The following is a 55339-nucleotide window of genomic DNA, read 5'->3' on the forward strand; positions in this document are numbered from 1 at the left end:
TCCCCCTCGGGCCGCTCGGCGTAGTGCGCGGTGAGGAGGGCGTCCAGTTCGTCGTAGGTGAAGGTGTCCTGCTTGCTGTCGAACTTGGCTCGCACGCGCGGCCGGTCCACGACCGCGACCATGCCGCCGTGCACGACGAAGAGCTGGCCGTTGGCGCGGGCCGCGGCGGGTGAGGCCAGGTAGCCCACGAGGGGGGCGACATGCTCGGGGGCGAGCGGGTCGAGGCCGTCGGCGGGCTGTTCGAAGCCGGCGAAGACGTCCTCGGTCATCCGGGTGCGGGCGCGCGGGCAGATGGCGTTGGCCGTGACCCCGTACTTGGCGAGGGCGAGGGCCGTGGAGGTGGTCAGGCCGACGATCCCGCCCTTCGCCGCCGCGTAGTTGGGCTGGCCCGCGGAGCCCGCGAGGAACGCCTCCGAGGAGGTGTTCACGATCCGGCCGTAGACCGGGCCGCCCGCCGCCTTGGAGCGCTCGCGCCAGTGGGCGGCGGCGAAGTGGGTCGTGTTGAAGTGGCCCTTGAGGTGGACCCGGATCACCGAGTCCCACTCACCCTCGGTCATGGAGAAGACCATACGGTCGCGCAGGATGCCCGCGTTGTTGACCAGGATGTCCAGCTTGCCGAACTCCTCGATCGCCAACTCGACCAGTTCGCGGGCCTGTTGGAAGTCGGCCACGTCGCCGGTGTGGGCGGCGGCCCGTCCGCCGGCCGCGCGGATCTCGGCGGCGACCTCCTCGGCGGGGCCCGCGGAGGCGTCCCCCGAGCCGTCCCGGCCGGGCTGGCCGAAGTCGTTGACGACGACGGCCGCGCCGAGCCGGGCGAGTTCGAGCGCCTCGGCGCGGCCCAGGCCCCGGCCCGCGCCGGTGACGACGGCCGACAGTCCTTCCAAGGGCTGTGACATCGGCAGTGACATCCGCGGCGCCCCTCAGATCTCGATGCAGGTGCGCAGGGCGGTGCCGGTGCGCATCTGGTCCAGCGCCTCGTTGATCTCGGACAGCGGCACCCGGTGCGTGATCAGGCCTTCCAGGTCGATGCGGCCCGCCCGCCACAGGGCGATGGTGCGCTCGTAGGAGCGCAGGACGTCGCCGCCGCCGTACATCGACGGCAGGATGCGCTTCTCGTCGAAGAACAGCTCGAACATGTTGAGCTGGAGGAAGTCGTCCATGGCGCCCGCGCCGACCACGACGAGGGTGCCGCCGCGCCGGGTGTTGTCGTACGCCGTCCGGGCGGTGGCGGACCTGCCGACGACCTCGAAGACGTAGTCGAAGCCCTCCCCGGCGGTCACCTGCTGCTTGGCGTCGGCGAGTTCGTCCGGGGAGACGGCCTTGGTGGCGCCGAAACGGAGGGCCGACTCGCGGCGCGAGGCCACCGGGTCGACGGCGACGATCTCCGCCGCGCCCTTCAGCCGCGCGCCCTGGATTGCCGAGATGCCGACGCCGCCGCAGCCGATGACGGCGACCGACGAACCGGCCTCCACATCGGCGGTGTTGAGGGCGGCCCCGAGTCCCGTGGTCACTCCGCAGCCGATCAGCGCCGCGATGTCGAAGGGCACGTCGTCCGGGATCGGCACCGCGCAGCCGGCGTCGACGACGACCTCCTCGGTGAAGGTGCCGGTACCGGCGAAGCCGAACACGTCGCCGCCTGTGCGGCGGAAGTTGGGGGTGCCGGCGTTCATGAACCCGGCCAGGCACAGCTCGGTCTGGCCGCGCTTGCAGGCGGGGCAGGCGCCGCAGGCCGGCAGCCAGCACACGACCACCCGGTCGCCCGTCTTCAAGTGGCTCACCCCGTCGCCGACTTCGAGGATCTCCCCCGCCCCTTCGTGTCCGGGCACGAAGGGCGCGGGCTGCGGCAGCACCCCGCTCATCGCGGACAGGTCCGAGTGGCACAGCCCGGTCGCCCGGACCCGGATACGCACCTTGCCGGGCCCGAATCCCACGGCCTCGACGTCGTCGAGGATCTCCAGCTTGTCCTGGCCGATCTCCTGCAGTACGGCTGCGCGCATGGTGCGGCTCCCCTCAACTGCTGTCTGTGTTAACCGTGTTCGACGATGGTGTCGGCGAGGACCGGCGCGTCGTCCCGCTCCACCGCGCTGACGGCGACCGTGGTGGACTCCGGCGTGTGCCACATGCGCATCCGCAGGGTCTCCCCCGGATACACGACGCCCGCGAACCGGGTGGAGTACGACCGCACCCGGCTCACGTCCCCGCCGAGCAGCGTGTCGACGACCGCCTTGAGCGTCATGCCGTAGGTGCACAGCCCGTGCAGGATGGGCCGGTCGAAGCCGGCGAGCTTGGCGAACTCGGGGTCGGCGTGCAGTGGGTTGTAGTCGCCCGAGAGGCGGTAGAGCAGCGCCTGGTCCTCGCGGACGTGCCGTTCGACGATCCGGTCGGGCTCCCCGGCGGGCGGTTCGCGGCGGGTGGAGGGGCCGCGGTCGCCGCCCCAGCCGCCCTCCCCGCGGACGAAGATCTGGGCGTCGTTCGTCCACAGCGGGCCGTCGGCGTCGGCGACCTCCGTGCGCATGACCAGGACGGCCGCCTTGCCCTTGTCGTGGACGGCGGCGATGCGGCCGGTGGCGGTGGCGGTGCCCCGCGCCGGAAGGGGGCGGTGGATGGTCAGCGACTGGCCGCCGTGCAGGACCTTGGCGAGGTCGACGTCCACGCCCGGCATGGACAGACCGCTGATCACGCCGGGGGAACCGGCGCCCGCCACGGTGGCGAAGCTCGGCAGGACGTGCAGCCGGGACTCCAGGGTGTAGCGCAGCTCGTCGGGGTCGGTGGCCGGGATGCCGGCGCCGATGCCGAGGTGGTAGAGCTGGACGTCCTTGGGGACCCAGGTGATCTCGCCGGACCGGGGTTCGGCGGCGAGGGCCTTCGCTGCGTCGATGGGCATACGGCTCCTGGTGGATCGAGTGGCTCAAGACCTCGGCGCGGCCGTCCGCACCGTCGGCCGCGACCGAGGTCGTCACGGGGCCGATCTAGAACGCGTTCCAGTCCGGCGCCCTCTGTATAGCCCAGGGCTCGTCACTTGTGAAGGCTCCTGACACTGTGTCAGGTCCATGTGGGGGACGCCGGGCCGGCCGTGACATTTGTCCTGCCCAGGTCCGTACAAGCGCATCTGCCGGGCAGGGCGGCCGACTTCGTAGCGTCGTACCCATGACACAGACGGAACGCGCCGCCGTGTCCTTCACGGGGGCGGTCAAGAAGTTCGGTACCGTGCGCGCCGTGGACGGCGTCGATCTGACCATCGCGCCCGGCGAGACGGTCGCCCTCCTCGGCCGCAACGGCGCCGGCAAGTCGACGACGATCTCCCTGCTGCTCGGCCTGAACGAGCCCGACGAGGGCAGCGTCGAGCTGTTCGGGGAGCCTCCGAGCACGGCCGTGCGTGCCGGGCGAGTCGGCGCCATGCTGCAGGAAGGCCGGGCGGTGCCCCGCGTCACCGTGCGCGAGCTGGTCGCCTTCGTCGCCGGACGCTATCCGGCGCCGATGCCGGTCGAGCGGGCGCTGCGGCTGGCGGGGATCACGGAGCTGGCCGGACGCCGGGTGGACCGGCTGTCCGGCGGCCAGACCCAGCGGGTCCGCTTCGCCGTCGCCCTCGCCGGGAACCCCGCGCTGATCGTGCTGGACGAGCCGACGGCCGCCCTGGACGTGGAGGCGCGGCACGCCTTCTGGGCGTCGATGCGGTCCTACGCGCGCCTCGGCCACACGGTGCTGTTCTCCACCCACCACCTCCAGGAGGCGGACGCCCACGCCGACCGCATCCTCGTCATCGACGGCGGCCGGATCGTCGCCGACGGCACGAGCGAGGAGCTGAAGCGGTCGGTGGGCGGGGGCCTGGTCGCCTTCGACCTCGCCGGCGGCGGCACCGGGGGGCTGGAGCTGCTGCCCGGCGTGCGGTCCGTGGAGGTGCGCGGCGACCGGGCGCGACTGCGGACGGACGATCCCGACGCCACGGTGGTCGCTCTCGCGGAGTCGGGGGCGATACGGGGGCTGGAGGTGGCGCCGGCGTCCCTGGACGACGCGTTTCTCGCCTTGACCGCTGCTGAGGGCTCCAGGCCCCCGTTCGGCCCTGAACGGGCCTCGTCCTCACACTTCCCCAGAGGGGGTACCCCCGGACGGGCTGGATCGCAGCGGCCGGCATTCAAGAGCGCGGAGATCGAGGAGGCCTCGTGATGCTCGACTACCTGCGGCTCGAAGTGCGCCGTACCCTCCGCGACGTCGGGTTCGTCATCGGCGGGGTCGCCATGCCCGTGCTCATGTATCTGCTGTTCACCAACCTCGGCGCGGACGACGGGGGTTACAAGACGGCCGCGATGGTCGGGATGGCGGGGTACGGGGCCGTCGGGTCCGCGCTCAACACCGGCGGCGGGGTCGCCGAGGACCGGGCGATCGGCTGGCTGCGGCAGCTGCGGGTGACGCCGATGACACCGCGGCAGGTCGTCATGGGCCGGGCGCTGACCGGCTCGGTGACCGTGCTGCCGGCGATTCTCGCGGTGCTGGCGGCGGGCGGTCTGCTCAACGGGGTGCGGCTGGCGCTCTGGCAGTGGGCGGCGATCGCACTGCTGCTGTGGCTGGGCTCGATGCCGTTCACGCTGCTGGGCCTGGGCAACGGCTACCGGCTGACCGGGCAGACCACCGGCGTGGCGAACATGGCCTGCAACCTGGGCCTGGCCGTCCTCGGCGGCCTGTGGTTCCCCGTCACCCTCTTCCCGGACTGGCTGCGCGCCCTGTCGGCGTACACGCCCACCTACCGGTTCGCCCAGCTGGGCACATCGGTCGCGGACGGGCACGCTCCGGCGCTCGGCGCGGTCTGTGTCATGGGGGCTTGGCTGCTGGCGTTCGGTTCGTACGCTGTGCTGTCGTACCGGCGGTCCGGACGGACCGCCTGAACGGGGGACGAGGATCATGAAGTGGACGCGTGGGGTCGCCTTCCAGCTGCGGCAGTGGCGGGCGGCCCGGGAGCGGTGGCAGGCGGACATGCGGGCCTTCAAGGCCGCGCAGAAGGAGGCGCGCCGCACGGGCGCCGAGGTGCCCGAGCATCCGGGGCCGCCGCCGACCGCCTTCTCGCTGCTGCCGTGGCTGCTGATGGGGCTGGGCGCGTTCTCCAACCTCTTCCAGGGCAAGACCCCCAACCCGTGGATCGGCGGCCTGGGGCTGCTCACCTTCAACTCCCTGTACATCTTCGTGGCGACGCGGGCCTTCGTGAAGGAGAAGCGGCAGGCCGTCTCCACGCGGGTGGCGCTGGCCGTGATGGCCGCGATCACCTGCGCTCTGGCCGGCGCCTACGGCGACAACTGGCTGCTGTTCTTCCCGCTGCTCGGGCTGGCCACGGGAGCGGCCCTGCGGGGCGAGTACCTGCGCTGGTCCGGCACCGGCGTCGCCCTCCTCGCGGGGGTGGTCTCCACCGCGCGCGACGGCTGGAACGGCCTGAACATCGCCTACGCCACCTTCATCTCGACCATGGTGACGGCGGCGATCCTCTCGCTCTCCGAGGCCGTACGGGAACTGCGCGCCGCCCGCGAGCAACTCGCCCACCAGGCGGTGGAGAAGGAGCGGCTGCGCTTCTCCCGCGACCTGCACGACCTGCTCGGCCACACCATGTCGGTGATCGTGGTGAAGTCGGAGGCCGCCCGGCGGCTGGCCCCGCGGGATCTGGACGCCGCCCTGGCCCAGATCACCGACATCGAGTCCGTGGGCCGCCAGGCCCTCACCGAGATCCGCGAGGCCGTCACCGGCTACCGCGAGGGCAGCCTCGGCACCGAACTGGACCGCGCGCGGTCGGTGTTGGAGGCGGCCGACGTGGAGCCGGTGGTGCGGCGCTCGGGCACGCCCCTCGCGCCGCAGACCGAGGTCCTGCTGGGCTGGGTGGTGCGGGAGGCCGTGACCAATGTGCTGCGGCACGCGGGCGCGACCCGCTGCGAGATCACCGTGGACAGCACCTCCGAGCAGGTCCGCCTGACGGTCGCCGACAACGGCGGCGGTGAGCCGGCCCTCCCGTCCTCCCCCGGTCTCGGCGGCACCGGTTTGAAGGGGCTGACCGAGCGCCTCGCGGCGGCGGGCGGCTCCCTGCGGGCCGGACCGTCGCCGCGAGGCGGCTTCACGGTCACCGCCGAGCTCCCCTTGGAGCCCGGCGACGCACCGGCCCCCGTGGCGGCTACGGCGCCCAGGGCGCACTGACCACCCAGCTCACGTCGTCCGTCCAGGACGTGGCGCTGTCCCAGGTGTTGGAGCCTCCGTCACTCGCTATGTAGACGTTGTAGTCGTAGTGGCGGAGGAACTTCGCCGGGTAGTTGTACGACGCGAACGACGTGCCGGTGCCGCTCTTGCCGGTCGTCGGACAGAACGTGGCGTCCTGTCTGTACTGGGTGGTGCCGGTCATCGGCTGCCGCAGCAGCTGGTAGTTGTAGTGGCGCAGGAAGTCGCCGGGGTAGTTGCGCGACTCGAAGGAGACGCAGGAGGCGTCGGCGAGGCCGCGGCGGACGATCCAGGTGGCGTCGCTCTTGTCCAGGGCCGAACTGCTGGACGTGATGGCGGAGATGACGGCCGTGTCGTTCTGGTGGCGGATGTAGTCGCTGGTGCAGCAGGACGTGGTCGCCTTCAGGGAGATCTCCGAGCCGGGGGTGAGCGTGCCGGTGGAGCCGGTCGCGCCGCCGTAGCCGACCGAAACGATGTTGGCCTGGACGGAGTTGTCGGCGGCGTCCGTCGGGATGCCGGAGGTCATGACGCCCTCGAAGAAGGAGCCGATGGAGCCGTTGCTGTTGTCGCCGCCGGTGCCGAGGACGATGGCGCCCTCCTGGTGCATCGGCGAGTAGCCGCTCGCGTTGGTGGGCTCACTCCCGGAATAGGTGGTGGTCAGCCCGCCGGATTGGGCGTTGCCCCATTTCAGTGCGAAATGGTTCTGGCCGTTGTTCTTCAACAGCGCGGTCACGAACGGCAGCGCGCCCGTGCCGGTGTTGGAGGAGTTCGTGCTGTGGCCGAGGTCGGACTGGAACAGCCCGTTCTCCAGGTCCGCCTGCACCCACGGGCCCTGGCCGTAGCAGGGCGAGAACCAGCATTCGGTGCCGAAGTTGATCGCGTCCATGTGGCCGTTGCCGGTGTCCTTGTTGTTCGTCTCGGCGTTGCCGTAGTCGAAGCAGCAGCTGCCGTTGACGTGGGTGCCGGAGGTGACCATGTACATCCCCTCCGCGCCACCGTTGACGGCGACGCCCGAGGTGGAGTTGTCCCGGTAGCCCATGCCGGCGGAGATCTCCAGGCCGTAGACCTGGTGGCCGCCGACGGTCACCGGCAGGGCGTCCGCGGGCGCGCCGACGTCGGCCGCCCCGGCGCCTCCCGCGCCCTCGACGGTCAGGTCGTTGTGGCGCGGGGACTGGTCGTAGATCTTGGTGATGAGGCAGGTGGTGCCGGCGCAGAAGGAGTCCTGTGCCGCGGCGTTGGCGTACCCGCCGGCGGCCAGCAGCCCGATGTCCTTGGTGGCGCCGTCGGAGGCCCGCTGCACCTGGTAGAGGGAGCCGTTGTACGAGGAGTACAGCGCCCTGGCCAGGCTGTGCGCGGCGACGCAGGGGGTGCCCGCGGCGGCGTAGATGTCGCAGGGCAGTGAACCGGCCGCCTGGGCCTGGGCCGACGGCGAGCGCGAGCACCGTGACGAGCGCCGAGAGCGCTGCCAGGGCCGTGGTTCTGAGTCTGGGGAACGCGCGGGAGAGCACGATGGACCTCCTTGAGCGTCCGGTATTCCGAACGGCGTTCGAAGCGTATTCCGGATTTCTCTCACCGATCGAAATGCCGAACAATTGCGGGTGGGAGTGCGGGCACAGGAATTGCAAAGGCGAACTCTGAATGCAGAGGCGATTGTTGGGCCGGCGTCAGGTGCCGTCAAGCCTTCCGGAACGGAACCATGCCGAGTCTTTAAGGGGTCCGGCCGGCCGGCCGCGCCCTACTCTTGGCCCGTGGACGAGATGCCCCGGGAACACCGGCCGACCAGGAACGTGCGGGTTCTGCTCGCCGAGGACCAGGGGATGATGCGCGGCGCGCTCGCCCTGCTGCTGAACCTGGAGGCCGACCTCGAGGTCGTCGCCCAGGTCGCCGCCGGTGACGCGATCGTGGACGCCGCGCTGACGCACCGCCCCGACGTCGCCCTGCTGGACATCGAACTGCCCGGCATGAGCGGCCTGGACGCGGCCGCCGAACTGCGCGAGCAGGCGCCGGACTGCCGGGTGCTGATCCTCACCACCTTCGGACGGCCCGGCTATCTGCGCCGCGCCATGGAGGCGGGAGCCGCCGGCTTCCTGGTGAAGGACGGCCCGGTGGAGGAACTGGCCGCCGCGATCCGCCGGGTGCTGACCGGCGAGACCGTGGTCGACCCGGCGCTGGCCGCCGCCGCGCTCAGCGCCGGTCCCAATCCGCTCACGGCCCGCGAGTGCGACGTCCTCAAGGCGTCCGTGGACGGCGCGACGGTCGCCGACATCGCCGCCAAGCTGCACCTGTCGGAGTCGACCGTCCGCAACTACCTCTCCTCGGCCATCGGCAAGACCGGCACCCGCAACCGCATGGAGGCGATGCGGGAGGCCCGGCAGCAGGGCTGGCTGTGAGACGTCACCGCGCCGGCCCCGTCACCTCCACCCCCTTGTAGACGGTGCCCTTCGGCGCCAGGCACACGAACCAGCCGTCCGGGGAGCCCTCGGCCGACCGGATGCCCGGCGCCAACTCGCCGTTCGGCCGCGGCCCCGAGACCCGGCGCAGGACGGTGCTCGACCCGTCCTTCCAGGCGCAGGTCACCTCCCGGGCGTCCTTGGCGACCCGTCCGACCACCAGGCGCTGCGCCCCGGTCCCCGGCGCCAACTGCACCGCGCTCACGTCCCGGTCGATGCCCGCCTCGGCGTCCCGCTCGGGCAGCGAGTTCTCGATCACCACCGAGTCGTCCTCCCCGTAACTGAGGTGCACGAAGTACGTGCGCTTGCCCAGCAGGTCGGCGGCCGTCTCCAGGGACGCGGGCCATTCGCCCCGGTACTGGCCCATCGCCGTCAGCTCCGCCTCCGCCTCCTCGCTGTCGCGCGGCGCGTCCCACACGTCGACGGTGACCGCCCAGTCCTTGCCGTCCTCGGTCCCGCCCGCCAGATCCGTGCGGTGCGGCTGGTACCGGGGGGTGTCCGGCGTCGCCGACGGCCGGGGCGCCGACGGCTCCACCCGTCCGTCTGCGCCCGGCAGCCCCGCCAGCGCCACCGTCCCCGTCGCCCCGACGATCGCCAGCGCCGCCGCCGCGGCCACCGCCCACCTGCGCGCCCTGCGCCGCCGCCCGCCCCGGACGACCGCCTGGGTGGGGGCTATACCGACCTCGACCCCGTCCGCCGCATCGGCCAGCAGGAGGGCGATGTCCCTGTGCGTCATGTCCTGGTCCGCTTCCCGGTCCGCGCTCATCCCTTACCGCCCCCGCTCGTCACCGTCTCCGCCAGCCCCGGTATGGCGCGCAGTTTCGCGATCCCCTTGGCCGCGTTGCTCTTCACCGCGCCGACGGAGCAGCCCATGGCCTGCGCCACCTGGGTCTCCGTCAGGTCCTCCCAGTACCGGAGGACCACCGCCTCCCGCTGCCGCGGCGGCAGCTGCGCCAGCGCCTTCAGCAGGACTCCGCGGTCGTCGGCCTGCGCGATGCGGTCACCGGTGTCGGCGACCTCGCGGACCAGGCCGGAGTCGTCCTTCGGCGCCAGGAACTCCCGCAGTTTCCTGCGGTGCCTGCGTGCGTGCGCGTTGATCATCACGCGCCGTACATACGCCTCCGGGTCGTCCGCCGAACCGACCCTGCGCCAGGCCACGTAGACCTGTTCGAGGGTCGCCTGGGCGAGGTCCTCGGCGGCGTGTCGCTCCCCCGTGAGGAGAAATGCCGTCCGCACCAGCCGCGGCCAGCGGCCGATGACAAAGCTCTGGAACTCCTCGTCCCGAGCCTCCTTGCGATCCCCCATGGGCACCTCCTAGATGTCAGAAGGAGTCCACGAGCGCCCCGGACCGTTGCCTCGATCGGCGAAATCACTCCGCGGCGGAGTCAGGACGCGACATCCCCGTCCCCTCTCCCCGCCCCGCCGCCTTCTGCCGAGGCAGCCATACCAGCATCAGCACCACCCCGGCGAGCAGCACCCCGGCCCCCGTCCGGAAGACCAGCGCGTATCCCTCGGTCAGTGCCGCCGGTGTCGCGCGGTCGCCCGTGCGCGCCGCGGCGATCGTCGACATCACGGCGAGCCCGAGCGAACCGCCCATCGTCCGCGAGGTGTTGATCAGCCCCGACACCAGGCCGGCCTCCCCGGGCGCGGCCCCGGACGTGGCGAGCGCGGCCAGCGGGGTCGCCGTCAGCCCGGCGCCCAGCATCATCAGGATGCCGGGCAGCATGATCTCCGTCAGATACGCCCCCTCGGACGTCATCGCGGACTGCCACACATAGCCGGCCGCCGCGATCAGCGTCCCCAGCGCGGCCAGCCGGCGCGCCCCCAGCGCCGGCAGGAAGCGGGGCGCGAGCTTGGAGCCGAGGATGATCGCCAGGGAGCTCGGCACCAGTGCCAGTCCCGCCTCCAGCGGGGTGTAGCCGAGCACGTTCTGCGCGTACAGGGTCATGAAGAACCACATGCAGAACATCGCGGAGCCGTTCAGGAACATCGCCGCGTTCGCCGACGACACCGCCCGCACCCGGAACAGCCCGAGCGGCATCAGCGGGACCGTCGTCAGCGCCTCGACGGCCAGGAAGCCCGCGATCAGCGTGAGTCCGGCGGCCAGCGGCACCAGGGTCGCGGCCGACGTCCAGCCCTCGGCCTCGGTCTGCGAGATGCCGTACGCGAGGGTGGCGAGCCCGGCCGTCACCAGGACCGCGCCCGGCAGGTCGAGCCGCCGCCCGCCGCCGTTGCGGCTCTCCGCCAGCCACCTCATGGAGCCGGCCAGCACCACCGCGCCGACGGGCACGTTGATCAGCAGGACCCACTGCCAGGACAGTCCGTCCACCAGTGCTCCGCCGACCAGACCGCCCGCGGCCCCGCCGCCCGCGCCCACCGCGCTCCAGGTGGCGATGGCCCGCATCCGCGCCGCGCCCTCGGGGACCGCCGAGGTCAGGATGGTCAGCGTCGAGGGCGCCAGCACCGCCGCGCCCAGCCCCTGCACGGCGCGTGCGACCAGGAGCTGCCCGCCCTCCTGCGCCAGCCCGCCGCCCAGCGACGCCAGTGTGAACAGGCCGAGCCCGACCAGGAACATCCGCTTGCGCCCGTACAGGTCGCCGGCCCGCCCGCCGAGCAGCATGAAACCGGCGAAGGCGATGGCGTAGGCGTTGACCACCCACTGCAGCCCCTGCGCGCTCAGCCCCAGGTCGGCCCGCATCGACGGCAACGCCACATTGACGACCGACACGTCCAGCACGACGAGGAACTGGCCCGCGCAGGCGAGGGCCACGACCAGCCACGTGGGGGGCGCGGTACGACGGGTGGTCCGGGTGGCGTCAGCGGTGTCCAGCATGCCTGTCATGCTCTCAACCCCTCCGCGCCCCTTGCATCGGCATTTCGCCCCACGACGTCTTCCGTCGCCGGACCTAGGCCCCCCCGGAGCGCCCGAACGGGGCGGAAGAGCGGCTTGCCGCCTTACGCCGCCCGGAGCAGTGTCACCACCGCCGCCCCGCCCAGCCCGATGTTGTGCGCGAGGCCCACCCGTGCCCCGGGGACCTGCCGCTCCCCCGCCGTACCCCGCAGCTGCCAGACCAGCTCGGCGGCCTGGGCGATGCCCGTGGCCCCCAGGGGATGCCCCTTGGAGATCAGTCCGCCGGACGGGTTCACCACCCAGCGCCCGCCGTACGTGGTCGCCCCGGATTCGACGAGCTTGCCCGACTCGCCCTCTCCGCACATGCCGAGCGCCTCATAGGTCAGCAGTTCGTTGACGGAGAAGCAGTCGTGCAGCTCGACGACGTCCACGTCCTCGATCCCGAGCCCGGCCCGCTCGTACACCTGCCGGGCGGCCTCCCGGGACATGGGCTGCCCGACGACGTCGATGCAGGAGCCGGACGCGAAGGACTCCTCGGTGTCCGTGGTCATGGCCTGGGCGACGATCTCGACGAGACCGGTGAGGCCGCGCGCCTCGGCGAGCCGTTCCGACACCACCACCGCGGCCGCGGCCCCGTCGGACGTCGGCGAGCACTGCAGCTTGGTCAGCGGCCGGTGGACCGTACGGGCCGCGAGGATGTCGTCCACCTCGTACACGTCCTGGAACTGCGCGTACGGGTTGTGCGCGGAGTGCCGGTGGTTCTTGGCGGCGACGGCGGCCAACTGCGCCTCGGTGGTGCCGTACCGCTCCATGTGCTCGCGGGCGGCGTCGCCGAAGATCTGGGCGGTGGGCGGGGTCCTCTCGAAACCGTGCCGGGCGGCCATGATCCCGTAGTGCCGGGCGACGGGAGAGGTCCCGAAGTCACCGCCGTCGGCCCCTCCCCCCAGCGCGCCCTTCCTCATCTTCTCGAAGCCCAGCGCCAGGACGCAGTCGGCGGCCCCGCCCTCCACGAGCTGCCGCGCCAGCATCAGCGCGGTCGATCCGGTCGCGCAGTTGTTGTTGACGTTGTAGACCGGGACGCCGGTGAGACCCAGCTCATAGACGGCGCGCTGACCGGCGGTGGACGGCTGGAAGCAGTAGCCGACGGGAACCTGTTCCACGTCCTCGTACGTCACTCCGGCATCCGCGAGCGCCGCGCCCCCCGTCTCCCGGGCCATGTCCCAGTACTGCCAGTCCCGGGTCTCGGGCTTCTCGAACTTGGTCATCCCGACCCCGGCCACGTATGCCCTCATGACGCGCGAGACTAGAACACGTTCCATTCCATGGCCAGACCTGACGTCCGGTCAGATCTTCATGACCGGGTCAAGGATCGGCGGGAGACCCGACGCCCCGGAATAGTTGCCTGTGCATACGAGGTTTACCCAGCACTTATCCAACGGGAGGCCTCACGCAATGACGCACACGACGAACGACCAGCCCGCCCGGAGAGCGAGCGGGGCCGTGGTCCCGGTCCTCGCCTTCGCGGGCATCGTTGTCGCGGTGATGCAGACCCTGCTCGTCCCGGTCATCAAGGACCTGCCGCAACTGCTGGACACCGCGCCCAGCAACGCCACCTGGGTCCTGACCTCGACACTGCTCTCGGGCGCCGTCGCCACGCCGATCATGGGCCGCCTCGGCGACCTCTACGGCAAGCGGCGGATGCTGATCCTCAGCCTCGCCGTGATGGTGGTCGGCGCCCTCGTCAGCGCCCTCACCAGCACCCTGCTCCCGATGATCGCCGGCCGTACGCTCCAGGGCTTCGCGATGGGCGCCATCCCGCTCGGCATCGGCCTGATGCGCGACATGCTGCCCCGCGAGAAGCTCGGCTCCGCGATGGCCCTGATGAGCTCCTCGATCGGCGTCGGCGGCGGACTCGCCCTGCCGCTCGCGGCCCTCGTCGCCCAGCACGCCGACTGGCACGCCCTCTTCTACGGCGCCGCCGGCCTCGGTGTCCTCTCCATCGCCCTCACCCTCCTCGTCGTACCGGAGTCCCCGATGCGCGCCGAGGGCTCCTTCGACGTCCTGGGCGCGATCGGCCTCTCCACCGGCCTGGTCCTGTTCCTGCTGCCCATCACTAAGGGCAGCGACTGGGGCTGGACCTCCGGCACCACGCTCGGCATGTTCGGCGCCGCGGCCGCCGTCCTGGTCCTGTGGGGCGTCTACGAGCTGCGCGCCAAGGCCCCGCTGGTCGACCTGCGCACCACCGCCCGCCCGGCCGTCCTCTTCACGAACCTCGCGTCGATCATGGTCGGTGTCAGCTTCTACGTCGTCTCGCTCGTCCTTCCCCAGCTGCTCCAGCTCCCGAAGGCGACCGGCTACGGCCTCGGTCAGTCGATGGTCGTCGCGGGTCTGCTCGTCGCTCCGCTGGGCCTGACGATGATGGTCACCGCCCCGGTCTACGCCCGCCTGTCCGCCAAGTACGGCCCCAAGACCACCCTGATCCTCGGCATGCTGATCATCGCCGTCGGCTACGGCGCGGGGCTCGGCCTGATGAGCGCGGCCTGGCAGAGCCTGGTCATCTCGGTCGTCCTCGGCGCGGGCATCGGCCTCGCCTACTCGTCCCTGCCCGCGCTGATCGTGGGCGCGGTCCCGGCCTCCGAGACGGGCGCCGCGAACGGCCTCAACACGCTGATGCGCTCCATCGGCACGTCCGTCTCCAGCGCCGTCATCGGGATGGTGCTGGCCAACACCGCGCAGAACGTCGGCGGGGTCGCGATCCCCACCATGCACGGCTTCCGGGTGTCCTTCCTCATCGCGACCGGCGCGGTGGTGATCGGCCTGCTGATGGCCCTGTTCCTGCCGAAGCCCGACCGGGCGCCGCGGCTGCGGGCCAGCAGCGAGGAAGAGGCCGCCCTGGAGCGCGCCGAGCAGGTGCTGCGCGGCTTCCGCGGGCGCGTCCTGGACGCCGAGGGCGCACCGGTGGCCCGGGCCAAGGTCACGCTGATCGACCGACGGGGGCGGCAGGCGGGGGCGACGCTGTCGGAGCCGGACGGGACGTATGTGCTGGCGGTGCCTACGGAAGGGGCGTATGTGCTGGCCGCGCGGGCGGTGGGGCACGGTCCGTTGGCGTCCGCCGCGTCGCACTCCGGTGAGGAGCGGGCCGTGGATGTGGATCTCGCGCTGCCTGGGGAGAGTGTGAGCGCGTAGAGATCGGGGGGAGCCGTCGTGTGGCGGCTCACCCGCCGTCGTGGCTTGTCGCGCAGTTCCCCGCGCCCCTTCGGGGCGCTGCCGGCATCGCGGCGGCCGCGGGTTCGTCGTGGCTTGTCGCGCCCACGCGGCGGAGCCGCATATCGATACAGCCCCGCGCCCCTCGAGGGCGATCACCGTACCCCCTGTCGAATCGTCGGCCGGGGGTACGGCAGCATGGGGCCGCTGATGCTTGCTCGTACGACCGGGAGGAACCCCATGGCCGCGGCGCCCAAGCCGGAGATCCTGGCCGCTTTCGAGGCGGCGAAGGGGTTCATGCCCGTCGACGAGGGGCTGGCGCTGTACGCGGCCGCGGTCGAGGCGGGCGCGCTCGGTCTGCCGCTGCTGGAGGTCGGCACCTACTGCGGCCGTTCCACCGTCCTGCTCGCCGACGCGGCCCGGCAGGCCGGGGTGACGGCCCTGACCGTCGACCACCACCGCGGCAGCGAGGAGCAGCAGCCCGGCTGGGACTACCACGACCCGGAGACGGTCGACCCGGAGATCGGCCTGATGGACACGCTGCCGACGTTCCGGCGCACCCTGCACCGCGCCGGTCTGGAGGAGCACGTGGTCGCCCTGGTGGGCCGCTCCCCGCAGATCGCGAAGTTCTGGGGCACCCCGCTCGGCCTGGTCTTCGTCGACGGCGGCCACACCGACGAGCACGCCACCGCCGACTACGAGGGCTGGGCCCCGCACGTCGCCGAGGGCGGACTGCTCCTCATCCACGACGTCTTCCCGGACCCGAAGGACGAGTTCACCGGCCAGGCCCCGTACCGCGTCTACCTTCGGGCACTCGAGTCCGGCGCGTTCACCGAGGTCTCGGTGACCGACTCGCTGCGCGTCCTGCGGCGAACGGGAGCGGGGATCTGAGGGCGCCGTTAGAGTCGCAGACGTGTCGTACGTAGGCCCGGACTTCGATCCACCGCAGCCCCGCCGCCCCCGTCGCGGCCCCCTCACCGTCGCCCTCGCCGCGCTCGTGCCCGGCGCGCTGCTCGGCTGGCTCGTCTACGACACCGTCGGCGGGTCCGGCGGCGGAGGCGGGTCGGACGGGGCGACGGTACGGGCGGCCACCAGCGCGGCGTCCAGCGGCGCGGCCTCCCCCACGTCCTCCGCGTCCGCGAGCGACGACACCAAGCAGCCCGGCACGCAGAGTCCGGCGCCCACGCGCGCCGACCCGACGTCCTCCGCGCCGGCCGTTTCCGGCCCCCTCAAGGGCAAGGTCGTCGTCATCGACCCGGGTCACAACCCCGGCAACTTCCAGCACACCGCCGAGATCAACCGCAAGGTGAACATCGGCACGAACTGGAAGGAGTGCGACACGACGGGCACCTCCACCAACGCGGGTTACACGGAAGCCCAGTTCACCCTGGACGTCTCGCACCGGTTGAAGGCGCTGCTGGAGCGGCAGGGCGCGACCGTGAAACTGACCCACGACAACGGCTCCCCGTCCTGGGGCCCTTGCGTCGACGGCCGGGCCCGGATCGGCAACGACGCCCACGCCGACGCCGCGATCTCGATCCACGCCGACGGCTCCGCGGCCGGCAACCGCGGCTTCCACGTCATCCTCCCGGGCGCCGTGCACTCGGGCGCCGCCGACACCCGGCCGATCGTCGCCCGCTCGGCCTCGCTGGGCGAGCGCGTCGCGGGCAACTTCGTCCGCGTGACGGGCGAACCCGCCTCCAACTACATCGGCGACGGCACCGGCCTCGTCACGCGTAAGGATCTCGGCGGTCTCAATCTGTCAACGGTTCCCAAGGTGTTCATCGAGTGCGGCAACATGCGCGATAGCAAGGACGCGGCACTGCTCACCAGCGGAGCCTGGCGACAGAAGGCGGCGCAGGGAATCTCTGAGGGAATCGTGAGTTTCCTGCGCTCTTCGTGATCGGTGGGCGGATCCCTGCGGACACCCTGGTCGGGCGGGCGATAAGGTCTACCGACGACGAGACGACTGACGAAGGACCTGCAGTGAATATCCGCTCCCTCAACCGAGGCGACGGCGTGGTGATCGGGGCAGCGGTGTTGCTGTTCATCGCGTCGTTCCTCCACCTCTACTCCGTCGACGGCCTGGGCAGCTACACCGCGACCGCGTGGGACAACCTCGGCAACGGGCTCGGCCTCTACATGGGCGGAGTCGTCGGCGCCGCGCTGATCGTCGTCAACCGATGCCTGCCGCAGCCCCGCAAGGTGGCCGGCCTGGACCTCGGCACGGTCGGCACGGCGTTCTCGGTCCTCGTCGTGTGGATCCTGTTCTGGACGATGGTGGACGTCCCGGACCCGGCCAGCCCCTCCGCCGGCCTCATCCTCGGCTTCATCGCCGCCCTGGCCCTCGCCGGTGCCGCCATCGCCACCCCCCTTGTCCCCGCCCTGCAGGCCGCGCTCATCCCGGCGCCCAAGCCGCAGGCTCCGCAGCCGTACGGGGCGCAGCCTCCCGGTGGCTACGGCTACCCGGGGGCGCAGCAGCCGCAGTACGGCGGCCAGCCGCAGCCGGGGCAGCCGTACGGGGCGCAGCCGCAGCCCGCGCAAGGGCAGCCGCAGCCGGCCGGCGGGGACTTCTCGCCGTTCTGGTTCGCCGTTCCGGTGCCGCGGCCGCTGTTCGCGGAGGACGGTTCGCCGACGCCGATCGCCGAACTCGCGCCGGGCACCTGGTACCTGGCCGTCGAGCAGCGCGGTCCGGGCCTGGTCGCCCAGACCCAGGACGGACGTCGTGGCGTGCTGCAGGACACCTCGGGGATCCAGCGCGGCTGACCTTCCCCTTCCCGCTTCACGGCCGGCCCCTCGCCCTTCCGGGTGGGGGGCCATTGCCGTACAGTCGCCTCCCGCGGTGCCGTAACTGACGGTTCGTCAGACAGGTGAGGGAGGCGCGTCATGCGACTGGGGCTCGCGCTCGGCTACTGGGGCCGTGGTCCCGACGCCGGTCATGTGCCGCTCGCGCAGGAGGCCGAGCGGCTCGGCTACGACTCCGTGTGGACCGCCGAGTCGTGGGGGTCCGACGCCTTCACGCCGCTGACCTGGATCGCCGCCCACACGTCGAGGATCAGGCTGGGGACGGCCGTCGCGCAGATGGCCGCCCGGTCGCCGACGACCACCGCGATGCACGCGCTCACCCTCGACCATCTCTCCGGCGGGCGCGTGATGCTGGGGCTCGGCCTGTCGGGGCCGCAGGTGGTGGAGGGCTGGTACGGGCGGCCGTTCCCCAAGTCGCCGCTCACCGCCACCCGGGAGTACGTGGACGTCGTACGGCAGGTGCTGCGGCGGGAGGCGCCGGTTGCTCTGGAGGGGCGGTTCCACTCGCATCCGTACCGGGGCGCGGACGGCACCGGCCTCGGGAAGGCGCTGAAGCCGATCACTCATCCGCTCCGGGCCGACCTGCCCGTTCTCCTCGGCGCCGAGGGGCCGAAGAACGTCGAGCAGACGACCCGTATCGCCGACGGGTGGCTGCCGTTGTACTGGTCGCCGAGCCGCTCCGACGTCTACGGCCCCTCCCTCGCGCAGCTCCCGCCCGGGTTCCTCGTCGCGCCCATGGCCCAGGTCCGGGTCTGCGACGACGTGGGCGAGGGCCTGCTGCCGGTGAAGACCATGCTCGGCTTCTACATCGGCGGGATGGGGCACGCCACCCGCAACTTCCACGCCGACCTGATGGCGCGGATGGGGTACGAGGAGGAGGCGCGGCGGGTGCAGGAGCTGTTCCTGCGGGGGCGGCGCGAGGAGGCGGTGCTGGCCGTGCCCGACGCCTTCGCCGACGAGATCTCCCTCGTCGGCCCGCGCGAACGCATCGCCGAGCGGCTGGAGTTGTGGCGCAAGGGGCCGGTGACGGACCTGCTGGCGCTGGCCCCCGATCCCCATACGCTCCGGGTGCTGGCGGAGCTCAACTCGTAGGCTCAGTAGGCCTGGAGCTCCACCAGCGTGCCGTCCGGGGTCCTCAGGTGCGCGGTGCGCAGGCCCGGGCCCCACTCGGGGCGGTCCCGGGGCTCGGCGACGACGGTGGCGCCGTGGCCGCTCAGCCGACGCGTGGCGTCGTCGACGTCGGGGACCCGCAGGACGAGCATCGCGGTGTCCTGGGCGGGCGGTGCGGAGGGCAGGTTCTCGGTGCCGACGACCTGGGCGACGGCCTTGCGGCCGAACAGGACGAGGACGGCCTGACCGTCCAGGTCCCAGTTGGCATAGCCGGCGTCGGGCAGCACCTTCACGGGCTCGATGCCGAGGAGGTCGCGGAGGGCCTCGGTCCAGAAGTGGGCCGCGGTGTCGAAGTCCTCGACGAGCAGCCGGGGGTAGAGAGCGTCCACGGCGTTCATCGTACCGAGCGGGTTTCATCCCGGAAGTCGCGGCAATCCGGAAAGCATGTCTCGATATAGCAGCGGCAATCGGGCCGGCGCGGTCGTGGCGATCGTCGCCGACATCATGGCCCTCATCCTGGGGCTGTGGATCCTGATGTACCTGTTGGACGCCAACCGGGCCAATGACCTGGTGCAGTTCGTCCACAATGCGGCCAACTGGCTGGCCGGCTGGTCGCGTGATCTGTTCACGTTCGACAAGGCGTGGGCCCGTGTGGTGGCGGGCTACGGACTGGCGGCGGTGGTCTACCTGTTCGTCGGTCACGCGATCGCCGGACGGCTGCAGCGCCACTGAGGCGCGGCAGCGGCGCTGAGGCCCCGGCAGGGACGCCGGGGCCTCAGTCGTAACAGTTGGCGCCGGGGCCTCAGTCGTAACAGTTGGCGCCGGGGCTTCAGTCGTAGCAGTCGGCGCCCGGGGCCTCAGCCGCAGCAGTCGGGGTCCAGGCCGCTGGGCAGGTTCTCCCCGCCGAACACCGTGCAGGTGGCGTCGTGGCCGCCGAGGGCGGCGACCGCGAGCAGGAGCGAGCCGGCCGTCCAGGTGGTCAGCTCCTGCGGCCAGATCGCCTCGTCCTCGAAGACGTAACCCGTCCAGTACAGGCCGCTCTCGGCGTCCCGCAGGTGCTGGATCGACTTCAGCAGGGCCAGCGCGCGGTCCGATTCGCCCATCGCCCAGAGGGTGAGGGCGAGTTCGGCCGACTCGCCGCCCGTGACCCACGGGTTGGGGACGACGCAGCGCACGCCGAGGCCGGGCACGACGAAGCGGTCCCACCCTTCCTCGATACGGGACTTGGCCTCCGCGCCGGTCAAGGCGCCGCCCAGCACCGGGTAGTACCAGTCCATCGAGTAGCGGTCCTTGTCGAGGAACCGCTCCGGGTGCCGGCGGATCGCGTGCCGCAGCGCGCCCACCGCCAACTCCCAGTCCGGCTGCGGTTCCTCACGCTGCTCGGCGATGGCGAGCGCGCAGCGCAGGGCGTGGTGGACGGAGGAGGAGCCGGTCAGCAGCGCGTCGGTGGTGAAGCCGCCGTCGTCCTCGCCCTTCCAGCCGATCTGCCCGCCGGGCTGCTGCAACCGCAGGACGTACTCGATCGCCGCGCAAACGGCGGGCCACATGCGGTCCAGGAAGGTGTCGTCGCCGGTGGAGAGGTAGTGGTGCCACACCCCCACCGCGATGTAGGCGACGAAGTTGGTCTCCCGCCCGCGGTCGGTGACGTCGGCGAAGTCGCCGTCGGCGTAGGCCGCGTACCAGGAGCCGTCCTCGTTCTGGTGCCGGGCGAGCCACTCGTAGGCCCGCTCGGCGGCCTCGTGCTCGCCGGCGGTGTCGAGGGCCATCGCGGCCTCGGTGTGGTCCCAGGGGTCCAGGTGGTGGCCCCGGAACCACGGGATCGCACCGTCCTCCCGCTGTACGGCGAGGATGCCCGCGACGGTCGCGGCGGCCTGCCCGGCGGTCAGGACCCCGGGCAGGACGAGGTGTTCTGTCCGGGGGGTGGTCACTTGGCGTCCACCGCCGGGAGGTGGGGCTTGGTCGCGTACGCCACGAAGCTCTTGCCGATCAGCGGGTTCAGCGCCTGCTCGGCGACCCGGGTGGCCAGCGGCTTCTTCATGATGTCCCAGACCAGCAGCTTGTGGTACGCCCGCACGGGCAGCGCCTTGTCGTTGTCGACGCCGAACGCGCACTTCAGCCACCAGTAGGGGCTGTGCAGGGCGTGGGCGTGGTGCGTGCCGTAGGGCTTGAGGCCGGCTTCCTCGATCTTGGCGATCAGTTCGTCCGCCTTGTAGATGCGGATGTGGCCGCCCTCGACCTCGTGGTAGGCGTCGGACAGGGTCCAGCAGACCTTCTCGGGCCCGTAGCGCGGCACGGTGATGGCGATACGGCCGCCGGGCCTCAACACCCTTACCATCTCGGCGAGTACGCCCTTGTCGTCCGGGATGTGCTCCATCACCTCGGAGATGATGACGACGTCGAAGGACTCGTCCGGGAACGGCAGCGCGAGGGCGTCGCCCTCCATGGCGGTGGCGGTCGCGCCCTCGGGTGCCTCCCCGGCCTCCTTCATCGCCGCGAACCACTTAGCGACCTCGCGGATCTCCTCGGCGTTCTGGTCGAGCGCCACGACCTGGGCGCCGCGCCGGTAGCACTCGAACGCGTGCCGGCCGGCACCGCAGCCGAGGTCCAGGACGCGGTCGCCCGGGGCGAGCGGGAACCGGGAGAAGTCGACGGTCAGCACGTGGCCCTGCTTTCGGAATAGACGCCGGTGTCGGGTGTGGGGGGCGTGGACTCGACGCCCTGCGCGGCCGCGGTGCGGCCGGGAAGCCTGCCGGAGGACCCGGCGATCGCCTCGCGGTAGCGGGCCACCGTGCCCTCCGCGGCCCCCGCCCAGGTGAAGTGCCGCAGCACCCGCTCCCGGCCCGCCCGGCCGAGGCGCGCCCGCAGCTCCGCGTCGCCCAGCAGCCGGCTCAGCCCGGCGGCCAGCGCCCCCGCGTCGCCCGGCGGCACCGCGAGGCAGGTCTCGCCGTCGGTACCGGCGACCTCCGGGATCGCCCCGCCGGTCGTGGCGACGAGCGGCGTCCCGGTGGCCATGGCCTCGGCCGCCGGCAGGGAGAAGCCTTCGTAGAGGGACGGCACGCAGGCGACCTCCGCCGAGCGGACCAGGTCGACCAGTTCGGCGTCGGAGATGCCCTTGACGAAGTCGACGGCGCCTTCGAGGCCGTAGCGCTCGATCGCCTGCGCGACGGGCCCCTCGGTGGGCCGCTTGCCGACGACGACCAGGTGGGCGCCGGCGTGCTCGGTCCGCACCTTCGCCAGGGCCTCGACGAGGAAGACCAGGCCCTTGAGGGGGACGTCCGCGCTGGACGTCGTCACGATCCGGCCCGGGACGACGGGGACCGAGGCGTCCGGCGAGAACAGGTCGGTGTCGGCGCCGATGTGGACCACGTGGATACGGTCCCCGCGGACGCCGAGGTGGTCGACGATCTCGGCGCGGGAGGTGCCGGAGACGGTGAGCACGGACGGCAGCCGGCGCGCGACGCGCTTCTGCATGCGGGTGAAGGCGTACCAGCGGCGCTTGGACATCCGCTGCTGCCAGTTCTCGGCGGCGTCCAGCTCCAACTGCCGGTCGACGGTGATGGGGTGGTGGATGGTGGTGACGAGGGGCGCGCCCACGTCCCCCAACAGGCCGTATCCCAGCGTCTGGTTGTCGTGCACGACGTCGAACTCGCCCCGCCGGGCGCGCAGATGGCGGCGGGCACGCAGGGAGAAGGTGAGCGGTTCGGGGAAGCCGCCGGTCCACATCGTGGCGACTTCGAGGACGTCGATCCAGTCGCGGTACTCGTCGCGCGCCGGGGTGCGGAAGGGGTCGGGCGAGCGGTAGAGGTCGAGGCTCGGCAGCTCGGTCAGGGTCAGTCGGTCGTAGCCCTCGTCGAGGACGGGGTACGGCTGGCTGCCGATGACCTCCACGCGGTGGCCGAGGCGGGCCAGCTCGCGGGAGAGGTGGCGGACGTAGACACCCTGTCCGCCGCAGAACGGGTTCCCTTTATAGGTGAGGAGCGCGATGTGGAGCGGTCGCCCGCCGTCGGCGGCCAGGTCCTCCTGGGGACCGGCCTGACTGGCCTCAGCGGTCACTCTGGGCCCCCTTCTGCATGCATTGTCCCGCGAGATTACGCCGGGACGCTAATCTAGAACAAGTTTCAGACTTGATCGTCCAGGAGGCTCTGAATCTACCGGCAGGTAAGGGCACTGTGAGCAGTGGATCAGGTGATTCGCGCCACGGCTGAGCCCTTGCCGTGCTCGGTCCGATCACCAGCCCTCACCGAGTGTCACGGAACGGGACCCATGCCTGCGGAAGCCAAGCCAGACGCCACCGCGCGGACGTCCTCCTCGCCCCTCACGGAGCGGCAGGAGGCCCGCCGCCGGCGCATCCTGCACGCGAGCGCGCAGCTCGCCAGCCGGGGCGGTTTCGACGCCGTGCAGATGCGGGAGGTCGCCGAGTCCTCCCAGGTGGCCCTGGGCACGCTGTACCGCTACTTCCCGTCCAAGATCCATCTGCTGGTCGCCACGATGCAGGACCAGCTGGAGCACATGCACGGCACGCTGCGGAAGAAGCCGCCGCAGGGCGATACGGCCGCCGAGCGGGTCGCGGAGACCCTCATGCGGGCCTTCCGCGCGCTGCAGCGCGAGCCGCACCTGGCCGACGCCATGGTCCGCGCGCTCACCTTCGCCGACCGCAGCGTCTCGCCGGAGGTCGACCAGGTCTCCCGTCAGACGACGGTGATCATCCTGGACGCGATGGGGCAGGCCGACCCGACGCCCGAACAGCTCTCGGCGGTCCGCGTCATCGAGCACACCTGGCACTCGGCCCTGATCACCTGGCTCTCGGGCCGGGCGTCGATCGCCCAGGTGAAGATCGACATCGAGACGGTGTGCCGCCTGATCGACCTGACCGATCCGCACCAGGGGACCTGAGAGGGCCGGCCCGTCCTCAGCCGACCGCCGACAGGCCGCTCCAGCCGCGCCCAACAGCCGCCCCCTCCGCCCACCGCGCGAGGAGTCGCCGCGCCTCCTCCTCCGGGGCCGCCAGGGACACGGTCTGGGCGCCCGCCGGGACGCTCCGCTCCTGCTGATGGGTGCCCTCGCTGCAGCAGGCGCAGAGCATGCGGACGCTGCTCGCGGGTTCGGCGCCGTAGCCGTGCTCGCCGAAAAGCTCCAGCAGGGCCCGCAGATCGTCCGCCTCGCCGGCCGCCACGGTGACCTCCAGGGTGGGCAGCTCGGAGGCCTCGAACAGCAGGAGCTCGTCGAAGACGGGGTAGGTCGCGCCGTCGACGATCCGCTCCCCCTTGGGCTCACCGTCGTGCACGACGATCTCGCCGTACCGCCGTCCGCCGGTGACGGGCACGTTGACCACCCGTCCCCGCGTCGGACACAGCCGCTCGATCCACACGACCTCGCGCTCACCGCCGGTGTCGAGCCGGACGCACGCGTGCCCGAAGGAACCCGTGATCTCGCCGTCGCCGTCCGGGAGTTCGATGCCGAAACCGGCCCAGGCGTCGCGGGCGGTCGCCCAGTCGCGCTGGATCGTCGCCGCGATGCCCAGGTTCCAGTACGCGGGATCGCCCTCGCCGCGCGGGGCACGGGCGGCGGCCTCGCGCCCGAGGTCGTACGCCTTCGCCCAGTTCCGCAGGAACTTGTGGGCGAGCGCGGCGTCGTACCACCACACCGCGCTCGGCCCGACGTCCGGGAACTGGCCGAGCACCCGCTCGTAGAGGTCGGCGGCGCGCAGCCACTCCTCGGCCTCCCACGCCTCGCCCGCCTGTCGGATCAGCTCCTTGGCCTCGGCCTTGCGCACGCGTCCCGCCCCGCTCGTTGATCGTTCCTACGACGACCGCAGGAGCGTAACCCTCACTCCTCGGGCGGGAACACCGGCTCCCCGCTTCCCGAGAGGGTGACCACGATCGCCTCCACGGGGCAGTTCTCGGCTGCTTCCAGCACCCGCTCGTTGGCATCCGTCTCCGGCTCCACCGGATGGGACTGCATCGCGGAGTCCAGCCGGAAGGCGCCCTCGGCCCGGTGGACGCACTGGGCCGAGCCGATGCACACGGAACGGTCGACCTCGACGTGCCAGCGGTCCCCCATGAGCGCTCAGCCCTCCCAGCCGGCCGGCAGGTGGATCATCTTGTGCTCCAGGTACTCCCCGAACCCCTCGGGCCCGAACTCCCGCCCCAGACCGCTGTTCTTGTAGCCGCCGAACGGGCCCAGCATGTCGAGACTGAAGGTGTTCACCGAGTACGTCCCGGTGCGCACCTGTCGCGCCACCTCGATGCCGTGGCCGACGTCCGCCGTCCACACGCTGCCGCTCAGTCCGTAGTCCGAGTCGTTGGCGATCTTCAGGGCGTCGGACTCGTCGCCGTAGGGCAGCAGGCAGATGACCGGGCCGAAGATCTCCTCCCGCGCGATCCGCATCGAGTTGTCGACGTCGCCGAAGAGCGTGGGCTCCACGTACCAGCCCCGCTCCAGGCCCGCCGGACGCCCGCCGCCCGTGAGGATCTTGGCGCCCTCCTCCTGGCCGATGCGGATGTAGTCGAGGTTGCGCCGCTGCTGGCGCTGCGCGACGAGCGGGCCGACCTGGGTCGCCGGGTCGAGCGGGTCACCGACCACGAGGGCGCCGGCCGCGGCGGAGAACGCCTCGGCGAACTCGTCGTAGCGGGAACGCGGCACCAGGATGCGGGTCTGGGCCACGCACGCCTGGCCGTTGTTCATCCAGGCCGCCGGCACGACCCCCGCGACCGTGGTCGCCACGTCCGCGTCCGGCAGCACGACGGCCGCCGACTTGCCGCCCAACTCCAGGGTCACGCGGGTGAGGTTGCGCGCGGCTACCTCCATCACGCGCTTGCCGGCGGCGACCGATCCGGTGAAGGAGACCTTGTCGATCCCGGGATGCCCGACGAGGTACTCGCTGACCTCCCGGTCGGCGGGCAGCACGGACAGCACACCCTCCGGGAGCCCGGCCTCCTTGGTGATGTCCGCCAGGATGTACGCGTCCAGCGGCGACTCGGGCGACGGCTTGAGGATCACCGAGCAGCCGGTGAGCAGAGCGGGCGCGAGCTTGGCGGCGGCGACGAACTGCGGGACGTTCCAAGGCACCACGGCCGCCACGACGCCGACCGGCTCGCGCCGCACGAGGATCTTTCCGAGCACGCCGTCGCGCCGCTCCTCGTAGATGAAGTCCCGAGCGACCGTGATCGCCGCGTCCCACACCATCATCGCGCCGAGGGCCTGCGCGAGGACGCTCCAGGAGTACGGCGACCCGTTCTCGGACGAGATCACGCGGGCGATCTCCTCGTGCCGTACGGCGATCGCGTCCTTGATGCGCGTGACCACCGCGATCCGCTCGTCCAACGACATCCGCGGCCAGGGCCCCTCGTCGAAGGCCCGGCGCGCCACCGCCACCGCCCGGTCGACGTCCTCCCGCGAGGCGTGCGGCACCCGCCCGATGACCTCCTCGGTGTGCGGCGAGATCACCTCGATGACGTCCTCGCCCAGGGGATCGGTCAGTTCCCCTCCGATGAACAGCTGTCCGTGTTCCAAGAGCTCGGCCATCACCACTGCCCTCGTTTCTGACGGTGTTTCAGAAACTGATACCAGTTCTAGTTATAGTGGGCAATGGCCGTGGAGCGGAGGGCAGATGGCGGAGACGTTCGATCATGGCGGGGGCATACGGTCCGTTCGGGTGCCCATTCCGGACAACCCGCTCGGGCACACGCTGGTGTACGTCGTCGACACCGACCGGGGACCCGTCCTGATCGACACCGGCTGGGACGACCCGGAGGCCTGGTCCGTGCTGGCGGAGGGGCTGCGCGCCTGCGGTACCGATGTCTCGGCCATCCACGGTGTCGTGATCACCCATCACCACCCCGACCACCACGGCCTGTCGGGCAAGGTGCGCGAGGCCTCCGGTGCCTGGATCGCGATGCACGCCGCCGACACGGCGATCGTCCGGCGCACCCGGGATACCCGGCCCGGCCGGTGGTTCACCTACATGACCGCCAAGCTCACGGCCGCCGGCGCCCCGGAGGAGCACATCGCTCCCCTGCGCGATCCCGCCCCGCGCGCCGCCCTCCCCGGCTTCTCCCCCGCCCTGCCCGACCGCGAGATCGTCCCCGGCGAGCCGCTAGACCTGCCGGGGCGGCGGCTGCGCGCGATCTGGACGCCCGGGCACACTCCCGGCCACGTCTGCCTGCACCTGGAGGAGGAGCACCCCTCCCGGCTGCCGGGTCGCGGGCGCCTGTTCTCCGGGGACCACCTGCTTCCGGAGATCACCCCGCACATCGGCCTCTACGAGGACCCGGACGACGCCACGGTCACCGACCCGCTCGGCGACTACCTCGACTCCCTCGAACGCGTCGGCCGACTCGCCCCCGCCGAGGTGCTCCCGGCCCACCAGCACGCCTTCACCGACGGGCCGTCCCGCGTACGGGAGTTGCTCGCCCACCACGAGGAACGCCTCAACGGGATCCTGGCTCTGCTGGCCGCGCCCCTCACCCCCTGGCAGCTCGCCGAGCGCATGGAGTGGAACCGGCCCTGGGAGCAGATCCCCTACGGATCACGGAACATCGCGGTCTCGGAAGCGGAGGCCCATCTGCGACGGCTGGTGAAGCTGGGGCGAGCGGAGGCGGTGCCGGGGAGCGATCCGGTGACGTACACGGCTGTCTGACGCCGATGAATGATGAAAACAGTGACGTCTGAATACAGTGACGTCTGAATACAGTGACTTACCCTGCCGCGGACAGCGTATGAATACGTGTTCATGGAGAACCTTCTCGCCGAGCGCGCCTGCGAGCGTCTGATCCTCGACTTCGTCCACCGTCTCGATCTCGGTGAACCGGCCTCCGTGGCCGAGCTGTTCGCCGAGGACGGGGTCTGGCGGTGGCCGAAGGGGCGGCGGCGGATCGAGGGGCGGGACGCGCTGCGCACGTACTTCGGCGCCCGTCCGGCCGACCGGCTCTCGCGCCGCGTGATGTCCAACGTCCGGGTCACCGTGACCGGTCCGGACACGGCGACGGCGACCTCGTACTTCACGACGTACCGCGTCGACGGCCACGGCGGCGGCATCCTGCCCGCCGGGCCGCCGTACCAGGTGGGCCACTACGAGGACGACTTCCGCAGGGCCGCCGACGGTACCTGGCTGCTCGCCACCCGCACCCTCGTGCTGCCCTTCGGCGGCGGTCCGCAGCGCGTGCACACCGACGCGGCGCCCTTCGTCCGCTTCTCCGACGGCACCGAACCGCCGCTGTCGCAGGGCGTGCGCACCGGCCCCTTCCTGTTCACCTCCGGCCAGGGGCCCCTGCACCCGGTCACGCACGCGATGCCGGCCTCCTTCGCCGACCAGGCGCGCCGTGTCCTCGCCAACGTCGAGGCCGTGGTCGGCGACCGCCGCTCGATCGTGCGCTGCACCTGCTACCTGGCCGACCGCGCCCACTTCGCCGAATTCAACGCGGTCTACCGCGAGTTCTTCGCCGACTGCGACCCGCTTCCCGCCCGGACGACGGTGGTGGCCCGCCCGGTGCGGGAGGGGGTGCTGGTGGAGGTGGACGCGGTGGCCGTCGTCGGCTGACCCGCGGGCCCGACAGAAAGACCTCAGGCACTGGGCAGTTGTCGGCACTTTCCGACGAGTTGCGCTCAAGTCCACGTCGGCATGCGACGTCGGTGGATGGTCGGCCCTCGTCGGGGAGGGCAGCGGAGAGGGAACAGGAACGGCGCGATGAACGCCATGCACGCGATGCCGGTCACACCGCTCCTGCTCGGCCCGCTCCTGGCCAGTGTGCGGCTGGACCGCGGCCGCACCCTGCTCGTCTGCTGCTGTGCGGCGGCGCTCGGTCCGGTCATGGGCGCCGGCGCCGGCGACCTGGCCTCCGCGCGGTTCGGCACCGAGTACGGCGGCCTGCTGCTGGGCTGTGCCATCGCCGCATACCTGGCACGGCACCGCACCTCGCTGGAGGCGGCCCTCGCGCAGGCCCGTGAGGTGGCCCACCGCACCCAGCAGCTGATCCTGCGGCCCATCTCCCGGGACCTGGACGGCATCCACGTCTGCACCCGATACCACTGCGCCGCCGCCGAATCGGCCGTCGGCGGCGACGTGTACGAGGCCGCGGCGACGCCGTACGGCCTGCGGGTGCTCGTCGGTGACGTCCGCGGTCACGGACTGGAGGCGCTGCGGCTGTCCGCGGCGACCGTCGCGGCCTTCCGCGAACTGGCGTACACGACACCCGATCTGCCCGCGCTCGTCACCGACCTGGACCAGCGGCCCGCCCCGCAGCTGGATCGGAGGACTTCGTCACCGCCGTACTGGCCGAGTTCGCGCCCGGCGAGGTGCGCCTGGTCAACTGCGGTCGTCCGGGGCAGATTCGGGTCAGCCGGGGCGCCGAGCTGCTCGAACCCCTGGCGGCCGTGCCGCCGTTGGGGCTGAACCCCGATCCGCGCCAGTACCGGGTCCGCCTCCAGCCCGGTGACCGGCTCCTGCTCCACACCGACGGTCTCACCGAGGCCCGCTCCCCGGACGGCACCCTCTTCCCCCTCCTCCCCGAGATCGCCCGCGCGCTGCGCGAACCGCTCCCCGACGACGCCCTCGACCACCTCTACGCCCGTCTCGTCGCCCACACCGGCGCCCGCCCCGCCGACGACGTGGCCCTGGTGCTGTGTCAGCCGTCGGAGGCGTCGGCGCCGGTGACAGCCGTCACGCACAGCCACCGCTCAGGGTGCTCCTGACCCGCGGGTACAGTGTCGGGGTCGTCATCACACACCCGTACGGGGGAAAGCCGGTGCGAATCCGGCGCTGACCCGCAACCGTGACCCGGTCCGTCCCGGACCGGCCAGCCGGAGTGCCCCACACGGATCGTGACCGGCTCAGGTGTGCCGGCACCCCGCCGCCACACGGCACCGTCGAGGTATACGGAGCCGAGCCGCCCGGGGCTGTCCCGTGCTGCTTTCCGGCTCCCCAGGGAGAGGCAGCAGCCGATCATGACCGTCATCCGTCACACCGCCGCGGCACTGGCCGCCATAGCCGTACTCGGCGGCGCGACCCCCGCGGTGGCCGCCTCGCCGTCCCCCTCGGCCTCGCTGCCCGCCGGCCTCTACGGCACCTCCGACCCGACCTACGACGGCGTCTGGCGCCAGTCGCTCGCCCTGCTCGCGCAGCGCACGGTGGGCGTCGAGCCGGCCGACGCGGCCGTGGCCTGGCTGGCCGGACAGCAGTGCGGCGACGGCTCCTTCGCCGCCTACCGCGCCACCGCCGGCACGCCCTGCAAGGCAGACACCAACAGCACGGCCGCCGCGGTCCAGGCCCTGGCCGAAGTCGGCGGCCATGACGGCGGGGTCAAGAGGGCCGTCGGCTGGCTGAAGTCGGTGCAGAACAAGGACGGCGGCTGGGGCTTCACCGCCGGCGGCGCCAGCGACGCGAACTCGACGTCCGTCGTGATCGGCGCCCTGGCCAAGGCCGGCGTGACGGTGCCGAACCTCCGCAAGGACGGCGAGTCCCCCTACGACGCCCTGCGCGGTCTCGCACTGCCCTGCGACGGCCCGGACGCGGGCGCCTTCGCCTACCAGCCCGACAAGAAGGGCAAGCTCGCGGCCAACGCCGACGCCACCGCGGCGGCCGTCCTCGGCGTGCTCGGCGAGACGGTCGCGGGCAGCAGGCAGGACGACACCCACGCGCCCGCGGGCTGCGCGAACCCCGGCGGCGGCCACGAGGATGCGGCCGCCGCGGACAACGGCGCCGCCTGGCTCGCCAAGACCCTCGCCAAGAGCGGTCACCTCACCACCGCCCTCCCCGGCGCCAAGCCCCAGCCCGACTACGGCAACACGGCCGACGCGGTCGTCGCCCTGTCCACCGCGGGTCTCAACTCCCAGGCCGCGAAGCCGCTGCACTGGCTGGAGTCCCACGCTGCCGGCTGGGCCGCCCAGGCCGGCCCCGGCGCCTACGCCCAGCTGATCTTCGCCGCGTCCGCAGCCCGGGGCGGTGACGTCCACGACTTCGGCGGCGTGGACCTCGTCGCCAAGCTCAACGCGACCGGCCCCGCCCCCGCGGGCGCCGACGGCAACCCGACGGCCGGCCCGCACGACACCAAGGCCTCCGACGGCAAGACCTCCGACGGCAAGGACAAGGGCGGCCTCGACGTCGCCTGGACGGTCGGCGGCGGCCTGCTCGTCGGCGCCCTCATCGGCTTCGCGCTGATGCTGCGCGGCAGGAGGCGGCAGCGGTGACCCGCCGCGCGGTCCTCGTCCTCACCACCCTGTTCCTCACCCTGGGCCTCGCCGCACCGGCCGGGGCGACCGGATACCGCTACTGGTCCTTCTGGACGTACGACTCCGGTCGCTGGACCTACGCCACCCAGGGCCCCGCCACCGCCCGCCCCTCCGACGGCGACGTCCAGGGCTTCCGCTTCGCGGTGAGCGAGGACTCGGGGGACGCGGCCAAGCCGCGCGGCACCACGTCCTTCGCCACGATCTGCGCGAGGACTCCGGCGGTGCGGGGCGAGAAGCGGATCGCCCTGCTCATCGACTTCGGTACGGCGAAGGACGCCCCGTCCGCCGGACGGCCGCCCGCGCGCCGCACCGCGTGCGCCCGGGTGCCGTCCGCCGCGACGACGGCGGACGCCCTGGCCGCGGTGGCAGGGCCCCTGCGCTACGACACCAACGCCCTGCTGTGCGCGATCGCCGGCTATCCGGCGAAGGGGTGCGGCGAGCAGGTGTCGGCCGCCGGGGACAAACACGCGGACGGCGGCGGAAGCGGCCCGTCGGTGGGCCTGTACGCGGGCGCGGGGGCGGTCGTCCTGCTGGGCGCCGCCGCGGCATGGCAGGCACGACGGCGCAGGCATGCCTGACCCGCACAGCCCCCAGCGGTCCGGACAGGGCGGGGGACGGCGGGCCTCGGCGGACGTCCCCCCGCCCCGTTCACGGCACCGGCGCGCCCATGTGCACCCCGGTGCCTGGTGGCTCTGGTCGCTCGCGCTCGGCACCGCGGCCACCCGGGCCGGCAACCCGCTGCTCCTCGCCCTGCTGATCGCCGCCTCCGCCTACGTCGTCTCCACCTGCCGCCCCCGAACGCCCGGCGCCCGCTCCTACACCGCCTTCCTCCGGCTCGCGCTCGCCGTTCTGCTCATCCGTCTGGTCTTCGCCGTCGCCCTCGGCTCCCCCGTCCCCGGCACGCACACCCTGGTGACCCTGCCCGAAGTCCCGCTCCCGCACTGGGCGCAGGGCATCCGCCTGGGCGGTGCGGTCACCGCCGAGTCGCTGCTGTTCGCCCTCTACGACGGCCTGCGGCTCGCCGCCCTGCTCATCTGCGTGGGCGCGGCGAACGCCCTCGCCAACCCGGCCCGGCTGCTGAAGTCCCTGCCCGGCGCGCTGTACGAGGCGGGCGTGGCCGTCGTCGTGGCCCTGACCTTCGCGCCGCACCTCATCGCCGACGTCCAGCGTCTGCGCGCCGCCCGCCGGTTGCGGGGCCGCCCCGACAGCGGCGTCCGCGGTCTCCTCCAGGTGGGCCTGCCCGTCCTGGAAGGCGCCCTGGAACGGTCCGTGGCCCTCGCCGCGGCCATGGACGCCCGAGGCTACGGCCGTACCGCCGAGGTTCCCGCCCCCGTGCGCCGTACGACCGCCGCGCTCACCCTCGGTGGCCTGCTCGGCGTCTGCGCGGGGACGTACGGACTGCTCACCGCCGAAGCCGGCACCTACGGACTGCCCCTTCTCCTCGCCGGCGTCACCGCGTCCCTCGCCGGTCTCCGCCTGGGCGGTCGTCGCAGTCCGCGCACGCGGTACCGCCCCGACCGCTGGGATGCGCGCGCCTGGCTGGTGACGGCCTCCGGTGCCGTGCCCGCCGCGCTGCTCACGCTGGCCGCCGCGACCGACCCGGCCGCGCTGGCCCCCGCCGTCGTCCCGCTCACGGCCCCGACTCTGCCCCTCTGGCCGGCGGCGGCCGTACTCGTCGCCCTGCTGCCCGCCTTCGTGGCCCCCACTCCCAAGGAGCCGTCGTGATCCGCTTCGAGGACGTCTCGGTGACCTACGACGGGGCGGCCGAACCCGCCCTCGTGGACGTGGACTTCGAGGTCCCGGAAGGCGAACTCGTGCTGCTGGTCGGCCCGTCCGGCACCGGCAAGTCGACCCTCCTCAACACCGTCAGCGGCCTCGTCCCCCACTTCACGGGCGGCACCCTGCGCGGCCGGGTCATGGTGGCGGGCCGCGACACCCGCACCCACAAGCCCCGCGAACTGGCGGACGTGGTGGGCACGGTGGGCCAGGACCCGCTCTCCCACTTCGTGACGGACACGGTCGAGGACGAACTGGCCTATGGGATGGAGTCGTTGGGGCTGGCCCCGGCGGTGATGCGCCGCCGGGTCGAGGAGACGCTGGATCTCCTCGGCCTCTCCGACCTCCGCGACCGTTCCCTCGCCACCCTGTCCGGCGGGCAGCGGCAGCGCGTGGCCATCGGCTCGGTCCTCACTCCGCATCCGCGGGTCCTGGTCCTCGACGAACCGACGTCGGCCCTGGACCCGGCGGCGGCCGAGGAGGTCCTCGCGGTCCTCCAGCGCCTGGTCCACGACCTGGGCACGACGGTCCTCATGGCGGAACACCGCCTGGAACGCGTCATCCAGTACGCCGACCGCGTGGCGGTCCTGCCGGCCCCGGGTGAGGCCCCGCTGCTGGGCGCGCCCGCGGAGATGATGGCCGTGTCCCCCGTGTGTCCGCCGGTGGTGGAGCTGGGGCGGCTGGCGGGCTGGTCCCCTCTGCCGCTGACGGTCAGGGACGCCCGCCGCAGGGCGGCCGGACTGCGCGAGCGGCTGCCCGAGCCCGCACCACGCGCCGGCCGCCTCGCCGCCGAGGCGGCCCACGGCCCGAAGACGAACGGGACCTCGCCGGCCGCCCGCCCCCGTGGACCGCGCTGGTTCCTCGGCCGCCGCAAGGTCACGGCCGAACCGGCTCCGGGGTCCGGCCAGGCCGCCGAGGTGCGTGCCCTGACCGTCCGCCGTGCGCACACCGAGGCGCTCCACGAGGTCGGTCTCACCCTCACCGCCGGTGAGACCGTCGCCCTGATGGGCCGCAACGGCGCCGGGAAGTCCACCCTGCTCAACACCCTCGTGGGCCTCGTCGAGCCCACCGCGGGCGCGGTCCGCGTCGGCGGTCTCGTCCCGCAGCGCACCCCGCCCCGGGATCTGGTGCGCCACGTGGGCCTGGTCCCGCAGGAACCCCGCGACCTCCTCTACGCGGACACGGTCGCCGCCGAGTGCGCGGCGGCCGACCGGGACGCCCAGGCAGCCCCGGGCAGCTGCCGCGCCCTGCTGTCCCGGCTGCTGCCCGGCGTCCCCGACGACACCCACCCCCGGGACCTCTCGGAGGGGCAGCGGCTCACGCTCGCGCTGGCCGTGGTCCTGACCGCCCGTCCGCCGCTGCTCCTCCTCGACGAGCCGACGCGAGGGCTGGACTACGCCGCGAAGGCCCGCCTGGTCACCCTGCTGCGCGGCCTCGCGGCCGACGGTCACGCGATCGTCCTCGCGACGCACGACGTGGAGCTGGCCGCGGAGCTCGCCGACCGCGTGATCCTCCTCGCGGAGGGCGAGGTGATCGCCGACGGCCCGACCGCGGACGTCGTGGTCTCCTCCCCCTCCTTCGCCCCGCAGGTCACGAAGATCCTCGCCCCACGCCCCTGGCTCACGGTCACCCAGGTACGGAAGGCCCTCGGATGAACCCGGACACCCCTGGCCCGGTCGTCCCTGCCCCCTCCACCGCCGGCCCAGGCGCCCCTGCCCCCTCCACCGCCGGCCCAGCCGCCCCTGGGCCTTCCACCGCCGGCCCAGCCGCCCCTGGGCCCCCCACCTCTGGCCCGGCCACCCCAGGCCCGACCGACCCTGGTCCGGACACCCCCGGACCGACCCTCCCTGGCCCGACCGACCCTGGCCCGGACACCCCCGGACCGACCGACCCTGGCCCGGACGCCCCCGGCCCGGACACCCCTGGCCCGGACACCCCCGGCCCGGACACCCCCAGCCCGACCGACCCCAGCCCGACCGACCCTGGCCCGGACGCCCCCAGCCCGACCGACCCCGGCCCGGACACCCCTGGGCCCTCCATCCCTGGCCCGGCCACCCCAGACCCGGCCACCCCAGACCCGGCCACCCCAGACACAGCCACCCCGCCCCCGTCCGCGCGCGCCACCCGTGCCGCGCATGCCACCCGTGCCGCGCATGCCACCCATGCCACCCATGCCACCCATGCTGCGCGTAGCGCAGCCGCCCCGCGTGCCGCCGCCGTTCGTCTGGGTCCCCGCTCGCTCGCCGCTCTCGCCCTCGTCAGTGCGGTCGGGGTCGTGGCCTTCGGATGGCCCTTTCTCGCCCCGCCGGGCTCCGGTCTCGCCGCGCACGCGCAGGACGCCCCGTGGCTGTTCGCCGGGCTCCTCGTGCTGCTCGTCGCCGTCGTGGCGGCGACGATCTCCGAGTCGGGCCTCGGCCCGAAGGCCGTGGCCATGCTGGGCGTGCTCGCCGCGACCGGCGCAGCCCTGCGGCCGCTCGGGGCGGGGACCGCCGGCATCGAGCCGATGTTCTTCCTGATGGTGCTCAGCGGGCGGGTCCTGGGTCCCGGCTTCGGCTTCACCCTCGGCTCGCTGACGATGTTCGCGTCGGCGCTGCTGACGGGCGGGGTCGGTCCGTGGATGCCCTTCCAGATGCTGGCGATGGGCTGGTTCACGATGGGGTCCGGGCTGCTCCCGGGCTCCGGCCGGCTGCGGGGCCGCGGCGAGCTCGCCCTGCTCGCCGCCTACGGCTTCCTCGCCGCCTTCGCCTACGGCACGATCATGAACCTGGCCGGCTGGCCCTTCATGGGGGCCCTGGCGTCGAACATCTCCTTCGACCCGCACGCCGCCGTCCCGGCCAATCTCGCCCGGTTCCTCGCGTACTGCGCGGCCACCTCGCTGGGCTGGGACCTGGGCCGGGCCGTGGTCACCGTCGTACTGACCCTGACCCTCGGTCCGGCCGTGCTCAAGGCGCTACGCAGAGCCACACGGCGGGCGGCTTTCGAGACCGCGGTCACATTCGAGGCTCGTTGAGCGGTGAACCGCCCCACATGACCCACATCACCCACGATCTGACCTAGTAGTGCATATCGGACGCCATGTCCACGACATAACGGCGCCTGACCTGCGCTTTGAGAGCCAGATCACAACAGTCGCCCGCACCCCAGATGCGGCCACAACTAGTAAAAGGGGTCTTTGCGGACATCCCGCGAGCCTGTTTCTCTGGACGACGTCGCACGGCGCCGACGAGCCCCCAAGGCCTCGGCGCCGACGCACGACCCGGGTCCCCGGACCCGGTCCGTGTCCGTGCCCGACACCCTGTCCCCGAAGAAAAGGTTTCCCGTGCTCGTCTCCCGCATCGCCCGCCGCATCTCGTCCCCGAAGAAGGCTCTCGCCGGCGTCGCCGTGGCCGCCACCACCGGCATGGTGCTGACCGCGGCCCCCGCGCACGCGGCGACCGCCAACTCGGCCGCCGAGGCCAGGACGATCGCGCACCAGATGATCCCGAACGCCGCGCAGTACGCCGCCTTCAGCAAGATCGTCGAGCACGAGAGCGGCTGGAACGTCACCGCGACCAACTCCTCCTCCGGCGCCTACGGCCTGGTCCAGGCGCTGCCGGGCTCGAAGATGGCCTCCGCCGGCGCGGACTGGAAGACCAACGCCAAGACCCAGATCAAGTGGGGTCTGGACTACATGAACTCCCGCTACGGCAGCCCGACCGGCGCCTGGTCCTTCTGGCAGGCCAACGGCTGGTACTGAGCCGCAGCACCAGCATCACGGGCGAAGGGCGCCTTCCGTGCCGACGGGCACGGGAGGCGCCCTTCCGCCGTACCCGGCCATCGGTCAGTTTTCGAGAAGCGCCCCGCTGGCGCCGATTCCTAGCATGGGAGGGCAGCGGGACGGGCTCGCGACGGAGGAGATCTGCCATGGCCACGAAGGCGACGACCGGCGAGAAGTACGACGGCTTCACCGCAGAGGAGCGCGACGCGATGAAGGAGCGCGCCAAGGAGCTGAAGTCGAGCGCACGCGGCGGCTCGCGCGCCACCAAGGCGAAGGCGGACCCGGAGGCCGAGGTGCTGGCGAAGATCGCGGAGATGCCCGAGGAGGACCGCCTCCTCGCCGAGGGCATCCACGCCCTGGTCAAGGCCGCCGCGCCCGAGCTCGCACCGAAGACCTGGTACGGCATGCCCGCCTACGCCAGGAACGGCAAGATCGTCTGCTTCTTCCAGCCGTCGGGCAAGTTCAAGGCCCGCTACTCCACCCTCGGCTTCAACGACCCGGCCACCCTCGACGACGGCGACATGTGGCCGACCGCCTTCGCCGTCACCGCCCTCACCCCCGAGACCGAGGCCCGGATCACCGACCTCGTGCGCCGGGCGGCGAGCTGAGCGCGTCGAACCAGCGCGTCACCTCGGGCGCCGACACGGCGAACGATCCGAAGTGGTCGACGTCCCCCTGGTTCACCACCGGCACCGGCTCGCCGTGCCCGGCCAGCCGCGCGGCGCAACTCTCCGCGTTCCCGATCGGCACGTCGGTGTCGGCCGCCCCCGCGTACAGCCGCACCGGCACGTCCGGTTTCCCGTCGCAGGTGTGGTCGGCCGCGCGGATCGCGGCGAGGAGCGGGCCGTTCGGGTGCCGCAACCGCTCGTAGAAGGCGGGCGTGAGCAGCTGCTTCACCGAGGGCGCCAGATGGCGGACTACGTCCTCCTCCTCGTGCGTTCCGTCGAAGAGGGCGGCGACACGGTCCGCGTAGGGGGCGCGGAAGACGTCGGCCGGGTCCCGGTAGAGGGGGTGCAGCCGGTTCTGGGCCGTCAGCCAGTAGGAGAGGTACAGCACGCCACTGGTGTCGTTGACCCGCCCGTCGTACAGGGCCGGCATCTCCTGGCCCTCCAGGTCGTAGGGGCCGCTGATCGGTGCGATGGCCTTCAGCCGGAAGTGCCCGTCCGCCCCCGCCCGCAGCGCCTTGCCGAGCGCCATCGCGACCTGCCCGCCCTGTGAGAACCCGGTGGCGTACACCGCGCCCGTCAGCGGCCGTCCGAGCCGGCCGGCCGCCGTCCGGGCGGCCCGCAGCATGTCGAGGGACGCGGTGACGGAGGAGCGGGTGTCCATGTAGGGGTGCGGTCCTGGCCCCTCCCCCAGCCCCAGATAGTCGGGCGCGGCGACCGCGCGGCCCGCGCCCGCGTTCAGATACGACGGCACCCGGCCGAAGTCCTCGCTAGCGGAGGGCGCGTAGCTGCGCTTGACCATGGTGCCGTGGGTGTCGGACACGAGGTCGAGGCGACGGGCCCCGCCGGTGGGGAGGGTGAGCAGCCCGGTCGCGGTGGTCGGTTTCCCGTACGGGTCCACGGTCCGGTACGTCAGCCGGTAGGCGCGGACGCCGTACCGCACGGGGTCTGCGGCTATGCCCCGCTCGTCGAGGAACCGCCGGACCTGCCCGGCGTCGTGATGGGCGACCGGGGTGACGGAGAGGAGCTCCCCGCGTGAGAACGGCTCCCCGCGCTCCGTTCGCTGTCCGTGCTCCGTTCGCTCCCCGTGCTCCGTTCGCTGTCCGACCCCGGACCGCTGTCCGACCCCGGACCGCTGTCCGTCGGCCGCCGTCGCGGCGGGTGCGACCGCCAGCCCGGCGAGCAGGAGGGCGGCCGCCGCGGCGAGCCCTCGGCGCGTGCGCCAACCGGCGTGTTTTCCAGGTGATTTGCGTGTCTCGTCACTCATGCCGCGCACGCTACGGACGCGCGGGCCGCGCCGACATCCGAGACTCCCCCGCGCGCATGGTGGACTTGGGTGCACCCTGCCCGTCCGGACGACCGGAGACCCTGTGAGTGAGAGCGACGACGGACACGAGAGCCGCGGACTGCAGCTGGTGCCCGTCCTGTTGGGGCTGACGGTGGTCAGCGGACTGATCGACGCGGTGAGCTATCTGGGCCTCGGGCACGTCTTCACCGCGAACATGACCGGCAACGTGGTCGTGCTGGGCTTCGCCGCGGCCGGTGCGCCCGGATTCTCCATTCCGCACACGGCCACCTCCCTGGCCTGCTTCCTCGCGGGTGCGGTGACGGGAGGCCGGGTCGCGCGACGGCGGGCGGACGGCTCGCGCCGCACCTGGGCGCGGCTGATCCTGGCGGCGGAGGCCGCCCTGGTGGGCGTGTCCGCGCTGACGGCGTTCCTCGCCCCGCACGCGACGGCGACCGTCTACGCCCTGATCGCCCTCACGGCCTTCGCGATGGGCCTGCGCAACGCCACGGTCCGCCGACTCGGCATCGCCGACCTCACGACCACGGTCCTCACCATGACCCTGACGGGTCTGGCCGCCGACTCCCGCGCCGGCGGGGGCCAGGGCACCCACTCGCCCCGCCGTACGGCCTCGGTGGTCGCGATGGCGGCGGGCGCCTGCCTGGGCGCGTGGCTGATGATCCACCACGGGCTGGGCATCCCGCTGCTGGTGGCGGCGGTGGGGGCGGGGGTGCTGGCGGCGGTGGCCTCGGGGCGGGAGTAGGACCGCCCGGCCGCTCCCGTCACATCTGCGGGCTGACACCTCCCGCCTTCGCCGCGCGGCGGGATCTCCACTCCTTCCTGGCGACGAAGAACCGCAGGGTGCCGACCGTCAGGAACAGCAGCCCCATGCCGCCCCTGGCCAGGCCTCCCACCGTGAAGAACCAGTAGAAGGCCAGGCCGGCGAAGAAGGCGCAGATCGCGATGACCAGGGGCTCGCGGAGGTAAAAGGGGAGGACGCGGAGGATCAGACTGATCAGCATCGGGCAATCCGACCAGCCCGCACCTCAGCTGTCCACAGACTTTCTACAGCCGCTGGATGATCGTCCCGGTGGCCAGCCCGCCACCCGCGCACATGGTGATGAGCGCGAACTCCTTGTCCGTGCGCTCCAGTTCGTGCAGAGCGGTGGTGATGAGCCGGGCCCCGGTGGCGCCCACGGGGTGCCCGAGCGCGATCGCGCCGCCGTTGACGTTGACCTTCTCCAGGTCCTGCCCGAAGACCTGCGCCCAGCTCAACACCACGGACGCGAACGCCTCGTTGATCTCGACGAGGTCGATGTCCTTCAGCGTCATGCCCGCCTTGCCCAGTACCGCGCGGGTCGCGTCGATGGGGCCGTCGAGGTGGAAGTGCGGGTCGGCGCCGACCAGTGCCTGGGCCACGATCCGCGCCCTCGGCCGCAGCTTCAGGGCCCGCGCCATCCGTTTCGACGCCCACATGATCGCGGACGCGCCGTCGCTGATCTGGGAGGAGTTGCCGGCCGTGTGGACGGCCGTCGGCATCACCGGCTTCAGGCCGGCCAGGGCCTCCATGGAGGTGTCGCGCAGGCCCTCGTCCCGGTCGACGAGCCGCCACATGCCCTGTCCGGCGCGCTGCTCGTCCTCGGTGGTCGGGACCTGGACGGCGAAGGTCTCCCGTTTGAAGCGCTCCTCCGACCACGCCACGGCCGCCCGCTCCTGCGAGATCAGTCCCAGCGAGTCGACGTTCTCGCGGGTCAGCCCGCGATGGCGCGCGATCCGCTCGGCCGCCTCGAACTGGTTCGGCAGATCCACGTTCCACTCGTCCGGGAACGGCTTGCCGGGCCCGTGCTTGGACCCCGATCCCAGCGGGACCCGGGACATCGCCTCGACACCGCAGCTGATGCCCACGTCGATGACGCCGGCCGCGATCATGTTGGCGGTCATGTGCGAGGCCTGCTGCGAGGAGCCGCACTGGCAGTCGACCGTCGTCGCCGCCGTCTCGTACGGCAGCCCCATGGCCAGCCAGGCCGTGCGCGCGGGGTTCATGGACTGTTCGCCGGCGTGGGTGACGGTGCCGCCCACGATCTGTTCGACCGCGTCGGCGGGGATGCCGGTGCGGCCGAGGAGTTCACGGTAGGTCTCGCCCAGGAGGTAGGCGGGGTGCAGGTTGGCGAGCGCTCCGCCGCGCCTGCCGATGGGGGTGCGTACGGCTTCGACGATCACGGGTTCCGCGGCCATGGGGGGATCCTCTCCTCCGGTACCCGCGCGGCGCGGGGGCGTCCCGGCCGGCCCCGCCACGCTGAACTAGTACGTGTTCTAGTTCTGCCAGCAGTCTGCTGACAGGGCGTGCACAACCGCAAGAGCCGTGCACGCAATTGGGCCTGCCGTACCCCTTGCACCTTGTAGAACCCGTTACTACCTTCACGGCAAACCTGATGGACCGTCAGAACACCGGCTGGAGTGAGTCGCCCATGCCCTGTCCAGCTCTGCCCGACGGGTTCGACTTCACCGACCCCGACCTGCTGCAAGCCCGTGTGCCCCTGCCGGAGTTCGCCGAGCTGCGCCGGGCCGAGCCCGTGCGCTGGGTCTCTCAGCCGGGCAACGTCGCCGGCTTCCGGGACGAGGGCTACTGGGCCGTGACCCGGCACGCCGACGTCAAGTACGTCTCCACGCACCCCGAGCTGTTCTCCTCGTACCTCAACACGGCGATCATCCGCTTCAACGAGCACATCGAGCGCGACGCGATCGACGCCCAGCGGCTGATCCTGCTGAACATGGATCCGCCCGAGCACACGCGCGTCCGCCAGATCGTGCAGCGCATCTTCACCCCGCGCGCCATCCGGGCGCTGGAGGACCGGCTGCGCGAGCGGGCCCACGCCATCGCCCGCTCGGCCCGCGGCCGCTCCGGGCCCTTCGACTTCGTCACCGAGGTCGCCTGTGAACTGCCGCTGCAGGCCATCGCGGAGCTCATCGGCATCCCGCAGGACGACCGGGCCAAGATCTTCGACTGGTCGAACAAGATGATCGCCTACGACGATCCCGAATACGCCATCACCGAGGAGGTCGGCGCCGAGTCGGCCACCGAACTCATCGCCTACGCCATGAACATGGCCGCCGACCGCAAGGCATGCCCGGCCAAGGACATCGTCACCACGCTGGTCTCCGCCGAGGACGAGGGCAACCTCAACTCCGACGAGTTCGGGTTCTTCGTGCTGATGCTGGCCGTGGCCGGCAACGAGACCACCCGCAACGCCATCACCCACGGCATGCACGCGTTCCTCACCCACCCCGACCAGTGGGAGCTGTACAGGCGGACGCGCCCGGAGACGGCGGCCGAGGAGATCGTCCGCTGGGCCACCCCCGTCAACGCCTTCCAGCGCACCGCCACCCAGGACCTCGAACTCGGCGGGAAGCGGATCAGGAAGGGCGACCGGGTCGGCGTCTTCTACGCCGCCGCCAACCACGACCCGGAGGTGTTCACCGACCCCGACACCTTCGACATCCTGCGCGACCCCAACCCCCACCTCGGCTTCGGCGGCGGCGGTCCCCACTACTGCCTGGGCAAGTCCCTCGCGGTCCTGGAGATCGACCTCATCTTCAACGCCATCGCCGACGCCCTGCCCGGCCTCACCCTGGCGGGCGACCCCGACCGCCTGCGCTCGGCCTGGATCAACGGCGTGAAGCACCTGATGGTCGAGACGGGCTGACCGGTCTCCCGGCTGCTCGGGCCGGCGGCATCCCGGAGCCGCCGGCCCGTCCCGCCGATCTCGAGGGAGGCAGGAGCATCCCCCCTACGCCCCGCTTCTGCCTCCCCCGAGACCGGCGGCAACGGTCTCCTGGGACGGATCACCGGCAGGCGGCGCCCCGGCCCCACGTGCCCGCGGCCCCTGCAGCAGGTACGTCAGCCCGAAGCCCGCGCCCACGACCGCGGCGCCGCCCACAGCGTCCAGCACCCAGTGGTTGCCGGTCGCCACGATCGCCGAGACCGTGAAGAACGGGTGCAGCAGGCCGAGCGCCTTCATCCACCACCTGGGCGCGATCACCGCGATCACCACCCCGCACCACAGCGACCAGCCGAAGTGCAGCGAGGGCATCGCCGCGTACTGGTTGGTCAGCGCGGTCAGGGTGCCGTAGTTCGGCTTGGAGAAGTCCTGGACGCCGTGGACGGTGTCGATGATGCCCAGGCCGGGCAGCAGACGCGGCGGCGCCAGCGGGTAGAGCCAGAAGCCGACGAGCGCGAGCAGGGTGGCGAAGCCGAGCGCCGAGCGCGCCCAGCGGTAGTCGGCCGGGCGGCGCCAGTACAGCACGGCGAGCACGGTCAGCGGCACGACGAAGTGGAACGACTCGTAGTAGAAGTCGTAGAAGCTCCGCAGCCAGTCGACCTTCGCCACCGCGTGGTTGACGGCGTGCTCGACGTCGATGTGCAGGAACCGCTCGATGTCGAGGATCTGGTGGCCGTGGTGCTCGGCCCGGGCCCGCCCCGCCTCGTTCGAACCGCCGGTCGCCGCGAGCCTGACCCTCTGGTACGCCGCGTACGTGACGCGGATCAGCAGCAGCTCCAGCAGCAGGTTGGGGCGGGTGAGGACGCGGCGCAGCCGGGGCACCAGCGGCACGTGCCGCAGGCGGGCCGGGACCGGCTCGGCGTACTCGGTCGCCACCGGAGCCTGGTAGTACGGCGAGGTGCGGGTCAGGAACGGCACGACCGCGGCCGCGGCGAGGGCGGCGAGCAGGACGACGTTGTCACGCAGGGGGTCCATCGCCGCCATGTTCGGCAGCATCATCTTCGCGGGCAGCGTCATCACCAGGACCACGGCGACCGGCCACACGTACCGGTCGGAGGCCCGCTTGCCGACCCGTCCGACGACCGCGAGCAGCACCCACAGCAGCTGGTGCTGCCAGGTGGTCGGGGACACGGCGATCGCGGCGCAGCCGGTGACGGCGACGGCGAGCAGCAGCTGGCCGTCGCGGGCGTAGTGGACGGCCCGCCGGACGCCGACGACGGCGAGGGCCGTGGCCAGCGCGAAGAACAGGCCGATCTCCAGCGGGCCGGTCAGCCCCAGGCGCAGCAGGGCGCCGTGCAGGGACTGGTTGGCGAGGTCGTCGGCCTTGCCGCCGAGTCCGGTGCCCGCCATGTGGTGCACCCAGTAGGTGTACGAGTCGTGCGGCATCGCCGCCCAGGCCAGCGCGGTCAGCGCGACGAACGTGGCACCGGTGGCGACGGCGGGCCGGCGCCGGCCGGTGAACCACAGCAGGGGCGCGAAGAGCAGGATGGTCGGCTGGAAGGCGGCCGCGAGCCCGATCAGCACGCCGCTGGCGCGCTCCCCGCGTACGACGAAGCAGCCGACCAGGACGAGCAGCACCGGCAGGATGCTGATCTGGCCGAGCCAGAGCGCGTTGCGCACCGGCAGGGACAGCATCAGCAGGCTGATCACGACCGGCGCGGCGAGCAGCGAGGTGCGCCGGCTGACCGGCTGGGGCAGGGCGCGGGCGGCGACCAGGCCGAGCGCGACGACCAGGAGCAGGGTGCCGAAGGTCCAGCCCCAGCCGAGGGCCTGTTCGGCCGCCCTGGTGAGCGGCTTGAGAACGAGTCCCCCGAAAGGAGTACCGGTGAACCGCGTCGAGTCGTACAGCGAGCCCTTCACATGCAGGACGCCTTCGGGACCCACCCAGGTCTCCAGGTCCGTCAGCCGCTCACCCCGGGGTGTACCGAGGACGGCGGCCACCTGCCGGACCGCGAGGAGGGCGGCGAACAGCCACAGCGCCAGGCGCGCCGCCCGCAGCCGGCCTCCGCCGGCCGTCGTCCCGTAGGCTCCCGCCGGTCGCCTGTGCTCCACGTTCGCCACGCCCCGTCGGCCTCCCGCCCCGGTGTCCTGTGAGCCCCCCGTTGGAGAGACGCAGGCTACTCCGGCTTCACCTGACGTCCTTTCCCCTTTTGTCTGAATGACGATAGTGCGCAGGGGGGTCGGTTGCCCGGATGGGACGCGAGATGGATCACAGCGAGTCACCGCCGGGAGCGCTACCCGGCGGGCATACGGGCCTGGACACACCCCATTCAGGTGCACTGCGCAACGACTTGTGTGCGACACGTAAGGGCGACAAGTGCACCTATGGTCGATTTTCGGCCCCCGTCACCGTCGCCGGGCGGGCCGCGTCCCTGTCCCCGTCGAAAGGTAGGCGAGCGAAGTCTTGGCGACCGCCGCAGTCCCAGCTCCCCCGGCCCGCACCTCCCGCAGCTCCGATGCCACCGCCACCGACCCCGCCCTCGTCCGGCGCGCCGTGCAGGCCGCCGCGCTGGGCAACGCGATGGAGTGGTTCGACTTCGGTGTCTACAGCTACATAGCGGTGACGCTGGGCAAGGTCTTCTTCCCGTCCGGCAACCCCACCGCCCAGCTGCTGTCCACCTTCGGCGCCTTCGCGGCGGCCTTCCTGGTCCGTCCGCTCGGCGGCATGGTCTTCGGGCCGCTCGGCGACCGTATCGGCCGGCAGAAGGTCCTCGCCCTCACCATGATCATGATGGCGGCGGGCACCTTCGCCATCGGCCTGATCCCGTCGTACGGCACGATCGGCGTCGGCGCGCCGCTGCTGCTGCTCCTGGCCCGCCTGGTGCAGGGCTTCTCCACCGGCGGCGAGTACGCGGGCGCGTCCACCTTCATCGCCGAGTACGCCCCCGACAAGCGGCGCGGCTTCCTCGGCAGCTGGCTGGAGTTCGGCACGCTCGCCGGCTACATCGGCGGCGCGGGCCTGGTCACCCTGATGACCGCCCTGCTGTCCTCCGGCGACCTGCTGAGCTGGGGCTGGCGCATCCCGTTCCTGATCGCGGGCCCGATGGGCGTCATCGGCCTGTACCTGCGGATGCGCCTGGAGGAGACCCCGGCCTTCGCGGCGGAGGTCGCCAAGAGCGAGTCCGCCCGTCCGAGGGTCCCGCTGCGCGAGATGATCACGGGTCAGTGGAAGGCGCTGCTGCTGTGCGTGGGCCTGGTGCTGGTCTTCAACGTCACCGACTACATGCTGCTGTCGTACATGCCGAGCTACCTGACCAGTGAGCTCCACTACGACGAGACGCACGGCCTGCTCGTCGTCCTCGGCGTGATGGCGCTGATGATGGTCGTCCAGCCCTTCGCGGGCGCCCTGACCGACCGGATCGGCCGCCGGCCGGTGATCGCCGCGGGCTGCGCGGGCTTCCTGTTCCTGTCCGTCCCCGCGATCCTGCTGATCCGCCAGGGCAGCCTGGCCGCCGTCGGCCTCGGCATGGCCGCGCTCGGCCTGCTGCTGGTGTGCTTCACGGCCGCGATGCCGGCCGCGCTGCCGGCCCTGTTCCCGACCCGGGTCCGCTACGGCTCCCTGTCGATCGGCTTCAACGTGTCGGTGTCCCTGTTCGGCGGCACCACCCCGCTGGTCGTCACCGCCCTCATCGGCGCCACCGGGAACATGATGATGCCCGCCTACTACATGATGGCGGCGGCCGTGATCGGCGGCGTGGCGGTGTGGTTCATGGCCGAGTCGGCGGGCAAACCCCTGCCGGGTTCCGCACCGGCGGTGGAAGAGTAGGCACCCGGGCACACCACCGTCCCCGTCCGCGCCGCACGAAAGGCACCGTCAATGAGCGAGTCTCAGCTGTGGCACGACGTGGACGACTACTTCACCGCCCACCTCGCGCAGGACGACGAAGCCCTTCGGGCGGCCCTGCGTGACAGTGAGGCGGCCGGGCTCCCGCACATCGCCGTCACCGCGCCCCAGGGCAAGTTCCTGCGGCTCCTCGCCGAGATCCAGGGCGCCCGCACCATCCTGGAGATCGGCACCCTGGGCGGCTACAGCACCATCTGGCTGGCCCGCGCCCTACCCGAGGACGGCCGCCTGGTCTCCCTGGAGTACAGCGCGGGGAACGCCGAGATCGCCGTCCGCAACATCGGCCGCGCCGGCCTGGAGCGGCTGGTGGAGGTGCGGGTCGGCCCGGCCCTGGAGTCGCTGCCCAAGCTGGCCGACGAGAACCCGGCCCCCTTCGACCTGGTCTTCATCGACGCGGACCGGGTCAACCACCCGCACTACGTGGAGTGGGCCCTGCGGCTGACCCGCACCGGCAGCCTGATCGTCGTCGACAACGTCGTACGGCGCGGCCGGGTCACCGACGCGGCGAGCACCGACCCGGAGATCCGGGGCGTCCGCTCCACCGTCGAACTGATCGGCGGCCACCCGAGGCTGAGCGGCACGGCGATCCAGACGGTCAGCGGCAAGGGCCACGACGGCTTCGCACTCGTCCGAGTCCTCTAGCCGCCGGGCCCGGCCCGGCGGCTAGAACTCGTGGTAGAAGCCGACGTTGACGCTCCTCGAAGCGGTGCGGTCGCGGACGACGATCTCGCCGTTGCCGCCTCTGGGCAGCGTCACCGTGCCGCCGTAGGCGAGGGGCTGGGCGTACTCGCCGACCACCAGCCGGACCTCGGAGGAGGGATCGGCCTGCGAGCCGCGCAGCCAGGTGACCTGCCAGGTCCCCTCCGGGCCGCACTGGAACTCCAGATGCACCCGGGACACGAACAGCCAGTCCTCGGGCGTCACCAGACGGCAGAGCGCCCGGTCCCGGCCCACCCGCAGCACGGCGCCGGGCTCGCTGGGCGCGTCGGCCATCTGCATGCCGGCCGTGGCCCCCTCTTCCGCCGCGGCGACGGTGGCCATGGTCAGTTCGAGCACGTGCGCTCCTCTTGAAGTGTCCTTACGCAGCGGGCGCATGATAAATCGCCCGGGTCTGCGGCGTCCGGCACAATGGACTCATGACCGAGCGAAAGCCACCCGGCGTGCCGTTCGAGTCCTGGGTGGACAAACAGATCCGTGACGCCGAAAGACGCGGTGAGTTCACCCAACTCGCGGGCGCGGGGAAGCCGTTGCCGCCCGGTACCGACACCACGTACGACGAACTGTGGTGGATCAGGCAGAAGATGGCCCGCGAGGGCCTGTCGGTGCTGCCGCCGACCCTCGCGCTGCGCAAGGAGGCCGAGGACACGCTCGCGGCGGCGTACGCGGCTCCTTCGGAGCGGATCGCGCGCAAGCTGATCACGGACGTCAACGTCAAGATCCGCGACATGATGTTCAAGCCGCCGCCGGGGCCCCCTCTCGGGATGAAGCCGTACGACGTCGAAGAGGTCGTACGGGAATGGCGCGCGCGGCGTAGGACGATCGGAAAGGCCGAGGAGACCGCTTAGGTCCCCTCGGCCTCGTGACCGTGGCGTCTCAGCCGTGGAGCAGGCGTTCGGCCAGCTCGCGGTAGTCCTTCAGGGCGAGCCTGAGCTGCTCGGTGTCCGTCCGCGCGGCCTCGTCCGCGCCGCCGGACTTGCCGTCCTGCCAGGACATGCGCAGGGTCCGGCGCCGCCGGGTCACCGCCTCGGCGAACCGCCCGGCGATCTCCTCCAGCACCTGGTCGGCCTCCTGAACGGCGTCCCGGGGCCCGTCGACGAACCCCGCGACGGCGTGCCGCAGCTGCGTCTCCAGCTTGTCGCACTCGTCGTGCGGGAGCAGCGGGGTCCCGGTGCCGGCGCCGATACCGGTGCCACCGGCCCGCGTGCCGGACCCGCCGACACCGGTACCCGTAGCACCGGTGTGCGTGCCGGACCCGCCGATACCCGTGTCCGTGGCACCGGTGTCCGTGCCGGGTGACAGGTCGGCGGTGGAACGGGCGGTTCCGGAGGTGGGCGCACCGGTGTGCGTCACGGCGCCCGTGCCGTCGTACGCGCTGCCCTTGCGGGCATCGGTCGTCTCCGCCGGCGGCGTGGGCGACACGACCCGCCGCTCCGTACCGTCCTCGGTGTCGCGTCCCGTCTCCGCGGGACCGCGCCCACCTTCCCGCTCTGTCTCCGCGGGCGTCGGGGTGATCGTGCGGCGGTTGGTCCTGTCGTCGTCCTCGGAACCCCTGGCTCCGGTGCCGGGGCCGGTCACAGCGTCCGTCATGTCGCTCAACTCCCCTTCGCGTGACGTCGGTTGAAGGCCCACGGCAGATGGCCGCGGTTCTCGTGGTGCCCATTGGCGCGCAGGTCGCCGTCGGTGGCGACCTCGTCGCCCCGCTCGGCCCTCCCGGCGCTCGCGCCGCGGTGCCGGGTGGAGGACGTCAGCTCCTCGAAGAGCGCGCGGGCCTCGACCATGGCCTCCCGCATCTCCTCCGTGTCGGACCGGTCGCCGTCCTGCCCGCCCGCGCCGACGCGGGCGACGCGGTGGACGTGCCGGTAGCCGTGGACGTGGTGGGCGTGGTGGACGGAGAGCGCGGCGAGCTGCTCCTCGTACTGGCCTCCGTCCGGGAAGCCGCGCTCGGCGGCCAGTTCCGCGATCAGGCGGTCCGCCTCGGCGACCGCCTCCCGGGGCGCGTCGACGAAGCACTCCTGCGCGGCCGCCCAGCGGGCCTCGTACTGTTCCCGCCGACTCGCGTCGAGCGGCCGCTCACGCAGCGAGCCGTGCCGTTCCACGCGCTCGGTGAGCTCGCGCTCGGCGGCCTTGGCGTCCCCGTCGTGCCGGGCCACCGTACGGTCGTATTCGGGCCCGAAGCGGCGCTTCAGGTCCCGGCCGCCGTGCGGGCCCTTCGCACGCAGGGTCAGGACGGCCGCGACAACGACCACGGCCGCCACGATCACGATCAAAGCAATGATCATGCCTGTGGACATGGGTGCCTTCCGTTGTATCGGCCCAACGGGCCGGTTCTTCGAACGGGTGACCCGGAACACCCCGCGTAAACGGGTGTCAAAATCCTTCGCCCCGAATGTCGATCGCCCGCGTCCCCGATCGACGCCAGGTCGAAGGCACCGCGAGGGTGCCCGTACCGAAGGGGATCGTCATGGGTGAGGTCATCGCACGACTGGCCGTGTCGCTGGACGGATACATCGCGGGCCCGGAGTCGGGCCGGGAGCATCCGCTGGGCATCGGCGGGGAGCGGCTGCACTCCTGGGTGTACGGGCTGCGGACGTTCCGCCGGATGCAGGGGATGGAGGGCGGCCTGACCGGGCCGGACGACGACCTGGTCGCCGAGCACGTCCGGCGGCCCGGCGCGGTGGTCATGGGCCACGGCATGTACGTCACGGGCGAGATCCCGTGGGGCGACGAGCCCCCGTTCCACGCGCCGGTGTACGTCGTCACCCACCACGCACGCCCGTCCGTTCCGAAGAAGGGCGGCACCACGTTCCACTTCGTCACCGAGGGCCCCGAGCGCGCCCTGGAACTGGCCCGGCAGGCCGCCGGCGAGAAGGACGTGTCCCTGGCGGGCGGCGCGGACCTGGTCCAGCAGTTCATCCGGGCGGGCCTGCTCGACGAACTGCTCCTGCACGTCGTCCCGGTCCTGGCCTGCGGCGGGCGTCGCCTCTTCGACAACCTGGGCGATCAGCACATCGAGTGGGAGAAGACCCAGGTGCTGGACTCGCCGGAGGTCACGCATATCCGGTTGCGGGCGCGCCGCTCCGTCTCCTGAGATGGGGGCCATGACCTGGACCATCACCCCGGAGCCCTACGACTCCCCCGTGGCCGCGGCCCTGTGGCGGGCGTACTACACGGAGGTCAGCGACCGCTGGTACCTGCTGCACCACGGCCGCCGCACCGACCCCGCCGAACTGGAGCGCGAGATCGCCGCCACGACCGGCGCGGAACTCTCCCCGCCCACCGGCGAGCTGTTGGTCGCCCGCCACGCCGGGGAACCGGCGGGCTCGGCGGGCGTACGCCTGCTGGACGCGGAGACCGCGGAGCTGACCCGGGTGTTCGTGCACGAGGGGATGCGGGGCCGGGGCGGCGCGCCCCTGCTGGTGCGGGCCGCCGAGGAGGCCGCCCGCGCCCTGGGCGCCCGGCATCTGATCCTGGACACCCGCTCCGACCTGGTGGCGGCCCGCGCCCTGTACGCCCGCCTCGGCTACGAGGAGACGGCCCCCCACAACGACGACCCGTACGCCGAGCACTGGTTCCGCAAGGACCTGCGGCGGGGACCCTCCGACGTGCCTGCCACGTCGGAGGCCTGAGGGGCGCTCCGGCTCAACCGGTGCCCTCCACGGCCCCCTTGTGCGGCTCCTCCCGTTCCGACCCGCACAGCTCGCCGTTCAGCTCGCGCACCAACTGCACGAGGTCCGTGGGCCGCCCCGGACCCCACCAGTCCCCGAGGAGCCGCGCCAGCGACTCCTCCCGGGCCTCGGCGAGCCGGTCGGCGACCCGCCGCCCGCTGTCCGTCAGCACCAGTTCCAGCCCCTCCCGCACCGCGAGGTGCCGCACCTCCACCTGCCGGGCGGCCTCGATGATGACGTTCAGCGGCACGGAACTGCGCTCGGCGAGCACGGCGGGCTCGGCCCAGCCGTACCGGCGGATGCGCAGCAGCAGCCAACTGGCCGCGGGCAGCAGGTCGTAGCCCGCTCGCTCGGTGATCTCCTCGTACACCTTGCGCCGTCCCTCGCGCGTGCCGAGCACGGACAGCGCCCGGCACACCTCGTCGTAGGAGGACCGTTCGACGGGGTTGCTGGCGAGCGTCTCGGTGACGTCGGGCGCGGTGACGGAGGCGCGCAGCGGGTCCTCCTTGAGGAACCAGGCCAGGACGAAGCCGAGGAGGGCGACGGGGGCGGCGTACAGGAAGACGTCGGTGATGGAGGAGGCGTACGCGTGCAGGGCGGGCGCGCGCAGTGCGGGCGGGAGGGAGCCGATGCCGCGCGGGTCGGACTTGAGGGCGTCGGCCGAGACGCCTCCCGGCAGCTTCACGCCGCTGAACGCGGCCGTCAGCTTGTCGCCGAGGCGGCTCGCGAAGACCGTGCCGAAGATCGCCACGCCGAAGGAGGCGCCGATGGAGCGGAAGAAGGTCGCGCCGGAGGTCGCGACGCCGAGGTCCTCGTAGGAGACGGCGTTCTGCACGATGAGCACCAGCACCTGCATGACCAGGCCGAGTCCGAGGCCGAAGACGAAGAAGTAGGCGCTCATCTCGAACGTGGAGCTGTTCTCGTCGAGCCGGTGCAGCAGAAGCAGCCCGATCGTGGTGACGGCCGTCCCGACGACGGGGAAGACCTTCCAGCGTCCCGTCCGGCTGACGATCTGCCCGGAGCCCGTGGACGACAGCAGCAGGCCGAACACCATGGGCAGCATGTGCACACCGGACATGGTGGGCGTGACGCCCTGCACGACCTGGAGGAAAGTCGGCAGGTAGGTCATCGCGCCGAACATGGCGAAGCCGACGATGAAGCTGATGACCGCCGACAGGGTGAACGTCCGGATCCGGAACAGCTTCAGCGGCAGCACGGGTTCGGCGGCCCGCCGCTCCACCGCCACGAACGCCACGGCGAGGACGACGCCCAGCACGGCCAGCCCGACGATCTGCGCCGAGCCCCATCCCCAGGTCGTCCCGCCCAGCGAGGCGACGAGCACCAGACAGGTGGCGACGGACGCGATCAGGAACGTACCGAGGTAGTCGATGACATGCCGTGTCTGCTTGCGCGGGATGCGCAGCACGGCCGCGATCACCGCGAGGGCGATCACGCCGACGGGGAGGTTGATGTAGAACACCCAGCGCCAGCTGAGGTGTTCGGTGAACAGGCCGCCGAGCAGCGGCCCGAGGACGCTGGTCGCCCCGAACACGGCCCCGAACAGCCCCTGGTAGCGACCGCGCTCGCGCGGTGGCACGACGTCCCCGACGATCGCCATCGACAGCACCATGAGCCCGCCGCCGCCGAGCCCCTGGACCGCCCGGAAGGCGATGAGTTCGGGCATGTTCTGCGCCATGCCGCACAGCGCGGAGCCGATGAGGAAGAGCACGATCGCGGTCTGGAACAGCCTCTTGCGCCCGTACTGGTCGCCGAGTTTGCCCCACAGCGGGGTCGCGGCGGTCGAGGCGAGCAGATACGCGGTCACCACCCACGACAGGTGGTCGAGGCCGCCGAGGTCGCTGACGATGGTAGGCAGCGCAGTCGAGACGATGGTCTGGTCGAGCGCGGCGAGCAGCATCCCGAGGAGCAGGGCGCCGATCGAGACGAGGACGTTCCCCGGTACGTGCGGGTCCTGCGCCTCCTGCCGGTGCCGGGTCACTGTGCTCGCATCCCCTGCCATGAGACCTCCCAACGGTCGCCGTGCGTCCTCGACGCACCTCCCATCGTGGTCGGAGTGACCGGATATGGCCCGTCGAGTCCTCGGAAGCCGGGATTCCGGGGGCCTGTGGGAGGCGAGGTGAAGGAGATCTGCATAATCTCTGGAGTTCGCGAGGGGAGCGCGAGGGGAGGGACGAACACGTGACGGACCCCGAGGGTCAGCCGTGCCCGGAGTGCGGAGCGCCCAGAGGCGGCGACAACACGCCGTCGTGCGGCTGCGCGCGCAGGGCGTCCGACGCCCTGCGCGACGCCCGTACGGCGCAGGCGGCCGCCGCGGAGGACTTCGATCCACTGCGGATCCGGCCGTACGTCGACCTGGAGGGGGCGGCGGAGGGGACGATGCCGTTACGGACGGTCGGCCCGGACCTGCGCCCGTTCGAGACGACGCGGCCGCCCGGACCGCCGCCCGAGCCCGTCCCCGCTCCGGCGGCCCCGGCACGGCACCCCGGTCGCCGCCGCCCCCGCACACGCACCGTCCTGCTCGCCGCGGGCGGCGCCGTCGTGGCGGTGGTGGCCGCGGCGGGACTGGCCGCCGGGCTGTTCTCGTACGAGCCGCCGCCGCGGCACACGGCACTGCCGGACGACGTCCGGGCGAGCGTCCCGGCACCTCCGACGAGCAGCACGCCGACGTCGCCCGCCGCGTCGTCCGCCCCGGCAGGCCGGCCGGTCCCGCCGCCGGCGCCCACGGGCACGACACCGTCCCCCTCGGTCTCGGCGCCCTCCACGAGCGCCTCGCCGTCGCCCTCCGTGGCCCGCACGCGGACTCCGGCCACCCCGACGCCCACGGCCTCGGCGACCGACACGATCAGCGCCGGCAGCGACCAGCGCACCCGCCCGCCCGTTCTGCGCCGCGGCGACAGCGGCCCCGAGGTGAAGGAACTGGAACTGCGCCTGACCCAACTCGGCCTCTACACGCGCAAGGCGTCCGGCCACTACGACGAGGGCGTCGAGGACGCGGTCACCCGCTACCAGCAGGCCCGAGGCATCCAGACCCAGCAGCACGGCGTCTACGACCTCGAAACCCGCTCCCGACTGGAGTCGGAGACGTCGGAACCATGAGGCCGACCCCCGGCCCGAGCCGAAGCCCAAGAAACCCCGAGCCCGTCACCACCCCAGCTCCGGGCCGGCACGGTGCGGGTCGGAAACGTCCGAGCGACAGCACGCGCGCTGCCGGGCGCGACTGACGTCGGAGCGAGCGGCCAACCCACAGGCGCGCACCCTGGCGAGCCTCAGGCGCGGCGCCACCACCGCCCGCACATCCGGGTCGGCGCGGGTCGGAACGTCCGAGCGACAGCACGCGCGCTGCCGGGCGCGACTGACGTCGGAGCGAGCAGCCAACCCACAGGCGCGCACTCCGGCGAGCCTCAGGCGCGCCACCACCGCCCGCACATCCGGGCCGGCACGGTGCGGGTCGGAAACGTCCGAGCGACAGGGCACACGCTGCCGGGCACGGCTGGGCGCGACGGGCCCAGCCGCTCCTCGCCCGCACCCGCGCACGCTGGCGAACATCAGAGGCGGCGCGACGCGCCCCGTCCCGTCACTGCACGCAGATCCGGATCGTGCCGTCCGTCATGGCCTCGACGTGCACCCGGGTGAGGTCCGGCACGACGATGTCCGGCTCGTGGAGGTCGGCTCGCGGGCCCACGCCCACGACCCGCATCCCGGCGGCCCGGCCGGCGGCGATGCCCGCGGCGGAGTCCTCGAAGACGACACAGTCGGCGGGAGCGATGCCCAGCTCGGCCGCGCCCTTGAGGAAGCCCTCGGGGTCCGGCTTGCTCGCGCCGACGCTCTCCGCCGTGATGCGCACGCGCGGCAGCGGCAGCCCCGCCGCGGCCATGCGGGCCGTGGAGAGGGGCACGTCCGCCGAGGTCACCAGCGCGTGCGGCAGCCCGTCCAGGGACGCCAGGAACGTCGCCGCGCCGGGCACCTCCACGACCCCGTCGGTGTCGGCGGTCTCCTCGGCGAGCATGCGCGCGTTGTCGGCGTGGTTCTGCTCCATGGGACGGTCGGGCAGCAGCACCGCCATGGAGGCGTAGCCCTGGCGCCCGTGGACCACCTTCATGACCTCGTCCGCGTCCAGCCCGTGCCGCTCGGCCCAGCGACGCCAGATCCGTTCGACGACGGCGTCGGAGTTCACGAGGGTGCCGTCCATGTCCAGCAGGAGGGCGCGGGCGGTCAGGACGGTGGGCACGGCGGTGACCGTCATCGGCAGCTCCAAGGCAGGGAGGGGGGAACAAGGCGGCCCCGCCCGCCGGTCAGGGAAAACGGGCGGGAGCCACTTTGTTTCTCCACGGTACAAAACATGCCCGGTATCCGCCACCGCATACCGAAAGAGTTCACCGGCCGTTCAGCCGGCCCGCGGCCTCACCCGGCCACGGCCTCCCACAGACCCCACACCCCGAGCACCGCCATCAGCAGCGCCGCGATCTTCGTGATCAGCTTCAGCGGCACCCGCCTCATCAGCGCCTTTCCGCCGACGATGCCCAGCCCGGCCACCGCCCACAGCGCCAGCACGGCACCGAGCCCGACGGACAGCGGGTCGTCGTAGCGGGCCGCGAGGTTCGCCGTCATGATCTGCGTGAGGTCACCGAACTCGGCGACGAGGATGAGCATGAATCCGGTGCCCGCGACCTTCCAGAACGACTGGTCCTCGGGCCTGCGGATCTCCTCCTCGCCGTCCCCCTTGCCGAACAGCAGCATCGCCGCGCCGCCCAGGAAGAGCAGGCCCGTCACGGCGTGCACGAGCCGCTGCGGCAGCAGCGTCAGCACACTGCCCGCCGCCACGGCGAGCACGACGTGCAGCAGGAACGCGGCCGCGACGCCCGCGAAGACGTACGAGGCGCGATAGCGCGCCCCCAGTACGAGTCCGGCGAGAGCGGTCTTGTCCGGAAGCTCCGCGAGAAAGACGACGCCGAAGACGAGCGCCAGGACGGTGATGCTGATCAAGGTTCCTCAATCG

Annotated in this window: 55 protein-coding genes and 1 pseudogene (1 of these 56 cut by a window edge); 31 read left to right on the forward strand and 25 right to left on the reverse strand. The window is 72.4% G+C overall.

Features of this window, described 5'->3' with window-relative positions:
* The 3 genes in view from LN251_RS06095 to LN251_RS06105 are tightly spaced (at most 29 nt apart) and all read right to left on the reverse strand, a layout consistent with a single transcriptional unit that may run on beyond the window.
* Positions 1–896 carry the 5' portion of a 3-oxoacyl-ACP reductase gene (locus tag LN251_RS06095; protein ID WP_458243469.1) on the reverse strand. It extends 43 nt beyond the left edge of the window, so the window shows 896 of its 939 coding nt (coding positions 1–896); it begins with the start codon at positions 894–896; its stop codon lies beyond the left edge, outside the window.
* Positions 897–920: 24 nt separating this feature from the next.
* A complete protein-coding gene (locus tag LN251_RS06100; RefSeq protein WP_458243470.1) occupies positions 921–1997 on the reverse strand; it encodes a Zn-dependent alcohol dehydrogenase in 1077 nt (358 codons plus the stop codon).
* Positions 1998–2026: 29 nt separating this feature from the next.
* Positions 2027–2884 carry a MaoC/PaaZ C-terminal domain-containing protein gene (locus tag LN251_RS06105; protein WP_458243471.1) on the reverse strand — a complete coding sequence of 286 codons (858 nt, stop codon included), beginning with the start codon at positions 2882–2884 and terminating at the stop codon, positions 2027–2029.
* Positions 2885–3147: 263 nt separating this feature from the next.
* On the opposite strand from LN251_RS06105, the gene LN251_RS06110 reads away from it, so the two are divergent.
* From LN251_RS06110 to LN251_RS06120, 3 genes are read left to right on the forward strand one after another with little or no spacing between them, the layout of a single operon-like run.
* Positions 3148–4164, forward strand: coding sequence for an ATP-binding cassette domain-containing protein (locus tag LN251_RS06110; RefSeq protein ID WP_458243472.1), 1017 nt, complete (start codon positions 3148–3150; stop codon positions 4162–4164).
* Positions 4164–4880 carry an ABC transporter permease gene (locus LN251_RS06115; RefSeq protein WP_458243473.1) on the forward strand — a complete coding sequence of 239 codons (717 nt, stop codon included), beginning with the start codon at positions 4164–4166 and terminating at the stop codon, positions 4878–4880. The genes LN251_RS06110 and LN251_RS06115 overlap by 1 nt, the downstream gene beginning before the upstream one ends.
* Positions 4881–4896: 16 nt before the next feature.
* The gene (locus tag LN251_RS06120) at positions 4897–6168 is read left to right on the forward strand and encodes a sensor histidine kinase (protein WP_458243474.1); all 1272 of its coding nucleotides are present in this window, start codon (positions 4897–4899) and stop codon (positions 6166–6168) included.
* Here the strand turns inward: LN251_RS06120 and LN251_RS06125 are convergent.
* Positions 6146–7759 carry an alpha-L-arabinofuranosidase B gene (locus tag LN251_RS06125; protein WP_458243475.1) on the reverse strand — a complete coding sequence of 538 codons (1614 nt, stop codon included), beginning with the start codon at positions 7757–7759 and terminating at the stop codon, positions 6146–6148. The genes LN251_RS06120 and LN251_RS06125 overlap by 23 nt on opposite strands.
* A gap of 184 nt (positions 7760–7943) precedes the next feature.
* Here LN251_RS06125 and LN251_RS06130 point away from each other — a divergent pair, with 184 nt between their 5' ends.
* A complete protein-coding gene (locus LN251_RS06130; RefSeq protein WP_404150672.1) occupies positions 7944–8576 on the forward strand; it encodes a response regulator in 633 nt (210 codons plus the stop codon).
* A 4-nt stretch (positions 8577–8580) separates the two neighbouring features.
* On the opposite strand, the gene LN251_RS06135 is transcribed toward LN251_RS06130, so the two are convergent.
* From LN251_RS06135 to LN251_RS06150, 4 genes are all read right to left on the reverse strand, one after another.
* The gene (locus LN251_RS06135) at positions 8581–9372 is read right to left on the reverse strand and encodes a hypothetical protein (protein WP_458243476.1); all 792 of its coding nucleotides are present in this window, start codon (positions 9370–9372) and stop codon (positions 8581–8583) included.
* Positions 9373–9398: 26 nt separating this feature from the next.
* Positions 9399–9941, reverse strand: coding sequence for a SigE family RNA polymerase sigma factor (locus LN251_RS06140; RefSeq protein ID WP_458243477.1), 543 nt, complete (start codon positions 9939–9941; stop codon positions 9399–9401).
* Positions 9942–10005: 64 nt separating this feature from the next.
* Positions 10006–11478, reverse strand: coding sequence for an MFS transporter (locus tag LN251_RS06145; RefSeq protein WP_458243478.1), 1473 nt, complete (start codon positions 11476–11478; stop codon positions 10006–10008).
* Between the two features lie 113 nt (positions 11479–11591).
* The gene (locus tag LN251_RS06150) at positions 11592–12779 is read right to left on the reverse strand and encodes a lipid-transfer protein (protein ID WP_458243479.1); all 1188 of its coding nucleotides are present in this window, start codon (positions 12777–12779) and stop codon (positions 11592–11594) included.
* Between the two features lie 160 nt (positions 12780–12939).
* Between LN251_RS06150 and LN251_RS06155 the strand changes: the two genes are divergently transcribed.
* From LN251_RS06155 to LN251_RS06175, 5 genes are all read left to right on the forward strand, one after another.
* Entirely contained in the window at positions 12940–14673 is a 1734-nt protein-coding gene (locus LN251_RS06155; RefSeq protein ID WP_458243480.1) for an MFS transporter, read from the forward strand.
* 258 nt (positions 14674–14931) lie between these two features.
* Positions 14932–15582 (forward strand): class I SAM-dependent methyltransferase, encoded by a 651-nt coding sequence (locus LN251_RS06160; protein WP_249836727.1) that lies wholly within the window; start codon positions 14932–14934, stop codon positions 15580–15582.
* Positions 15583–15604: 22 nt separating this feature from the next.
* Positions 15605–16594: an N-acetylmuramoyl-L-alanine amidase gene (locus LN251_RS06165; protein ID WP_458243481.1), complete on the forward strand. Its 990-nt coding sequence runs from the start codon at positions 15605–15607 to the stop codon at positions 16592–16594.
* 83 nt (positions 16595–16677) lie between these two features.
* On the forward strand, positions 16678–17457 hold the full coding sequence (locus tag LN251_RS06170) for a hypothetical protein (RefSeq protein ID WP_458243482.1): 780 nt from the start codon (positions 16678–16680) through the stop codon (positions 17455–17457).
* A gap of 120 nt (positions 17458–17577) precedes the next feature.
* Positions 17578–18588, forward strand: coding sequence for an LLM class F420-dependent oxidoreductase (locus tag LN251_RS06175; RefSeq protein ID WP_458243483.1), 1011 nt, complete (start codon positions 17578–17580; stop codon positions 18586–18588).
* Between the two features lie 2 nt (positions 18589–18590).
* Here the strand turns inward: LN251_RS06175 and LN251_RS06180 are convergent, their stop codons facing one another.
* Positions 18591–19004: a VOC family protein gene (locus LN251_RS06180; RefSeq protein ID WP_458243484.1), complete on the reverse strand. Its 414-nt coding sequence runs from the start codon at positions 19002–19004 to the stop codon at positions 18591–18593.
* A gap of 46 nt (positions 19005–19050) precedes the next feature.
* On the opposite strand from LN251_RS06180, the gene LN251_RS06185 reads away from it, so the two are divergent.
* Entirely contained in the window at positions 19051–19338 is a 288-nt protein-coding gene (locus LN251_RS06185; RefSeq protein ID WP_058925604.1) for a hypothetical protein, read from the forward strand.
* 125 nt (positions 19339–19463) lie between these two features.
* On the opposite strand, the gene LN251_RS06190 is transcribed toward LN251_RS06185, so the two are convergent.
* Genes LN251_RS06190 through LN251_RS06200 form a run of 3 tightly spaced genes read right to left on the reverse strand, consistent with a single transcriptional unit; the run spans position 19464 to position 22659 of the window.
* On the reverse strand, positions 19464–20534 hold the full coding sequence (locus LN251_RS06190) for a prenyltransferase/squalene oxidase repeat-containing protein (protein ID WP_458243485.1): 1071 nt from the start codon (positions 20532–20534) through the stop codon (positions 19464–19466).
* Positions 20531–21265: a class I SAM-dependent methyltransferase gene (locus LN251_RS06195; RefSeq protein ID WP_458243486.1), complete on the reverse strand. Its 735-nt coding sequence runs from the start codon at positions 21263–21265 to the stop codon at positions 20531–20533. Before LN251_RS06195 ends, LN251_RS06190 begins: the two co-directional genes overlap by 4 nt.
* Positions 21259–22659 carry a glycosyltransferase family 4 protein gene (locus tag LN251_RS06200; RefSeq protein WP_458243487.1) on the reverse strand — a complete coding sequence of 467 codons (1401 nt, stop codon included), beginning with the start codon at positions 22657–22659 and terminating at the stop codon, positions 21259–21261. The genes LN251_RS06195 and LN251_RS06200 overlap by 7 nt, the downstream gene beginning before the upstream one ends.
* A gap of 210 nt (positions 22660–22869) precedes the next feature.
* On the opposite strand from LN251_RS06200, the gene LN251_RS06205 reads away from it, so the two are divergent.
* Entirely contained in the window at positions 22870–23499 is a 630-nt protein-coding gene (locus LN251_RS06205) for a TetR family transcriptional regulator (protein WP_458243488.1), read from the forward strand.
* Positions 23500–23515: 16 nt separating this feature from the next.
* Here LN251_RS06205 and LN251_RS06210 read toward each other — a convergent pair whose 3' ends face one another.
* From LN251_RS06210 to LN251_RS06220, 3 genes are read right to left on the reverse strand one after another with little or no spacing between them, the layout of a single operon-like run.
* Complete coding sequence (locus tag LN251_RS06210) at positions 23516–24379, reverse strand: tetratricopeptide repeat protein (protein ID WP_458243489.1); 864 nt, start codon at positions 24377–24379, stop codon at positions 23516–23518.
* A gap of 53 nt (positions 24380–24432) precedes the next feature.
* Positions 24433–24666, reverse strand: coding sequence for a ferredoxin (locus tag LN251_RS06215; protein ID WP_200698584.1), 234 nt, complete (start codon positions 24664–24666; stop codon positions 24433–24435).
* Between the two features lie 6 nt (positions 24667–24672).
* The gene (locus LN251_RS06220) at positions 24673–26130 is read right to left on the reverse strand and encodes an aldehyde dehydrogenase (protein ID WP_458243490.1); all 1458 of its coding nucleotides are present in this window, start codon (positions 26128–26130) and stop codon (positions 24673–24675) included.
* A gap of 85 nt (positions 26131–26215) precedes the next feature.
* Between LN251_RS06220 and LN251_RS06225 the strand changes: the two genes are divergently transcribed.
* The 12 genes and pseudogenes from LN251_RS06225 to LN251_RS06280 all read left to right on the forward strand — a co-directional run bounded on the left by LN251_RS06225 (position 26216) and on the right by LN251_RS06280 (position 36972).
* Positions 26216–27244: an MBL fold metallo-hydrolase gene (locus LN251_RS06225; protein ID WP_458243491.1), complete on the forward strand. Its 1029-nt coding sequence runs from the start codon at positions 26216–26218 to the stop codon at positions 27242–27244.
* Between the two features lie 93 nt (positions 27245–27337).
* Positions 27338–27769, forward strand: a pseudogene (locus LN251_RS06230) (nuclear transport factor 2 family protein); the annotation flags it as partial.
* Positions 27767–28144 (forward strand): RidA family protein, encoded by a 378-nt coding sequence (locus LN251_RS06235; protein ID WP_458244140.1) that lies wholly within the window; start codon positions 27767–27769, stop codon positions 28142–28144. The pseudogene LN251_RS06230 and the gene LN251_RS06235, both read left to right, overlap by 3 nt.
* 147 nt (positions 28145–28291) lie before the next feature.
* Entirely contained in the window at positions 28292–28996 is a 705-nt protein-coding gene (locus LN251_RS06240) for a PP2C family protein-serine/threonine phosphatase (protein ID WP_458243492.1), read from the forward strand.
* Positions 28900–29295 carry a PP2C family protein-serine/threonine phosphatase gene (locus LN251_RS06245; RefSeq protein ID WP_458243493.1) on the forward strand — a complete coding sequence of 132 codons (396 nt, stop codon included), beginning with the start codon at positions 28900–28902 and terminating at the stop codon, positions 29293–29295. The genes LN251_RS06240 and LN251_RS06245 overlap by 97 nt, the downstream gene beginning before the upstream one ends.
* 252 nt (positions 29296–29547) lie before the next feature.
* On the forward strand, positions 29548–30789 hold the full coding sequence (locus LN251_RS06250; protein WP_458243494.1) for a prenyltransferase/squalene oxidase repeat-containing protein: 1242 nt from the start codon (positions 29548–29550) through the stop codon (positions 30787–30789).
* On the forward strand, positions 30786–31409 hold the full coding sequence (locus LN251_RS06255) for an SCO2322 family protein (RefSeq protein ID WP_458243495.1): 624 nt from the start codon (positions 30786–30788) through the stop codon (positions 31407–31409). The genes LN251_RS06250 and LN251_RS06255 overlap by 4 nt, the downstream gene beginning before the upstream one ends.
* The gene (locus tag LN251_RS06260) at positions 31402–32556 is read left to right on the forward strand and encodes a CbiQ family ECF transporter T component (protein ID WP_458243496.1); all 1155 of its coding nucleotides are present in this window, start codon (positions 31402–31404) and stop codon (positions 32554–32556) included. The genes LN251_RS06255 and LN251_RS06260 overlap by 8 nt, the downstream gene beginning before the upstream one ends.
* Positions 32553–34262 (forward strand): ABC transporter ATP-binding protein, encoded by a 1710-nt coding sequence (locus tag LN251_RS06265; protein WP_458243497.1) that lies wholly within the window; start codon positions 32553–32555, stop codon positions 34260–34262. Before LN251_RS06260 ends, LN251_RS06265 begins: the two co-directional genes overlap by 4 nt.
* 569 nt (positions 34263–34831) lie before the next feature.
* Complete coding sequence (locus tag LN251_RS06270) at positions 34832–35617, forward strand: ECF transporter S component (RefSeq protein ID WP_458244141.1); 786 nt, start codon at positions 34832–34834, stop codon at positions 35615–35617.
* Between the two features lie 309 nt (positions 35618–35926).
* Entirely contained in the window at positions 35927–36343 is a 417-nt protein-coding gene (locus LN251_RS06275) for an aggregation-promoting factor C-terminal-like domain-containing protein (RefSeq protein WP_458243498.1), read from the forward strand.
* A gap of 167 nt (positions 36344–36510) precedes the next feature.
* Complete coding sequence (locus tag LN251_RS06280) at positions 36511–36972, forward strand: iron chaperone (protein WP_458243499.1); 462 nt, start codon at positions 36511–36513, stop codon at positions 36970–36972.
* Here LN251_RS06280 and LN251_RS06285 read toward each other — a convergent pair.
* Positions 36941–38296: an alpha/beta hydrolase gene (locus LN251_RS06285; RefSeq protein ID WP_458243500.1), complete on the reverse strand. Its 1356-nt coding sequence runs from the start codon at positions 38294–38296 to the stop codon at positions 36941–36943. The genes LN251_RS06280 and LN251_RS06285 overlap by 32 nt on opposite strands.
* A 103-nt stretch (positions 38297–38399) precedes the next feature.
* On the opposite strand from LN251_RS06285, the gene LN251_RS06290 reads away from it, so the two are divergent.
* Positions 38400–39077 (forward strand): YoaK family protein, encoded by a 678-nt coding sequence (locus LN251_RS06290; protein ID WP_458243501.1) that lies wholly within the window; start codon positions 38400–38402, stop codon positions 39075–39077.
* Positions 39078–39096: 19 nt separating this feature from the next.
* Here the strand turns inward: LN251_RS06290 and LN251_RS06295 are convergent, their stop codons facing one another.
* Both LN251_RS06295 and LN251_RS06300 read right to left on the reverse strand, forming a co-directional pair.
* Positions 39097–39336, reverse strand: a complete 240-nt coding sequence (locus LN251_RS06295; RefSeq protein WP_458243502.1) for a hypothetical protein — start codon at positions 39334–39336, stop codon at positions 39097–39099.
* 43 nt (positions 39337–39379) lie between these two features.
* A complete protein-coding gene (locus LN251_RS06300) occupies positions 39380–40549 on the reverse strand; it encodes a steroid 3-ketoacyl-CoA thiolase (protein WP_458243503.1) in 1170 nt (389 codons plus the stop codon).
* Between the two features lie 233 nt (positions 40550–40782).
* Here LN251_RS06300 and LN251_RS06305 point away from each other — a divergent pair, with 233 nt between their 5' ends.
* A complete protein-coding gene (locus LN251_RS06305; protein WP_458243504.1) occupies positions 40783–42018 on the forward strand; it encodes a cytochrome P450 in 1236 nt (411 codons plus the stop codon).
* Between the two features lie 84 nt (positions 42019–42102).
* Here LN251_RS06305 and LN251_RS06310 read toward each other — a convergent pair whose 3' ends face one another.
* On the reverse strand, positions 42103–44154 hold the full coding sequence (locus tag LN251_RS06310) for a bifunctional glycosyltransferase 87/phosphatase PAP2 family protein (RefSeq protein WP_458243505.1): 2052 nt from the start codon (positions 44152–44154) through the stop codon (positions 42103–42105).
* 343 nt (positions 44155–44497) lie between these two features.
* Between LN251_RS06310 and proP the strand changes: the two genes are divergently transcribed.
* Together proP and LN251_RS06320 are read left to right on the forward strand one after the other, a co-directional pair.
* Positions 44498–45859: a glycine betaine/L-proline transporter ProP gene (gene proP, locus LN251_RS06315; protein WP_458243506.1), complete on the forward strand. Its 1362-nt coding sequence runs from the start codon at positions 44498–44500 to the stop codon at positions 45857–45859.
* A 51-nt stretch (positions 45860–45910) separates the two neighbouring features.
* Complete coding sequence (locus LN251_RS06320; protein WP_458243507.1) at positions 45911–46579, forward strand: O-methyltransferase; 669 nt, start codon at positions 45911–45913, stop codon at positions 46577–46579.
* 21 nt (positions 46580–46600) lie between these two features.
* Here the strand turns inward: LN251_RS06320 and LN251_RS06325 are convergent, their stop codons facing one another.
* Positions 46601–46993: a hypothetical protein gene (locus LN251_RS06325; RefSeq protein ID WP_458243508.1), complete on the reverse strand. Its 393-nt coding sequence runs from the start codon at positions 46991–46993 to the stop codon at positions 46601–46603.
* A gap of 80 nt (positions 46994–47073) precedes the next feature.
* On the opposite strand from LN251_RS06325, the gene LN251_RS06330 reads away from it, so the two are divergent.
* Positions 47074–47502, forward strand: a complete 429-nt coding sequence (locus tag LN251_RS06330) for a DnaJ family domain-containing protein (RefSeq protein WP_458243509.1) — start codon at positions 47074–47076, stop codon at positions 47500–47502.
* 28 nt (positions 47503–47530) lie between these two features.
* On the opposite strand, the gene LN251_RS06335 is transcribed toward LN251_RS06330, so the two are convergent.
* The gene (locus tag LN251_RS06335; RefSeq protein WP_458243510.1) at positions 47531–48244 is read right to left on the reverse strand and encodes a hypothetical protein; all 714 of its coding nucleotides are present in this window, start codon (positions 48242–48244) and stop codon (positions 47531–47533) included.
* Between the two features lie 5 nt (positions 48245–48249).
* The gene (locus LN251_RS06340) at positions 48250–48948 is read right to left on the reverse strand and encodes a hypothetical protein (protein ID WP_458243511.1); all 699 of its coding nucleotides are present in this window, start codon (positions 48946–48948) and stop codon (positions 48250–48252) included.
* Between the two features lie 170 nt (positions 48949–49118).
* Between LN251_RS06340 and LN251_RS06345 the strand changes: the two genes are divergently transcribed.
* Positions 49119–49745: a dihydrofolate reductase family protein gene (locus tag LN251_RS06345; RefSeq protein WP_458243512.1), complete on the forward strand. Its 627-nt coding sequence runs from the start codon at positions 49119–49121 to the stop codon at positions 49743–49745.
* A gap of 10 nt (positions 49746–49755) precedes the next feature.
* Complete coding sequence (locus tag LN251_RS06350) at positions 49756–50283, forward strand: GNAT family N-acetyltransferase (protein WP_458243513.1); 528 nt, start codon at positions 49756–49758, stop codon at positions 50281–50283.
* A 13-nt stretch (positions 50284–50296) separates the two neighbouring features.
* On the opposite strand, the gene LN251_RS06355 is transcribed toward LN251_RS06350, so the two are convergent.
* Positions 50297–52342 (reverse strand): DHA2 family efflux MFS transporter permease subunit, encoded by a 2046-nt coding sequence (locus LN251_RS06355; protein ID WP_458243514.1) that lies wholly within the window; start codon positions 52340–52342, stop codon positions 50297–50299.
* 179 nt (positions 52343–52521) lie between these two features.
* On the opposite strand from LN251_RS06355, the gene LN251_RS06360 reads away from it, so the two are divergent.
* Positions 52522–53439, forward strand: coding sequence for a peptidoglycan-binding domain-containing protein (locus tag LN251_RS06360; RefSeq protein WP_458243515.1), 918 nt, complete (start codon positions 52522–52524; stop codon positions 53437–53439).
* A gap of 478 nt (positions 53440–53917) precedes the next feature.
* Here the strand turns inward: LN251_RS06360 and LN251_RS06365 are convergent, their stop codons facing one another.
* Both LN251_RS06365 and LN251_RS06370 read right to left on the reverse strand, forming a co-directional pair.
* Positions 53918–54586, reverse strand: a complete 669-nt coding sequence (locus LN251_RS06365) for an HAD-IA family hydrolase (protein WP_458243516.1) — start codon at positions 54584–54586, stop codon at positions 53918–53920.
* Positions 54587–54744: 158 nt separating this feature from the next.
* Entirely contained in the window at positions 54745–55326 is a 582-nt protein-coding gene (locus tag LN251_RS06370; RefSeq protein ID WP_458243517.1) for a TMEM165/GDT1 family protein, read from the reverse strand.
* Positions 55327–55339 lie beyond the last annotated feature (13 nt).

This window comes from Streptomyces sp. MAI_2237 (genome assembly GCF_054189285.1).

What these genes read in the sequence shown, in the direction of transcription:
- LN251_RS06100 (WP_458243470.1), bottom strand. Translation starts at nt 1,997, where the DNA reads ATGCGCGCAGCCGTACTGCAGGAGATCGGCCAGGACAAGCTGGAGATC.
- LN251_RS06105 (WP_458243471.1), bottom strand. Translation starts at nt 2,884, where the DNA reads ATGCCCATCGACGCAGCGAAGGCCCTCGCCGCCGAACCCCGGTCCGGC.
- LN251_RS06110 (WP_458243472.1), top strand. Translation starts at nt 3,148, where the DNA reads ATGACACAGACGGAACGCGCCGCCGTGTCCTTCACGGGGGCGGTCAAG.
- LN251_RS06115 (WP_458243473.1), top strand. Translation starts at nt 4,164, where the DNA reads ATGCTCGACTACCTGCGGCTCGAAGTGCGCCGTACCCTCCGCGACGTC.
- LN251_RS06120 (WP_458243474.1), top strand. Translation starts at nt 4,897, where the DNA reads ATGAAGTGGACGCGTGGGGTCGCCTTCCAGCTGCGGCAGTGGCGGGCG.
- LN251_RS06130 (WP_404150672.1), top strand. Translation starts at nt 7,944, where the DNA reads ATGCCCCGGGAACACCGGCCGACCAGGAACGTGCGGGTTCTGCTCGCC.
- LN251_RS06135 (WP_458243476.1), bottom strand. Translation starts at nt 9,372, where the DNA reads ATGACGCACAGGGACATCGCCCTCCTGCTGGCCGATGCGGCGGACGGG.
- LN251_RS06140 (WP_458243477.1), bottom strand. Translation starts at nt 9,941, where the DNA reads ATGGGGGATCGCAAGGAGGCTCGGGACGAGGAGTTCCAGAGCTTTGTC.
- LN251_RS06145 (WP_458243478.1), bottom strand. Translation starts at nt 11,478, where the DNA reads ATGACAGGCATGCTGGACACCGCTGACGCCACCCGGACCACCCGTCGT.
- LN251_RS06150 (WP_458243479.1), bottom strand. Translation starts at nt 12,779, where the DNA reads ATGAGGGCATACGTGGCCGGGGTCGGGATGACCAAGTTCGAGAAGCCC.
- LN251_RS06155 (WP_458243480.1), top strand. Translation starts at nt 12,940, where the DNA reads ATGACGCACACGACGAACGACCAGCCCGCCCGGAGAGCGAGCGGGGCC.
- LN251_RS06160 (WP_249836727.1), top strand. Translation starts at nt 14,932, where the DNA reads ATGGCCGCGGCGCCCAAGCCGGAGATCCTGGCCGCTTTCGAGGCGGCG.
- LN251_RS06175 (WP_458243483.1), top strand. Translation starts at nt 17,578, where the DNA reads ATGCGACTGGGGCTCGCGCTCGGCTACTGGGGCCGTGGTCCCGACGCC.
- LN251_RS06180 (WP_458243484.1), bottom strand. Translation starts at nt 19,004, where the DNA reads ATGAACGCCGTGGACGCTCTCTACCCCCGGCTGCTCGTCGAGGACTTC.
- LN251_RS06185 (WP_058925604.1), top strand. Translation starts at nt 19,051, where the DNA reads ATGTCTCGATATAGCAGCGGCAATCGGGCCGGCGCGGTCGTGGCGATC.
- LN251_RS06205 (WP_458243488.1), top strand. Translation starts at nt 22,870, where the DNA reads ATGCCTGCGGAAGCCAAGCCAGACGCCACCGCGCGGACGTCCTCCTCG.
- LN251_RS06215 (WP_200698584.1), bottom strand. Translation starts at nt 24,666, where the DNA reads ATGGGGGACCGCTGGCACGTCGAGGTCGACCGTTCCGTGTGCATCGGC.
- LN251_RS06220 (WP_458243490.1), bottom strand. Translation starts at nt 26,130, where the DNA reads ATGGCCGAGCTCTTGGAACACGGACAGCTGTTCATCGGAGGGGAACTG.
- LN251_RS06225 (WP_458243491.1), top strand. Translation starts at nt 26,216, where the DNA reads ATGGCGGAGACGTTCGATCATGGCGGGGGCATACGGTCCGTTCGGGTG.
- LN251_RS06240 (WP_458243492.1), top strand. Translation starts at nt 28,292, where the DNA reads ATGAACGCCATGCACGCGATGCCGGTCACACCGCTCCTGCTCGGCCCG.
- LN251_RS06250 (WP_458243494.1), top strand. Translation starts at nt 29,548, where the DNA reads ATGACCGTCATCCGTCACACCGCCGCGGCACTGGCCGCCATAGCCGTA.
- LN251_RS06260 (WP_458243496.1), top strand. Translation starts at nt 31,402, where the DNA reads ATGCCTGACCCGCACAGCCCCCAGCGGTCCGGACAGGGCGGGGGACGG.
- LN251_RS06280 (WP_458243499.1), top strand. Translation starts at nt 36,511, where the DNA reads ATGGCCACGAAGGCGACGACCGGCGAGAAGTACGACGGCTTCACCGCA.
- LN251_RS06285 (WP_458243500.1), bottom strand. Translation starts at nt 38,296, where the DNA reads ATGAGTGACGAGACACGCAAATCACCTGGAAAACACGCCGGTTGGCGC.
- LN251_RS06295 (WP_458243502.1), bottom strand. Translation starts at nt 39,336, where the DNA reads ATGCTGATCAGTCTGATCCTCCGCGTCCTCCCCTTTTACCTCCGCGAG.
- LN251_RS06300 (WP_458243503.1), bottom strand. Translation starts at nt 40,549, where the DNA reads ATGGCCGCGGAACCCGTGATCGTCGAAGCCGTACGCACCCCCATCGGC.
- LN251_RS06305 (WP_458243504.1), top strand. Translation starts at nt 40,783, where the DNA reads ATGCCCTGTCCAGCTCTGCCCGACGGGTTCGACTTCACCGACCCCGAC.
- LN251_RS06320 (WP_458243507.1), top strand. Translation starts at nt 45,911, where the DNA reads ATGAGCGAGTCTCAGCTGTGGCACGACGTGGACGACTACTTCACCGCC.
- LN251_RS06330 (WP_458243509.1), top strand. Translation starts at nt 47,074, where the DNA reads ATGACCGAGCGAAAGCCACCCGGCGTGCCGTTCGAGTCCTGGGTGGAC.
- LN251_RS06335 (WP_458243510.1), bottom strand. Translation starts at nt 48,244, where the DNA reads ATGACGGACGCTGTGACCGGCCCCGGCACCGGAGCCAGGGGTTCCGAG.
- LN251_RS06340 (WP_458243511.1), bottom strand. Translation starts at nt 48,948, where the DNA reads ATGTCCACAGGCATGATCATTGCTTTGATCGTGATCGTGGCGGCCGTG.
- LN251_RS06345 (WP_458243512.1), top strand. Translation starts at nt 49,119, where the DNA reads ATGGGTGAGGTCATCGCACGACTGGCCGTGTCGCTGGACGGATACATC.
- LN251_RS06350 (WP_458243513.1), top strand. Translation starts at nt 49,756, where the DNA reads ATGACCTGGACCATCACCCCGGAGCCCTACGACTCCCCCGTGGCCGCG.
- LN251_RS06355 (WP_458243514.1), bottom strand. Translation starts at nt 52,342, where the DNA reads ATGGCAGGGGATGCGAGCACAGTGACCCGGCACCGGCAGGAGGCGCAG.
- LN251_RS06365 (WP_458243516.1), bottom strand. Translation starts at nt 54,586, where the DNA reads ATGACGGTCACCGCCGTGCCCACCGTCCTGACCGCCCGCGCCCTCCTG.